Origin of the sequence: Pseudomonas morbosilactucae (assembly GCF_023241715.1) — a bacterium.
Classification (GTDB): Bacteria; Pseudomonadota; Gammaproteobacteria; order Pseudomonadales; family Pseudomonadaceae; genus Aquipseudomonas; species Aquipseudomonas morbosilactucae.
This window is the reverse complement of sequence record NZ_JALQCW010000023.1, coordinates 56,445-102,655: the sequence shown is the minus strand read 5'-3', so window position 1 is coordinate 102,655 and position 46,211 is coordinate 56,445. Positions and strand designations below refer to the sequence as shown.

39 protein-coding genes and 2 pseudogenes are annotated in these 46,211 nt (G+C 63.9%); 22 read left to right on the top strand and 19 right to left on the bottom strand.

The annotated features are described in order from the left end of the window. Positions 1-100 precede the first annotated feature (100 nt). Positions 101-430: a hypothetical protein gene (locus M1B34_RS11565; protein WP_123331854.1), complete on the bottom strand. Its 330-nt coding sequence runs from the start codon at positions 428-430 to the stop codon at positions 101-103. Positions 431-1,002: 572 nt separating this feature from the next. Here M1B34_RS11565 and M1B34_RS11560 point away from each other — a divergent pair. After that, a complete protein-coding gene (locus M1B34_RS11560) occupies positions 1,003-3,363 on the top strand; it encodes a DNA polymerase II (RefSeq protein WP_123331856.1) in 2,361 nt (786 codons plus the stop codon). 47 nt (positions 3,364-3,410) lie between these two features. On the opposite strand, the gene M1B34_RS11555 is transcribed toward M1B34_RS11560, so the two are convergent. From M1B34_RS11555 to M1B34_RS11545, 3 genes are all read right to left on the bottom strand, one after another. Continuing rightward, positions 3,411-3,740, bottom strand: a complete 330-nt coding sequence (locus M1B34_RS11555) for a DHCW motif cupin fold protein (RefSeq protein WP_268265210.1) — start codon at positions 3,738-3,740, stop codon at positions 3,411-3,413. A 39-nt stretch (positions 3,741-3,779) separates the two neighbouring features. Continuing rightward, a complete protein-coding gene (locus tag M1B34_RS11550) occupies positions 3,780-4,076 on the bottom strand; it encodes a hypothetical protein (RefSeq protein ID WP_123331860.1) in 297 nt (98 codons plus the stop codon). A 119-nt stretch (positions 4,077-4,195) separates the two neighbouring features. After that, a complete protein-coding gene (locus tag M1B34_RS11545) occupies positions 4,196-4,927 on the bottom strand; it encodes a glycine-rich domain-containing protein (RefSeq protein WP_268265209.1) in 732 nt (243 codons plus the stop codon). 213 nt (positions 4,928-5,140) lie between these two features. On the opposite strand from M1B34_RS11545, the gene M1B34_RS11540 reads away from it, so the two are divergent. Continuing rightward, positions 5,141-6,367: a DUF2599 domain-containing protein gene (locus M1B34_RS11540; RefSeq protein ID WP_268265208.1), complete on the top strand. Its 1,227-nt coding sequence runs from the start codon at positions 5,141-5,143 to the stop codon at positions 6,365-6,367. Between the two features lie 101 nt (positions 6,368-6,468). Here M1B34_RS11540 and M1B34_RS11535 read toward each other — a convergent pair whose 3' ends face one another. Together M1B34_RS11535 and M1B34_RS11530 are read right to left on the bottom strand one after the other, a co-directional pair. Then, positions 6,469-8,091, bottom strand: a complete 1,623-nt coding sequence (locus M1B34_RS11535) for an MFS transporter (protein ID WP_123331866.1) — start codon at positions 8,089-8,091, stop codon at positions 6,469-6,471. 199 nt (positions 8,092-8,290) lie between these two features. Further along, a complete protein-coding gene (locus tag M1B34_RS11530) occupies positions 8,291-9,937 on the bottom strand; it encodes a GMC family oxidoreductase (protein WP_268265207.1) in 1,647 nt (548 codons plus the stop codon). A gap of 161 nt (positions 9,938-10,098) precedes the next feature. Between M1B34_RS11530 and M1B34_RS11525 the strand changes: the two genes are divergently transcribed. From M1B34_RS11525 to M1B34_RS11500, 6 genes are all read left to right on the top strand, one after another. After that, positions 10,099-11,022: a LysR family transcriptional regulator gene (locus M1B34_RS11525; protein WP_123331869.1), complete on the top strand. Its 924-nt coding sequence runs from the start codon at positions 10,099-10,101 to the stop codon at positions 11,020-11,022. Positions 11,023-11,093: 71 nt separating this feature from the next. After that, entirely contained in the window at positions 11,094-11,462 is a 369-nt protein-coding gene (locus tag M1B34_RS11520; RefSeq protein WP_123331871.1) for a hypothetical protein, read from the top strand. 11 nt (positions 11,463-11,473) lie between these two features. Beyond that, positions 11,474-12,028 carry a hypothetical protein gene (locus M1B34_RS11515; RefSeq protein ID WP_268265206.1) on the top strand — a complete coding sequence of 185 codons (555 nt, stop codon included), beginning with the start codon at positions 11,474-11,476 and terminating at the stop codon, positions 12,026-12,028. 32 nt (positions 12,029-12,060) lie between these two features. After that, positions 12,061-12,681, top strand: coding sequence for a hypothetical protein (locus M1B34_RS11510; RefSeq protein WP_268265205.1), 621 nt, complete (start codon positions 12,061-12,063; stop codon positions 12,679-12,681). A 121-nt stretch (positions 12,682-12,802) separates the two neighbouring features. Further along, complete coding sequence (locus M1B34_RS11505) at positions 12,803-13,426, top strand: hypothetical protein (protein WP_268265204.1); 624 nt, start codon at positions 12,803-12,805, stop codon at positions 13,424-13,426. Positions 13,427-13,457: 31 nt separating this feature from the next. Further along, positions 13,458-13,709 (top strand): hypothetical protein, encoded by a 252-nt coding sequence (locus M1B34_RS11500; protein ID WP_268265203.1) that lies wholly within the window; start codon positions 13,458-13,460, stop codon positions 13,707-13,709. A gap of 64 nt (positions 13,710-13,773) precedes the next feature. On the opposite strand, the gene M1B34_RS11495 is transcribed toward M1B34_RS11500, so the two are convergent. The 8 genes from M1B34_RS11495 to M1B34_RS11460 all read right to left on the bottom strand — a co-directional run bounded on the left by M1B34_RS11495 (position 13,774) and on the right by M1B34_RS11460 (position 24,372). Continuing rightward, entirely contained in the window at positions 13,774-14,799 is a 1,026-nt protein-coding gene (locus M1B34_RS11495) for a DUF6602 domain-containing protein (protein WP_268265202.1), read from the bottom strand. Positions 14,800-14,847: 48 nt separating this feature from the next. Then, complete coding sequence (locus tag M1B34_RS11490; RefSeq protein WP_268265201.1) at positions 14,848-15,945, bottom strand: DNA alkylation repair protein; 1,098 nt, start codon at positions 15,943-15,945, stop codon at positions 14,848-14,850. A gap of 100 nt (positions 15,946-16,045) precedes the next feature. Continuing rightward, the gene (locus M1B34_RS11485; protein WP_268265200.1) at positions 16,046-17,869 is read right to left on the bottom strand and encodes a monovalent cation:proton antiporter-2 (CPA2) family protein; all 1,824 of its coding nucleotides are present in this window, start codon (positions 17,867-17,869) and stop codon (positions 16,046-16,048) included. A gap of 98 nt (positions 17,870-17,967) precedes the next feature. After that, positions 17,968-19,719 carry a hypothetical protein gene (locus M1B34_RS11480; RefSeq protein ID WP_268265199.1) on the bottom strand — a complete coding sequence of 584 codons (1,752 nt, stop codon included), beginning with the start codon at positions 19,717-19,719 and terminating at the stop codon, positions 17,968-17,970. Between the two features lie 29 nt (positions 19,720-19,748). Continuing rightward, a complete protein-coding gene (locus M1B34_RS11475; protein ID WP_123331886.1) occupies positions 19,749-20,762 on the bottom strand; it encodes a M48 family metallopeptidase in 1,014 nt (337 codons plus the stop codon). Positions 20,763-20,829: 67 nt separating this feature from the next. After that, positions 20,830-22,758: a M48 family metallopeptidase gene (locus M1B34_RS11470; RefSeq protein ID WP_268265198.1), complete on the bottom strand. Its 1,929-nt coding sequence runs from the start codon at positions 22,756-22,758 to the stop codon at positions 20,830-20,832. A gap of 24 nt (positions 22,759-22,782) precedes the next feature. Next, on the bottom strand, positions 22,783-23,379 hold the full coding sequence (locus M1B34_RS11465; protein ID WP_268265197.1) for a LemA family protein: 597 nt from the start codon (positions 23,377-23,379) through the stop codon (positions 22,783-22,785). A 102-nt stretch (positions 23,380-23,481) separates the two neighbouring features. Beyond that, positions 23,482-24,372: a LysR family transcriptional regulator gene (locus M1B34_RS11460; protein WP_123331892.1), complete on the bottom strand. Its 891-nt coding sequence runs from the start codon at positions 24,370-24,372 to the stop codon at positions 23,482-23,484. A gap of 170 nt (positions 24,373-24,542) precedes the next feature. On the opposite strand from M1B34_RS11460, the gene M1B34_RS11455 reads away from it, so the two are divergent. The 9 genes and pseudogenes from M1B34_RS11455 to M1B34_RS11420 all read left to right on the top strand — a co-directional run bounded on the left by M1B34_RS11455 (position 24,543) and on the right by M1B34_RS11420 (position 32,963). Then, on the top strand, positions 24,543-25,625 hold the full coding sequence (locus M1B34_RS11455) for a 4-oxalomesaconate tautomerase (RefSeq protein WP_123331894.1): 1,083 nt from the start codon (positions 24,543-24,545) through the stop codon (positions 25,623-25,625). 48 nt (positions 25,626-25,673) lie between these two features. Continuing rightward, complete coding sequence (dctA, locus tag M1B34_RS11450; RefSeq protein ID WP_268265196.1) at positions 25,674-26,999, top strand: C4-dicarboxylate transporter DctA; 1,326 nt, start codon at positions 25,674-25,676, stop codon at positions 26,997-26,999. A 139-nt stretch (positions 27,000-27,138) separates the two neighbouring features. Further along, a complete protein-coding gene (locus M1B34_RS11445) occupies positions 27,139-28,443 on the top strand; it encodes a CitMHS family transporter (protein WP_268265195.1) in 1,305 nt (434 codons plus the stop codon). Positions 28,444-28,549: 106 nt separating this feature from the next. After that, positions 28,550-29,802, top strand: a pseudogene (locus M1B34_RS11440) (OprD family porin). A 44-nt stretch (positions 29,803-29,846) separates the two neighbouring features. Beyond that, positions 29,847-30,677, top strand: a pseudogene (locus M1B34_RS34060) (cache domain-containing protein); the annotation flags it as partial. Positions 30,678-30,713: 36 nt separating this feature from the next. Further along, the gene (locus M1B34_RS34055; RefSeq protein ID WP_425273509.1) at positions 30,714-31,535 is read left to right on the top strand and encodes a methyl-accepting chemotaxis protein; all 822 of its coding nucleotides are present in this window, start codon (positions 30,714-30,716) and stop codon (positions 31,533-31,535) included. A gap of 121 nt (positions 31,536-31,656) precedes the next feature. Then, entirely contained in the window at positions 31,657-32,088 is a 432-nt protein-coding gene (locus tag M1B34_RS11430; RefSeq protein WP_268265193.1) for a DUF4265 domain-containing protein, read from the top strand. 67 nt (positions 32,089-32,155) lie between these two features. After that, positions 32,156-32,548: an Imm10 family immunity protein gene (locus M1B34_RS11425; protein WP_123331905.1), complete on the top strand. Its 393-nt coding sequence runs from the start codon at positions 32,156-32,158 to the stop codon at positions 32,546-32,548. Between the two features lie 76 nt (positions 32,549-32,624). Continuing rightward, positions 32,625-32,963: an FKBP-type peptidyl-prolyl cis-trans isomerase gene (locus tag M1B34_RS11420; protein ID WP_123331907.1), complete on the top strand. Its 339-nt coding sequence runs from the start codon at positions 32,625-32,627 to the stop codon at positions 32,961-32,963. 89 nt (positions 32,964-33,052) lie between these two features. Here M1B34_RS11420 and M1B34_RS11415 read toward each other — a convergent pair whose 3' ends face one another. Next, complete coding sequence (locus tag M1B34_RS11415; protein ID WP_268265192.1) at positions 33,053-34,342, bottom strand: diguanylate cyclase domain-containing protein; 1,290 nt, start codon at positions 34,340-34,342, stop codon at positions 33,053-33,055. 223 nt (positions 34,343-34,565) lie between these two features. Between M1B34_RS11415 and M1B34_RS11410 the strand changes: the two genes are divergently transcribed. After that, positions 34,566-34,838 (top strand): metal/formaldehyde-sensitive transcriptional repressor, encoded by a 273-nt coding sequence (locus M1B34_RS11410; RefSeq protein ID WP_123331909.1) that lies wholly within the window; start codon positions 34,566-34,568, stop codon positions 34,836-34,838. A gap of 14 nt (positions 34,839-34,852) precedes the next feature. Continuing rightward, positions 34,853-35,818 carry a CDF family Co(II)/Ni(II) efflux transporter DmeF gene (gene dmeF / locus M1B34_RS11405; protein ID WP_268265191.1) on the top strand — a complete coding sequence of 322 codons (966 nt, stop codon included), beginning with the start codon at positions 34,853-34,855 and terminating at the stop codon, positions 35,816-35,818. 6 nt (positions 35,819-35,824) lie between these two features. Here the strand turns inward: dmeF and M1B34_RS11400 are convergent, their stop codons facing one another. After that, complete coding sequence (locus M1B34_RS11400; RefSeq protein ID WP_268265212.1) at positions 35,825-36,451, bottom strand: LysE family translocator; 627 nt, start codon at positions 36,449-36,451, stop codon at positions 35,825-35,827. A gap of 158 nt (positions 36,452-36,609) precedes the next feature. Here M1B34_RS11400 and M1B34_RS11395 point away from each other — a divergent pair, with 158 nt between their 5' ends. Next, complete coding sequence (locus M1B34_RS11395; protein WP_268265190.1) at positions 36,610-37,539, top strand: LysR substrate-binding domain-containing protein; 930 nt, start codon at positions 36,610-36,612, stop codon at positions 37,537-37,539. Positions 37,540-37,580: 41 nt separating this feature from the next. Here the strand turns inward: M1B34_RS11395 and M1B34_RS11390 are convergent, their stop codons facing one another. The 3 genes from M1B34_RS11390 to M1B34_RS11380 form a co-directional block, all read right to left on the bottom strand. Beyond that, positions 37,581-38,072 (bottom strand): DUF1543 domain-containing protein, encoded by a 492-nt coding sequence (locus M1B34_RS11390; RefSeq protein WP_268265189.1) that lies wholly within the window; start codon positions 38,070-38,072, stop codon positions 37,581-37,583. Between the two features lie 113 nt (positions 38,073-38,185). Beyond that, the gene (locus M1B34_RS11385) at positions 38,186-40,348 is read right to left on the bottom strand and encodes a TonB-dependent receptor (protein WP_268265188.1); all 2,163 of its coding nucleotides are present in this window, start codon (positions 40,346-40,348) and stop codon (positions 38,186-38,188) included. Positions 40,349-40,497: 149 nt separating this feature from the next. Beyond that, positions 40,498-44,124 (bottom strand): transporter substrate-binding domain-containing protein, encoded by a 3,627-nt coding sequence (locus M1B34_RS11380; protein ID WP_268265187.1) that lies wholly within the window; start codon positions 44,122-44,124, stop codon positions 40,498-40,500. Between the two features lie 298 nt (positions 44,125-44,422). Between M1B34_RS11380 and M1B34_RS11375 the strand changes: the two genes are divergently transcribed. Together M1B34_RS11375 and M1B34_RS11370 are read left to right on the top strand one after the other, a co-directional pair. Beyond that, positions 44,423-45,649 (top strand): EAL domain-containing response regulator, encoded by a 1,227-nt coding sequence (locus M1B34_RS11375; protein WP_268265186.1) that lies wholly within the window; start codon positions 44,423-44,425, stop codon positions 45,647-45,649. 57 nt (positions 45,650-45,706) lie between these two features. Next, on the top strand, positions 45,707-46,198 hold the full coding sequence (locus tag M1B34_RS11370; RefSeq protein WP_123331927.1) for a P-loop nucleotide/nucleoside kinase family protein: 492 nt from the start codon (positions 45,707-45,709) through the stop codon (positions 46,196-46,198). Positions 46,199-46,211 lie beyond the last annotated feature (13 nt).

The window sequence follows — 46,211 nt, the reverse complement described above, 5'->3', positions numbered from 1 at the left end:
CCTGTACAGGGTGGCCTTTTTTTAACGGCTGCTTATTAACTTCGGTTATTTAACAAACGTTGTTTAATACCGCGTTAGTGGCTGTTTGGGAGTGGCTGAATTAACAGAAGCGATCGATAACCCGAACTTCCGACTTGTTCTGCAGTGCTTGCCATTCAGTTTTCAGGGTTTCCAGGACCTGTCCAATGAAGTCTTTGTCCGCTGCAGCCTTCTTGCCGACATAACCCTGGCCGCGACGGTACATCTTCAGTCGGGCCGCCAGGTCTTGCTGGCTTTCGTCGAACTCTTGTTCATGGGCGTGGGGCGACAGGCAGTCGATGTGCACCTGACCTGACTTGGCTATCCACAGAATATGGCTGTCCAGGCTGTCTTTCTGCTTAGCAAAGAGGTGAGCCAGTTCATCAATAGTGGGTTGGTTGTTCAGATTCATTTTATAAGCCCCTTGACCATTTATCGATCTGTCTAGTTGAGTCGTTAATTCATGCTGCTACATCGGTAAGTTGGACCCTGATACCGGAAACAGGGCGACAGAGGGTGTCTGTCGGATACAGATAAGGCCCAGAGCCTGATGCGTGTAGTTGCATTGATTAACTGCTACGCGATGCGCGTCACAACGAGGAGAAGCAGCGTAAACCTGGATGAAGCTGCCGATATTCCCGCCATCGGCCACAAGCATCTTGAAGAGTTTTCGCCAGCTTCCCGTCCTTGTACTGGACGATCTTGCCAGGTCAGTTTCATCAATCTGCCTTGTGGGCAGTACACATCCGGGTCACAGCTCGGCGGTCAGACGAGCTTGCTCATAACACCTTTGCTTGTGTCCCCCGATCGGGGAGACGTCTGCATCATGCAAGGGTGAAAACCTGCCGTCAACGGTTTTGTAGTGAAAATTTTCAGGCACTACATATTGTCTGACAAAACCTCCGGCGCTATCAGTTGAACGCCCGTTGCCGGGCAATCACGGGTAGAATCGGCGCCTTGAAACAGCTCCTTGAGGTTGCAGCGGTGGATTTACAGCAGGGCTTCGTCCTGACCCGGCACTGGCGTGATACGCCGGCAGGCACGCAAGTCGAATTCTGGCTGGCCACCGATCAGGGGCCGCGGCAGATCCGCTTGCCGCTGCAGACGTCCGTGGCCTTTGTTCCGGCCGAACAGCGCGAACACGCGACCCGTTTGCTTGCCGATGACCCGGACGCCGAACTTCGCCCCCTGGAACTCTGCGACTTCCAGCACCGCCCGGTGCTGGGCCTCTATTGCCCGCAACACAATCAATTGATTCGCCTGGACAAGACCCTGCGCCGCGCCGGTGTCGAGGTGCTCGAAGGCGATGTGCGGCCGCCGGAACGTTACTTGATGGAGCGCTTCATCACCGCGCCGGTGTGGTTTGGCGGCCAGGCGGATGAACACGGTCTGTTGCTCGAAGGGCAGATGAAGCCGGCGCCGGACTACCGGCCGAGCCTGAAGCTGGTGTCTCTGGACATTGAAACCAGCGAGCGCGGCGAGTTGTATTCCATTGCCTTGGAAGGCTGTGGCCAGCGCCAGGTGTACATGCTCGGGCGTGCCCGGGAAGACGACACACCGGTGGATTTCGACCTGGAATTCTGCACCTCCCGCGAGCAATTGCTGGAGCGCCTCAACCAGTGGATGGCGCGCCACGACCCCGACGCCATCATTGGCTGGAACCTGGTGCAGTTCGATTTGCGCGTGCTCCACGAACACGCCCGGCGCCTGGCGGTGCCGCTGTTGCTGGGGCGTGGCGGTGAGGAGATGCAGTGGCGCGAACACGGCAGCCGCACGCACTTTTTTGCCGCGGCGGCGGGGCGCTTGATCATCGACGGCATCGAGGCCCTGCGCTCGGCGACCTGGAGCTTTCCGTCCTTCAGCCTGGAAAACGTCGCCCAGACCCTGCTCGGCGAGGGCAAGGCGATCGACAACCCCTACCAGCGCATGGACGAAATCAACCGCATGTTCGCCGAGGACAAGCCGGCCTTGGCCCGCTACAACCTCAAGGACTGCGAATTGGTGACGCGGATCTTCGCCAAGACCCAATTGCTGACCTTCCTTCTGGAGCGGGCCACGGTCACCGGCCTGCCTGCCGATCGCAATGGCGGTTCAGTGGCGGCCTTCACCCACCTGTACATGCCGCTGATGCACCGCCTGGGTTTTGTCGCGCCGAACCTCGGTGAGCTGCCGCCCCAGGCCAGCCCGGGCGGTTTTGTCATGGACTCGCGCCCGGGGCTCTATGAGTCGGTGCTGGTGCTGGACTACAAGAGCCTGTACCCCTCGATCATCCGCAGTTTCCTCATCGACCCGGTGGGGCTGGTGGAAGGCTTGCGCCACCCGGCCGACAGCGACTCGGTGCCGGGCTTTCGCGGTGCGCGTTTCTCGCGTCTGCGGCATTGCCTGCCGGCCATCGTCAGCCGGGTGGCCGAAGGGCGCGAGCAGGCCAAGCGCGACGGTAACCAGCCGCTGTCCCAGGCCCTGAAAATCATCATGAACGCCTTCTACGGGGTGCTGGGTTCCAGCGGCTGCCGCTTCTTCGATCCACGCCTGGCCTCGTCCATCACCCTGCGCGGCCACGAAATCATGGGCCGTACTCGGCAGTTGATCGAAGCTCAGGGGCACCAGGTGATTTACGGCGACACCGACTCCACCTTTGTCTGGCTGGGCGGCCTGCACAGCGAAGAGGACGCGAGCCGCATCGGCCGTGCCCTGGTGGAGCAGGTCAACCTGTGGTGGCGTGAGCACCTGCGGGATGAATACGGCCTGGAGAGCGCCCTGGAGCTGCAGTTCGAAACCCACTACAGCCGCTTTTTGATGCCGACCATTCGCGGCGCCGAGGAGGGCAGCAAGAAGCGTTACGCCGGGCTGGTGGCCCGTCCCGACGGCAGCCATGAAATGGTCTACAAAGGCCTGGAAACCGTGCGCACCGACTGGTCGCCCCTGGCCCGGCAGTTCCAGCAGGAGCTGTACCAGCGGATCTTCCATCGCCAGCCCTATCAGGACTACGTGCGCGACTATGTGCACCGCACCTTGAGCGGTGAGTTCGATGAGCGCCTGATCTACCGCAAGCGCCTGCGCCGCCCCCTGGACGACTACGAACGCAATGTACCGCCCCATGTGCGTGCCGCGCGGCTGGCCGACGAGTACAACCAGCGCCACGGTCGGCCCCGGCAATACCAGAACGGTGGTTGGATCAACTACGTGATCACCCTGGCCGGCCCCGAGCCTTTGGAAGTGCGCAGCGCTGCCATCGACTACGACCACTACGTGACCCGGCAATTGCAGCCGGTGGCCGATGCCATCCTGCCGTTTGTGCAGGACGACTTCAGCACCTTGATTGGCGGCCAGATGGGCTTGTTCTAGGGCGCCAGCGGTACGCCGACTTCAGGGTGCAGCGACACCCTCGAGCCTCAATCCACCACGAACAGCCGCGCCCCGACCTCGGTGAACGAGCGGTGCGGCTCGGCGTTGTCTGCCACCTGGTAACTCATGCCGGGCTTGAGCACGAATTGCCGGCCGTCTTCCAGTTCGGTGTGCAATTCGCCTTCCAGGCACAGCAGGATATGCCCCTTGGAGCACCAGTGATCGGCCAGGTAGCCCGCGCTGTACTCCACCATGCGCACGCGAATGCCGGCGAAGTTCTGGGTCCGCCAGTAGGCGGTCCCGGTGATGCCGCTGTGCTTGGTGGCTTCGATCTGCGACCAGTCGGTGGTGCCAAAGGGGATGCCGGTAATGTCCATGAAAACTCGCAACGTCAGGAGAGGGGGATAGAGCGCGGCTCAGTCATCCACCGCTTCGCAAAGGCCCTTGGCGCCGTGCTTGCCGGTGTAGGTGACTTTGACCGAATCGTCGTCGGCGACGCTGATCGACAGGGTGATGTCATTGCCCTTGGCCTCGAAGCGATGCTCGTCCAGCGAGCGGGTCTTGGCTTCCTGGCCATTGATCAGCACCGGGCCGCCCGGGTCCGCGCTGACCGCGATATTGCCCGGGCAGTCGACGTTGAACAATGGGATATCGGCGGCCTGGGCGATGCCGCACAGGGGCAGGAGGACGAGCAGAGGCAGGAGGGCTTTCATCGGTGTGTTCCTTGTGCGGGCAGGGGGTGCCTTGCGCCGGCCCGTGCCAGCGCTGTCCACAGCTTAGTTCGCGTTTGGGCGCCGCGACCGGTCTTCAAGGCCTGCGGTATGGCGCCGCTTCAATCGCCGCCGCCACCCCCGCATCCCCCGCCGCCACAGCCGCTGCTATCGCCACCGCTGTCGCTGCTGCCGAAGTCGCCGTCGGCTCGGGAACTGTCGCTGTCGAAGCTTGCGCCGCCGTCCGAACTGTCGCTGTACAACTCGCTGCCGCAATGCACCACGGTGCTGCCGGTGTGGCTATCGCCGATTTGGCGTGGCACCTGGCAGTCGGCGACGTAGAAGAAACCCTTGGCGATTTTCAGCTTGGCGTCCAGGGCGAACAGCAGGGGCAGGCGGCTGGGATTGGCCGGGTTGATGTTCTCTTCATGGCAGGCGTGCCACCAGACCCGGCGCAGGCCGATGTCGCTCTGCTTCTTGGCGTTCTGCCCGAGCACGGCGGCCGGGGTGTGGTGGAGGAACTGGCCGAAGGCCTTGCGGCAGAATTCGTCGTAGTCCCGGGTGTGCAGGATGAACTCATGCCACAGGTCGTCCGCCACCTGGGAGGGCATCGACACGTAGCGCTGGCCGCTTTTCAGGTACGCGAGGAAGAACTGCCGCAGCCCCTGGGCCACCAGTTGGCAGTCCTTGAGGTTCAGGTGCGGGTGCTGGGCCCGCAGCGGTTCGAACAGCCGGGGCGGCAGGACGAATTCGCGGATATGGGCTTCGCGACGCAGGGCGGTGAGGGCGCGCAGGCGGCGCCAGAGAATGACCGCAAGGGCCAGGCCCAGTACTCCGGGAACGATGAACAGCATGAGACGGCCCTGTCTGAGAAAAAAGTGCGTCGAGACAGTGGCTCAAGCGTGAGCAATATTCAAGCGTCGGGTGGGGCCGACCACCGGATCTGTCCGCATGGGAAGGGTGGAAAAAAATCCTGCAGAGTCGTTTGACGCTTCTATCCTGTGAGCATTAACAGCGCGGCAGGAGCGGCGCTGGGCAAGGATTCCACACCACAAGGACGTTTCAGCATGAACCTCAAGCCAACCCCCATCACCTGGGCGATTGCCCTTGCCGGTCTGTCATGCCTGGGCACTGCCCAGGCCGATCAGGGCAGCGATACCGTGGCCCGCCTCCACCAGCTGTACAATGACACGCGCCAGGACTGTGGCGGCCCGTCGAAGCCGGCGTTCCTCTGTTCCGGGGTGCTGTTCCGCGCCACCTGGCCCTCGACCGATTACCAGTTCTACAGCGTCAGCCCGAAAAGCCAGGCCAGTGGCGGGGTGTCTGCCTCTTACCTGCGCAAGGACTCGAAGTTCCGCAAGCTGGCGTACGGGCTGCAGAGCGGCTTTATCTTCGACACCATTTTCGGCAACCCCAAGGACCATCAGGATTATGCGGTGCTGTGCTCGTTCCCCATCGATGCCGCCACCGACGATCGCCAGCAGCAAGGCTGTACCGACTCCCGGCGCACCCCGGGCAGTGTGGAAAAATATTGCCACGAGATCGGTGTGACCACGGCCGAGCAGTGGGGCGCCAACTATCGGCAGAACGGCGGTGACCATTCGCGCCAGTGTTCCTTTGACGTGCGGGACGAACGCAACAGCGCAGCGGGGCCGGCGTTCTACCAGAGCATCCGCTCCATGGCGCAGATCTCTGCCGAATCCTTCACCACCCAGAACGAACTGCGCCTGGCCAAGTGGGAAGAAAATCCGCCGAAATCGCCCTCGATCCTCGCCTTGTTCTACGCCGAGGACCCTGGCCTGGAAGGGGCCCGCCTGAACCAGATCCAGTGGTACAAGGCGGTGCAGCAGTACTTGCCGGTGATCAATATGAAGTTGCCGCAGACGCCGCAGCAGGACGCCAGTTTTGCCTACGACAGCAAGAAGCAGGTGATCTACCCCATCACCGAAAAGAACAGCTGCGAGCGCTACGTGCAGAGTGCGACCTGGGTCGACCGGCATGACCCGGGCTTTGGGCGCAATGTCATGACCCTGGAAGTGACGCCCACTGACTGTGGGCGCAACATCAAGGACAACCAGACCAACAACTTCTTCAATGAATTGGCGGTCGACCATTACCTGGATGCCCAATGGAAGAACAACCCGGACAACCGCGACAGCACCGTGGGCAGCATGCGCCGGCAGTTGGTCTGCCACTTCAACATTGCCCGCAACAAGCCCCAGTGGAACCTTGAACCGTCGCGGCCTTACACCTCCAACGAAGACTCCATCGCCAAAGGCTGCAACAACATCTAGGCCTTGAGACGGCTATCGCCGGCAAGCCGGCTCCTACAACAGCGCACGCCACACCCCGCGGCTACCTGCAGGAGCTGGCTTGCCAGCGATAAGCCCCCGCCTCAATTGCGATCAATATCCACGTTCTTGGTCTCACGCAGGCAGATCATCCCCACGATCAGGCTGACCCCGGTGATCACCACCGGGTACCACAGGCCGTAGAAAATATCCCCGGTGTACACCACCAAGGCAAAAGACACGGTCGGCAGGAAACCGCCAAACCAGCCGTTGCCGATGTGGTAGGGCAGGGACATCGAGGTGTAGCGGATGCGTGTCGGAAACAGCTCCACCATCAACGCTGCCAGTGGCCCGTAACACATGGCGGCAATCAGGATCAGGGCGACGATCAGGACCACCACCATGGTTTTGTTGACGTTCTGCGCGTCCGCCGATTGCGGGTAGCCCGCCAGGGTCACGGCGCCACGCAGGGCGGCCTCGTCGAAGCCATCGAGTTGCACATCGCCCACGGTCACCTGCACCGCGCTGCCGGCGGGTGCGGCCTTGCTGCTGTAGGGCAGGCCCTGTTTCACCAGGAAGGTCTTGACCTTGTCGCAGGGGCTGTCGAAACGCGCCTTGCCCACCGGGTCGAACTGGAAGGTGCAGGTGGCCGGGTCGGCGATCACGGTGATCGGGGCCTGGCGGCTGGCCTGGTCGATGGCCGGGTTGGCGTAGTGGGCCAGGGCCTTGAAGATCGGGAAGTACAGCAGCGTCGCCAGCAGCAGGCCGAGCATCAGCACCGGCTTGCGCCCGACCTTGTCCGAGAGCCAGCCGAACAGAATGAACAGCGGCGCGCCGATCACCACGCTGATGATCAGCAGGCTGTTGGCCAGGGCCGGGTCCATCTTGAGGAACTGGGTGAGGAAGAACAGCACATAGAACTGCGCCGCGTAGAAGGTCACCGCTTGCCCGGCGTTGATGCTGAACAGGGCGATCAGCACCACCTTGAGGTTTTCCCATTTGCCGAAGGACTCGCGGATCGGCGCCTTGCTGGTCTTGCCTTCCTCTTTCATTTTCAGGAAGGCCGGCGACTCGTGCAGGCTCATGCGGATCCAGGTGGAAATACCCAGCAGGACGATGGACAACAGGAACGGCAGGCGCCAGCCCCAGACGTCGAACTGATCGCCGGTGAAGTAGCGGCACGCCAGCACCACCAGCAGCGAGAGCAGCAGCCCCAGTGTGGCGGTGGACTGGATCCAGCTGGTGTGAAAGCCGCGCTTGCCCATGGGCGCGTGTTCCGCCACGTAGGTGGCGGCGCCGCCGTATTCACCGCCCAGGGCCAGGCCCTGGAGCATGCGCAGCACCACCAGGATGATCGGTGCGGCGATGCCGATGCTGGCGTAGTTGGGCAACAGGCCCACGGCAAAAGTGGCCAGGCCCATCAGCACGATGGTCACCAGGAAGGTGTACTTGCGCCCGATCATGTCCCCCAGGCGGCCGAACACCAGGGCGCCGAAAGGGCGCACCACAAAACCGGCGGCGAAGGCCATCAAGGCGAAGATAAAGGCCGTGGTGTCGTTGACCCCGGCGAAGAACTGCTTGCTGATCACCGCCGCAAGGGCGCCGTAGAGGAAAAAGTCATACCACTCGAACACCGTCCCGAGGGACGAAGCGAAGATGACTTTCTGACTGTCCTTGCCGGCGGTGCCGGCCAGTGACGGGTTCAGGGGCTGGGCGTGTTCTGACATAGGGGGCTTCCTTACAGTGATTATTGTTGTTGTTCCACTGCCGACACCGTCACCGGCGCCGTTGTTGCATATCCACCGCTCACGCGGGATGAATCCTCGTTTTCGTCCTCTTTGGGTGCGGGCTTGCCAGTGATGGCGCTCTTATGGCCGCCATCGCCGGCAAGCCGGCTCCTACAAAAAACCGCGCCAGCAAGGAGGCTTACACCGTGGTTGCCGGCTCCTTGCTCTGCACCGTGCTCCTGGGTTCGCTGGCCAGGATCATCTGGGCGGCTTTCTCGGCGATCATCAGGGTCGGCGAGCAGGTGTTGCCAGAGGTGATGCGCGGCATGATCGAGGCGTCGGCGACGCGCAGCCCCGGAATGCCGTGGACCCGCAGTTGAGCATCCACCACGGCCTCGGCGTCTTGCCCCATGCGGCACGTGCCCACCGGATGGAAAATGGTAGTCCCGATGCGTGCGGCCGCTTCATGCAGTTGTTCCTCGCTGCGCAATTCGTCGCCGGGCAGGTACTCCTTGGGCTTGAAACGTTGCAGGGCCGGTGCGGCAACAATGCGCCGGGTCAGGCGGATGGCGTCGGCAGCGACCCGCAGGTCCTCGGGGTGGCTCAGGTAGTTGGGCTGGATCAGCGGCGGCGCGGTGGGGTCCAGGGAGCGGATGTCCACCCGGCCGCGGCTCTGCGGGCGCAGGTCGCAGACCGACGCGGTAAACGCCGGGAAGCTGTGCAACGGCTCGCCGAAGCGCTCCAGGGACAGGGGTTGCACGTGGTATTCGAGGTTGGCCGAGGTCTGTTCCGGGCCGGACCGGGCGAACGCCCCCAACTGGCTGGGGGCCATGGACAGCGGGCCGCTGCGGTCATACAGGTAGCGCAGGCCCATGCCCATCTTGCCCCACAGGCTGCCGGCGATCTGGTTCAGGGTGCGGGCATTTTCCAGTTGGTAGATCAGGCGCAATTGCAGGTGGTCCTGAAGGTTGCCGCCGACCCCCGGCAACTCATGGGCCACGCCGATGCCCAGACGATTGAGCAAGGGCGCGGGGCCGATGCCGGAGCGTTGGAGAATGCCGGGCGAGCCGACCGAACCGGCGCAGAGGATGATTTCCCGCCGTGCCTTGAAGCTCTGCTGGCGGCCTTGATGCAGGGCGTTGACCGCACTGGCGCGGCCGTCTTCCAGCAGCACTCGTTGCACCTCGACGTCGGTCAACACGGTGAGGTTGGCGCGCTCGCGGATCGGCTTGAGAAAGGCCTTGGCGGCGTTCCAGCGCACGCCGCTTTTCTGGTTGACCTGGAAGTAGCCGCAGCCCTCGTTGTCGCCGCCGTTGAAGTCATCGATCTGGGCGATGCCGCTCTGTTCGGCGGCGTTGCGGAAGGCGTCGAGAATGGGCCAGGACAGGCGCTGGCGTTCCACCCGCCATTCCCCGGCGGCGCCGTGCAGGGGGCTGGCACCGGCAAAGTGATTTTCGCTTTTCTTGAACAGCGGCAATACGTCTTGCCAGCTCCAACCCGGGTTGCCCTGGTCGGCCCAGCCGTCATAGTCGCCGGCCTGGCCGCGCATGTAGATCATGCCGTTGATGGAGGAGCAGCCGCCCAGCACCTTGCCCCGCGGGTAGCTCAGGCTGCGCCCTTGCAGGCCGGGTTCGGCTTCGGTCTTGAAGCACCAGTCGGTCCTGGGGTTGCCGATGCAGAACAGGTAGCCGACGGGAATGTGGATCCAGGGGTAGTTGTCGCGGCCACCGGCTTCCAGCAGCAGCACCCGGTGTGCGGGGTTGGCGGACAGCCGATTGGCCAGCAGGCAGCCAGCGGGGCCGGCGCCCACCACGATGTAGTCGTAGGGTTCCAGGACAGGGAGCATCCATGACCTCCTCATTGTTGTTCTTGTTGCGGTTCATCCTAGTTGTTAGCTTTCGTTAAAAAAATGTTAGTTTTTACGCAGCAGCTGTGCGTTTTTAAACAGCGCTCGATTTCCCCCAGGACGGCTCCTCTGGTGCTTTCCCCCTGGCAAAAGGAACAGGCATGTTCGACTGGAACGATGTGCGGTTTTTTCTCGAGTTGCAGCGCAGCGGCCGCCTGCTCACTGCGGCGCAGCGGCTCAAGACCACCCACACCACGGTGGCCCGGCACATCGAAGCCATCGAAAAGAGCCTGGGCACCGCGCTGTTTGTCCAGCACGCCCAGGGCTATGAGTTGACCCCGGCCGGCGAGGCGTTGCTCAAGCACGCCGAGGCCATGGAAAACGTCGCCTTGCTGGCCCAGGAAGAAATCACCCAGTCCAGTGCCCCCCTGGGCAAGATCCGCGTGGGGGTCACCGAGGGGCTGGGGGTGAGGTTTCTCGCCGCGCGTTTTCACGGCCTGTTCCAGCGTTACCCGGGGCTGGAGGTGGAACTGGTGGCGGTACCGCGCTTTGTCAGCATCCTCAACCGCGAGGCGGAAATCAGCATCCACCTGGAACGCCCGGCGGCGGACATGCTGGTGACGCGCAAACTCTCCGACTACTCCCTGGCGCTCTACGCCAGCCCGGCCTATCTGGATCGCGCGCCGCCCTTGCACAGCCGCGAGGACCTGGGGCGGCATCACTGGATCGGCTACGTCGATGACCTGCTGTTCAGCCCGGAGCTGATGTTCCTCAACAGCTTCTGCCGCAACCCCCAGGTGGTGTTTCGCAGCACCAGCGTGATTGCCCAGCAAGAGGCGGCGCGCTCCGGCCTAGGCATCGCCGTGCTGCCGTGCTACATGGCGGCCGATGACCCCGGGCTGGTGCCCTTGCTGCCGACTGAAAGTATCCAGCGCGCCTACTGGATCAGTACCCGTCGCGAGCTGCACAAGTCGGTGCGCTTGCGCGTGGTGTGGGATTACCTGGTGGCCCTCTGCGAGGCGGAGCAAGCCCTGTTGCTGGGTGCCCGGCCCCCGGCAGTGGAAGACTCAAACGCCGCTGGATAGACGGCGCCAGAGCCTGTTTAATGGCGCCCCTGATGTTTCCCGGCTGTTGCTAAAAGGACTGGCTTGGCCCCATGAAAAAACGCACCTCCATCCTCTGGTCCCTGGCCGCCGTGTTCCTGGCTTATCAGGCCTACTACGGCTTTTACTACGGCAAAGAGTATGAAGAAAAACGCTACAGCCCCAATCACGCCTTCTACTACCAGAAGTACCGGCTGTTCAGCCTGCGGGCCCTGATCCCGGAGATGGGCACGCCCGGCAATGGCGATGGCTCGCGGTACTCCATCGGCGGCTACCTGCGGGTATTCAAGGCCGACGGCACCCTGCAAGGCGAAAGCTATGACCGCTGCATTTCGGTGATGGAAATCACCTGGGCTGACGATGCGGTGATTGGCTTCGCCTGCACTGATCACTTGATTCCATTGTCCGGCAAGTCCGGTTAGGGCCAGGAGCAGTGAGCCAGGAACAGCACATCCAGCAGCGTGCATTGCAGCTGCCCGACGACGCTCTGGGCGCCTTCTGCCTGTTGGCGGCCGAGCGTTTACAGCCCATCTATCAACGCTTTACCGAGGCGTTCGCCATGCCTCAGGAGCCCTTGCCAGTGCTGCTTGAACAGCTGTTCCAGCACCTGTGCGCCGGCATCCCGGTGACGCAAGCGGCATTCAGCGCCCGGGCCGAAGCCCTGATTCCGGACACCGAAGACTTCTCCGACATCCGGGCCGACCAGGCCCAGTGCGCGGCCATCTGTAGCGCCTACTGCGTGGATTTTCTCGCCACGGGTGACCGGAACTGGGCGGGCCATGCCCTGGACAAGGTGCTTGAGGCCCTGGACATTTACGGCTACGAAGGCGGCCCGGCGGACGCAGCCCTGGCCCGGGAACTGGCCTGGCAGCTGGCCCTGCTGCAACGTCTCGAACATCCCCCCTTCAGCCCGCGCCTGTTGGCCGACCTGCGTGCCGAAAACGCCCGCTACGCGCTGCCCAGCGTGCCGGAACCCGGCAGCGCCTGACGATGCCCGACGCTGTAGACAAGGAGTCACCCATGCCACCCGCACACCCCGACAGCCTCGCCGAGGAACTCAGCGTCGCCCTGGCCGCCCTGGATCTGGGCAGCGCCCAAGTGACGCACAAGCCCCAGGTGCTGGCGGCCATCGCCCGGACGTTCGTGAACGGTCATCCCCGTGCCTGGTGGCTAGGTTTGCGGGGCCCCGTCAGGGCGCAATCCTTTGCCGATGACAGCGGGTACCGGCATCTGCAAGACGTCGCACCGCAGGTGGGCGGTAATGTCTGGTGGGTGGTGGACGACGGGGAACAAGAGCCTTTTGTCTTCGATATCCCCTTGGCCCGGGTCGGCGAGGTCATCGCTGAGTGCCGCTATGTCGAGTATTACCTAGTGGCCAAGACACTCGATTGGTTGCTGGCGGAAAACGATCACGGGCAGTTGCTACTGGCCACTCAGGGGGCCATTGAACAGTCGCTGGCCCACCCGCAACCGGTCGAAACCTTGTGGGCGCTGATGCTGGAGTTGCATGGGTTGGGGCTGAACAAGGCGGAGCTGATCCATGCCCTGCAACGCCTCAATCAACACCTCCACCTTGATGGGCGGGAGCAGCAGGCCGCCAGCGTGGAGGCCGTTCTGGGTAGGCTCGCGAGCCTGGACTGAGGTCGCGCGTGCCAGCTTGTTCAAGCGCGTCCCGACTCGCAACACCCTCTGCAACCTGCACAGAACAAGCATCGAAGGGTATCTATGCATCGCCCCCAAACTGTCAAAAAAACGCTGACCCATGAGTGACCTCCATCCATTGTCGGTGTCTTTTCCCGATCTGTTGCGCGGGTTGCTGGACGGTACGTTGCCGGAGCATGCCGGCTGGGCGGGGCTGGCGGATTTTTCCCCGCAGACGCTGGTGCGCCGGGGGTATGAGCTGGCCGGGGATCCGCAAGATGTTCACCTGTATGAACAGTCGGTGTCGCTGGCCTGTCGGCGGCGCTCACTGTCTCTGCTGTGCAAGCTGTACTACAACGGCAGCGAGCCCATGGGGGTGGGGTTTTCCGTGGGCAAAGGCTTGCGCCTGAATACCCTGCTGAAGCAGTACCAAGCCCTCAGGGGCCTGGATGATCTGGCTCGGGGGCCCTTGGAGTTGTTCTTTTTCGACGAAGAACGCCGGGATGGCGCAGTGATTCTCGAAGGGACCACCGTGGTGCGCTTTGACCAGGGTTGCAGCCGCAGTGCTTACCGGGTTGTCACCCTGGAGCGGGACCCTCCCGCGTCGTGCGGCCTGCCGGTCATCGCGACCGCCACGGTGAGGCACACCATGCACCACTACCCATTGCCCCAAGGCGCCGAAAGCCCTGGGCAACGGCCTGCGAACCGTGGGTTGACCCGTTTGCTCAAGGGCCGCCTGAGTTGATCAGGCGGCCCGTGTCTGGAGGTAAACAACCATGAACAGGCAGCAACTGGATGAGATGGCGGCGTGCTGTGAGCGGGCTGCTCCCGGGCCTTGGGTGTTGTATGTGGAAGGGCGGGATCATGAGTCCGGCTCGAACTTTATCCGCACCGCTGGGCTCAACGGCGAAGGCCTGGAGCTGTCAGGCGCGAGTGTGGCCGATCAGGGCTTCATTGCCCACGCCCGTCAGGACCTTCCGGCCCTGATCGCTGAAGTGCGGCGGCTACGCCGTTTGCTGGGCCAATGATTGCCAGGCCTTCGGTCCTTCCTATCCGAGGCATAGTCTTGGCTCAGCGGGGCTAGAGAATGTTTTACAGGCCATGGGCCTTGGCGAATTCAAGCTTGGGATCGCTGACTTGCGTCAGGTTGACGGCGGCTCCGGACCAGTTGCCCTCCATGTCTGCGCTGATGTGATATTTCTGCAGGTTGTACTGAATACCGGTGCCTCCCAATTGCTGATAACCGATACGTGAAATAACGGCCTCCAGCAGACTGGAGATCAGGTATTGCAAGGGCGTATCCGAGGTTTTCATGCCGATGCCGTAATGGAACTCCTGGCTGGAGCTGCTACGGAAACAATCGAGAAAGTCGGCCTTGCTGCGCTTGCTTTTCTGCGAGCTGTTGAACGCTCGGTAGCACGCCTCCAGGTCAGCGCCGCTGGCCGCCGGCAGCTGCAACAGGTTGTTCAGGTTCTTCAGGGTGACGCAGCCTTCGGTGCAGATCACTTCCGGCATCAAGGTGATGTCCTGCTCGCCATTCTCGTTGGGCGTGTTGTACCAATCGTTAAGGCGTCCGCGCAGGGTGTCGAGGCCCGCCTGGGTATAGCCGCGATACGCGTAAATGTAGGTAGGGGGCAGGATCAACCCCATGATCGAATTGATTTGAGTAGTGTTCAGTTGGTCGAAGGGGCGCTGGTAGATCTGCTCACAGTAGGCGTTGAGGGACATGCCTAGCACTGAGGGCTTGAGGTTGCGCACCGACTTACCATTCTCCAGAGCCAGGGCCAGGCTTTGGTTGTTGAGCTGGGACTTGACCTCCACCGTGGCGATGACCCCTTCGATCAGGTACACGTCCGCCGAGCCAAAGGTGCGCAGGGTGGGAAAGTCGTTGCGATAGATGATCAGGTCGATCTGCTTGGAGATACCGCCACAGGCATCGATCACCTGACCGGAGCCGATACTGATATTGCTCGGCAGGAAGCGTTTGAGAACATCGCGGATAAAGCTCTCTCGGGCGTCCCCCAGTAGCGTCGGGTGGTCGGCGATGCTGGTGCTGACGTTGAAACTGCTGTCCAGGACTCGGGCGATGGATTTCGCCCAACGGCTGATGATTGTCATGCAAATTCTTCCTTGGTTGGGCAGGCCATGGCTGCCTGCGGTGGGTGTTCAATCAATCTGCAAATCGAAATGGGTGCTGGCCAGGCGTTGTCCGTTGACCAGCAGGTGCACCTGGTGGCGGCCCGGGTAGTGACGGCGGGTGGTCATGGCCTGGATCCTTTGGCTGCGGCCTAGGTGTTTGCGTTCGCCGGCGGCGAGGTCGAAGGTTTTCCATTTGAAGACCTTGGACGCGGCGACGCCCGAGGCCTTGATGTAGTCGATGGCGTAGTCCACTACCAGGCGTTGGCCCGCGGCCAAGGTGGAGTCCAGCGTGACCGCCAGTTGCAAGGACTCCCCCAGGCGCAGCCGCCCCGGGGCGACGTTGAAGTCGCTGACGCTGACCTCGGCCCGGGCGCCGGCGCCAATCAGGGCCAGGGCCCGGGGCTGGCCCTGTTTGATCAGGCTGCGCAGGGCGTGGCGGGCGATCCAGGCGCGGTGGGGCGCTTGCAGGTCCCAGCCTTCCAGGCGATCGAGCACCCACTCGGGGTGGTCCTTGGTGATGTCGTTGAGGTGGTTGGCCACCGACTTGCGCACGTACAGGCTGGGGTCGTTGTTCAACTGTTCGAGGATCGGTGCCGCCAGTTGCGGGTCGGCCTGCAAGCGCTCCAGGCGGAACGACCAGGGCAGCCGTGGACGGCAGCCTTCACTGGCCAGGCGACGCACGTGCGGGTCCGGGTCTTGGGCCCAGTCGAGCATGTGCTCCAGGGTCGCCTGCTGATGGCTGCGCAGGAACGGCCGCACGGCGAACTCCGATGAACCAAAGGCGGTGAAGAATTTCAGCGCGGCCATGGAGCGCTCGAAATCCTCAGCGCCGTGGCTGGCCACGTAGTGCGGCAGAAAGATGCACACGAAACGGTTATTCAGCCGCGGCGCCAGGGCATAAAGCCGTTGCAGGTTGTCGGCGTAGCCCTGTGGCAACACCGCGTGCAGGCTGTCGCTGACCCGAGCCAGGCGTTGCATCAGCGACAGTTCGGCCAGGCCCTGGGTAGCGTGCCGGAGAAAGCCCGGGTGATCGAAGGCCGGGTACACCTGGCGCATTTCATCGGCGATGTGCACCAGGCGTTCGAGGTTGAAGATGTCCTTGAGGGCGGCATTTTCAGAGGGCATGGCGGCGTCCGTTGAGGGGCAGGGGCGCCTACTGTAAAGCAGGCGCCCGACAGAAACGGTCAGCAGCGCCGAGGGCATCGGCGCAGGTATGACCCCGGCGTCAGCGCATCGGCGGCAGGGGGTTCTCGACCTGTTCATCCTGATGGTCGGCCTCGAACAGCCGGGCCAGTTCGGCCCGGGCTTCCTGGGCGGTCTGCAGGACCTTGGCGGCGTCGTCGTACACCGCGTGCTGGGCTTTGAGCAACTGTTGGTCGTGGGAGGTGAAACGCTGGATCCGCGAGTCGGCCTGGGCCTGGGTCAAGCCCAGGCCGAGCAGGGTGCGGCGGCTCATTTCCAGGCTGGAATAGAAGGTTTCGCGGATCGCCTCGGCGCCCAGGTCCACCAGGCGGTGCACGTGCTGGCGGTTACGCGCCCGGGCGATGATTTTCATGTGCGGGTACAGCCGGCGCACCACTTCGGCGGTCTTGATATTGGTTTCCGGGTCGTCGGTGGCGATGACGAAAAACTCTGCCTGGCCGACCTTGGCCGCGCTGAGGATTTCCGGGCGCATGGGGTCGCCGTAGAACACCGGCATGCCGCCGAAACTGCGGGTCAGCTCGATGGTTTCCACCGAGGTGTCGAGGGCCACGAAGGGGATTTTCTGGGCCCGCAGGATCCGCGCCACAATCTGCCCCATACGGCCCATGCCGGCGATCACCACCCGCGGTGCATCGGTGTCGATGTCGCGGTATTCGGCGGGCATCTCCACAGGCTTGGCCGGGGCGCGCAGCAGGCGTGCGCAGGCCAGCAGCAACAGCGGCGTGAGGGCCATGGACAGGGTGATGGTCAGCACCAGCAGGTCATACAGCCGGGGTTCGAACAGGCCCTGGTCGCGGCCGATCTTGAACACCACAAAGGCGAATTCACCACCGGCCGCCAGCACCACCCCCAGGCGCACTGCGCTGACCCGGCCGAGGCCGCCGGCCAGGCGCCCGACCACGTACAGCAGCGGCAGCTTGAGGGCAATCAGCAACAGGGTCAGGCCCAGCACCGTGATCGGCGCGCTGAACAGCAGGCTGATATTGGCACCCATGCCGACGCTGATAAAAAACAGGCCCAGCAGCAGGCCCTTGAAGGGCTCGATCTGTGCTTCCAGCTCGTGGCGGTATTCGGAGTCTGCCAGCAGCAGGCCGGCGAGGAAGGCCCCGAGGGCCATGGACACGCCCACCGAATCCATCAGCCAGGCCGTGCCGATCACCACCAGCAGGGCGGTGGCGGTGGAGACTTCCGGCAGGCCGGTGCGGGCGACGATGCGAAACACCGGGCGCAGCAGGTAGCGGCCACCGACCACCACCACGGCGATGCTGCCCAGCACTTGCAGGCCGTGGCGCAGGTCCTCGGCACCGCTGGTGTTGTGGGCCGCCCCGGCCAGCACTGGGACCATGGCGATCAAGGGGATGGCGGCAATGTCCTGGAACAGCAGGATGGCAAAGGCCAGGCGCCCGTGGGGGCTGGTCAGTTCCTTGCGTTCGGCCAGGCTTTGCAGGCCGAAGGCGGTGGAGGACAAGGCCAGGCCCAAGCCCAGGACAATCGCACTGTTCAGTGGCTGGCCAAACAGCCACAGCGCGACCACGCCGATGGTCACACCGGTCAGCAGCACCTGGGCCAGGCCTACGCCGAACACCGCCTTGCGCATCACCCACAAGCGTCGAGGCGACAGCTCCAGGCCGATGATGAACAGCAGCAGGACCACCCCCAGCTCGGAAATATGGCTGACGCTCTGCGGGTTGCCGATCAGCCCCAGCACTGCCGGGCCGATGATCACCCCGGCAAACAGGTAGCCCAGCACGGCCCCCAACTGCAGGCGCTTGGCCAGGGGCACGGTGAGCACCGCAGCGCAGAGAAACACGACGGCGGCTTGTAGCAGGTTGCCTTCATGGGGCATGGGGGAACTCCTGACGCGGTGAAGCGGGTAAAAAAGAAGCGCAGTTTACCGAGGTCGTTGGGGTCGCTGCTTGTATTCAGGTGTCGTGTGACGGTTTTTCAGAACAGGTCGCTGACGATGTCCAGGTCGGCGAAACGGTAGCGGACGCGGCTGGCCCGATACAGGGCGTAGTTGAGGCGATTGTTGTGCCCGCTTTGGCCGTCCTGGAAGTGCGCTTCGACAATACGCTCGAGCTGCCACAGTTGCTGGTCGTCGAGGGGCTGTTCCTGGCTGATGCCGCCGGGGCTGAGCACTGAGATTCGGCCGGCTTTCAGCAGGTTGCGAAAGCGGTTCCATTCATAGAACAGCACGCCCTGGGTCTGGTGGTAATTGAGGAAGGGCAGATTGTGCAGGAGGATGAAATGGCTGTTGTCTTCCCGGGCACCGGCCAGGCCGTTCTGCGCCAGCTTCTGGCGAATGCTGGGGTGGTTCAGGTGCTGCTTGAGGATCAGCAGCTGCTTGGCGTAGCCCCTGTGGAAGTCGTCGCGGAACATCAGTTGATACTGCTCGGACAGGTATGTGGGCTGGTCGCGCAGGCGGTATTTGACCTGGATGAAGTAGTACTGGTCGTGGGCCTGGTCGTGGAGCACCAGGTCCACATCGTAGCCTTTGACCTGGGCGTGATTGCCCGCCTTGAGCTCGCCATACACCTTGTAGCGCTCGCTCTCCAGGGCCCGGATGTAGTTGACGATGTAGTCGCGTTCGAAGTTGTTGCCCAGGGTGTTGCCGAAATCCTCTTTGCTGCCGGGGTTCTTTTGCTTGATCAGCAAGTGGCCGACGACTTTCTTCAAACCGTACTTGAGGTTCAGCGCGCCCCGCAGGTAGAAGCCGTCCTGGACCTGGATAAAATTCTGCGGGCTGTTGAACGGCGGTGCTTCGGCGCTGCTCAGGGCCGAGGCCATCAGGCTCAGGGTGGCCGGGCTGACCTGGTGGGCAAACTCGCTGTAATGGGTTCGTTGCTGGCCGCACAGGGCGCGTATTTGCAGGTGCCCGGCGATGTACACGATGTCTCGCAGGTACTGGTACAACGGGCTGTTTTTAAGCTCGCCCTGGATGTACTGGGCATGGATGGACAGGCACTTATCCAGCAACAGGTCGACCAGGAAGGTGCTTTGTGGCGGCGGCAGATGACCGAGCTGCACCAGTGTTTGCTGCAGGGTTTGCAATTGCCGCTGGTCGGCGCTGTTGGAGTGGTACTCCGAGACTTCCGACAGCCAGTAACTTTTCAGCTCGCGCTCCAGCAGGGGCGAGAACCGCAGCACCAGGTGGCCGTTGCGAAAATGCCCGAGCATCAACCCCTGGGCCATCAGAAACAGGCTCTCACTCAGGTAATAGGCCAGCCACAACCTGGAGTGCTGCAGGATCGAAAAATTATAGGAGGAGGGCAGCCGCAGGTTCTCGGTGATGCGGTTGCAGGTGTAGCCCAGTTTGGCCCAGAGATGACTTTCACGGTGTTCTAGCCATCGGTCCGTGAAGTGCTCGGGGGCGTCCCGAGGGGGCGCGGGCAAGTCGATGTCGAAGTAGTTGCCCAGGGTGGCGAGCCAGCGCGGTACGTCGTCCAGGCTGGGCGGTTGCGGGTCGGCCGACAACTGCTGGTCAAGGTCGACCTTGAGGCTGTCGATCTCGGCCCGCAGTCGCTGACCCAGCAGGCGGATGATGTGCCCCTGGTCGAGGGCCCGGCGCAGCAGCGGTGTGCGCGCCATCAGCCGTATCCCCCAGGACGGCGGTTTGAGTCCGTCCAGGTACTGGGTGTTGTGCAGCGGGTCGTGCAGAAAGTCCAACAGGTCCTTGGCGACCGGGCCGTAAAGCATGGCGCGTTCCTTGAGGCGAGCGCGGCCGGTTATGGCGTGCTGATGAATTGGCCGTCCCAGTGCGGGTCCAGGCGGCGGATGCGTTCGTCCAGGGGCGGGTGGGTGTCGAGCCAGCGGCCGAATCGGCTGCGCACGCCCTGGCAGAAATACATATGGCTGTACTGCGCTGCGCTGAAAGCGCCGAGTTTCGAGCCGGTCGGGCAGCCGCCGACTTTCTTCAGGGCATCGGTGATGCCCAGGGGCGAGCGGGTGAACTGCACCGCCGAGGCGTCGGCCAGGAATTCGCGCTGGCGGTTGATGGCGGCCTTGATCAGGTGGCCGAACAGGCTGCCGATGGAGCCCACGGTCAGCAACGCCAGGCCGACCACGGCGAAGACGATTTGCCAGATAAAACGATCGCGGTCGCTGGACAGGTGTTGGCGCTCGGCTTCGCGCAACACGAACACCCCGGCCAGGCTGAACACCAGCAGCCCATGGATCACCGACAGCAGCCGGGTGTTGAGACGCATGTCACCGTTATGGATGTGGCTGAACTCGTGGGCAATCAGGCCTTGTAGCTCGTCGCGGTTGAGTCGGGTGATGGCGCCGCGGGTCACCCCGAGCACCGCGTGCTCTGGGTCCAGGCCGGCGGCGAAGGCGTTGATCCCCGCGTCTGGCAGCACATAGACCGCAGGCACGTGGCTGCCCGAGGCCAGGGCCATTTCTTCGACGATGTTCAGCAGCCGGCGTTCTGGGTTGTCTCGGGGTGAAGGGCTGATCAGGCGACCGCCGAGTTGCTCGGCGATCACCTTGCCACCGGCCCGCAGTTGCCAGCGTTTGTACCAACTGCCCAGCAGCACCACGCTGAGAATCAGCAGGGCCACCACGCCGACGATCCGCCAATCGAGGACCTTGGGCTTGTGGTATTCCTGCATCAGTTCGCGCAGCAGCAGGCCCATGCCCAGGCTGGTCAGGGCAATCAGGCAGGTCACGGCCAGGGCCATCAGCAGCAGTAACTTGAGGGTGTGGCGCCGGGCGCGGGCCTGGTGCTGGAAAAATTTCATGCAAGCGTCCTAAGGGCGATGGTGGCAAGGGCGAGGGGGGCTTGAAGGGCGTCCGCGTGCTGGTGGTTCAAGACGTGGCCGCCATGGCCTGCGGGGGCGGTGACGGTGCCAGCAACGGCGGCATCGGGCACTCCAGCAGGTCCGCCACGGCCCGCATCAACTCGGCTTCGGCCACCGTGACCTGGCCGTCGTAGGCAATGCAGCGCGCCATGGCACTGAGCAGTGCCGGGCGTTCTTCCGGCATCAGTTGGCGCAGGCGCACCAAGGCCGCGTCGAGGTGCGCGAGGTCGATGTCCAGGCCCTGCGGCTGTTCGAAGGTCAGTTCACTCCACGCCGCGTCCAGGGCCAGGCGCGCCTGCTCCGCGCTCGACTGGCCGGCGCTGGCCAGGGCGCCGAGGAGGATCGCAACCTCTTCGCTGCGCTGGAACAGGCCCCATTTGTATTCGCTGGCCGGCAGGCCTTCGACATGACGCTGCACGATGCGCAACAGGGTCCACTCCAGCAGTTCGACTTCGCCGTCTGCATCGACTAGCCGTTGCAGGTTGGCCATAAAGGTTTTCAGGGCGTCCGGCTGCAATTGCCGGAGGGCCGGGATCGCCAGGTCCAGCAGCGGCAAGCGCAGGCCCAGGTCGAGACGGGCCAGAGGTTCGCTCAGCGCATCGATGGCGCCCAACACATCGGCCGGGGCGCTCTGGGCCAGTGGTTCGAGCTGGCGGCTGCGCACTGCGGCCACAGCCGAGAGCAGCAAGCCGTAGACCAGGGCCTGGGCCCCGACGCTGCTGCGGGCGTGCTCCCTGAGCGGCGCTTCCAGGCGGTTGAGGGTCTGTTGCGCGGCCTGCAGGTGCTGGTGTTGCGGTGCGCCGATACTGGCGATCGACTGTTGCACCGCTGCCAGGTCGAACACCAGTTCACTGGCGGCCGGCGGCAAGCGGCTGAACACCCCCGAGCTGTCCAGTCCCTGGGACGCCGGCGGGCTGGGCAGCTCTATGGCGGCGACGCTGGGAAACTGGCCATCCCACTGCGGGTCCAGGCGGCGGATGCGTTCTTCCAGGGGCGGGTGGGTCGCCGATTTGCCATCGGCGGAAAGCTTCACGCCTTCGCTGAAGTACAGGTGGCTGAATTCGGCGCTATGGGGGGCATCGAGTTTCGAGCTGGCGGCATAACCGCCGATCTTTTTCAGCGCGCCGAGCAGGCCGTCCGGGTTACGGGTGAACTGCACCGCCGAGGCGTCGGCGAGAAACTCGCGCTCACGGCTGATGGCACCCTTGATCCTGTTGCCGAACATCGTGCCCACGGACCCCAGGAACACCAGGGTGATACCAATGAACACCCCGACAGCACCGACCTTGTTGCGCCCGACATTGTCATTCAGGGAGTTGGAACCGTTAGCAATGCTATCGCCCAGCAACTCGATCACCAGGATGCCGTGGACGATCGCCACCAGTTGGGTATTGAGGCGCATGTCGCCGTTGTAGATGTGGCTGAACTCGTGGGCAATGACCCCCTGTAGTTCGTCACGGCTGAGCACCATGAGTGCTCCGCGAGTGACGCCGATCACCGCGTCCTGGGGCGTCAGCCCGGCGGCGAAGGCGTTGATTCCGACATCTTCGAGGACGTACACCGAGGGCACCACGGTGCCGGACGCCAGGGCCATTTCCTCGACCACATTGAGCAGCCGCTGTTCGTCCAGGCCCTGGGGCGCCAGATTGATCAAGCGGCCGCCGAGACGCTTGGCCACGGCCTTGCCGCCGTCCAGCAGCTCGGAGTGCTTGGCCAGGCTGGAAACGATCACCACCAGCAGCACCGCCGCGGCGATATACGGCACCCAGTGCCAGTTGACCGGTTCCTCGATCTTGAATTCCTGCTGGACCTGCTGCCAGATCAGGAGCAGCACCACGCTGGTGATCGCGATCAGCGAGATCACCGCCAGCACCATCAACAGCACCAGCGTCAGGGTGCGGCGCTTGGCGCGGGCCTGATGTTGGAAGAAGTTCATCGGGCCATCCATGGGCGCCATCGCTTAGAACGTCACCTTGGGGGCCGCCTGGATGGCCACCGTGTCAGCGAACTCCAGCAGGCTGGCATCGCTGCCATGGCCGAAGAGGCCGGCCAACATCACCGGCGGGAAGCTCTGGCGGTAGCTGTTGTAGGCCATGACGGCGTCGTTGTAGGCCTGGCGGGCGAAGGCCAGCTTGTTTTCGGTGCTGCTCAGCTCTTCGCTGAGTTGCTGCATGTTCTGCGACGACTTCAGCTCCGGGTAGGCTTCCATGGTCAGGTTCAGGCGGCTCATGGCACTGGTCAATGCGCCTTCGGCTTGGCCCAGTTGGCTCATGCCCTGGGCGTCGCCCGGTTGCGCCGACAGTGCCTTGAGACCGGCCAGCGCGGTGTTGCGGGCGTTGGTCACGGCTTCGAGGGTTTCGCGCTCGTGCTTGAGGTAGGCCTTGGCGGTTTCCACCAGGTTGGGGATCAGGTCATAGCGACGCTTGAGCTGGACTTCGATCTGGGCGAAGGCGTTCTGCAAGCGGTTGCGACGGTTGACCAGGGTGTTGTAGATGCTGATGGCGCCAAGCACCAGCATGGCCAGGACGACCAGGGTGATAACGGTGGAAGAAGCCATGGAGATGTCCTTATCGAGGGGCGTTTTTCGGGGCGCCATATTAACCGAATGGCTGCCCCGGGGGGCTGGAAAATTCTCAGCAGGGCCTGGTGGCCCGCGCACTCAATGGGGCCATTGCTCCAGCAGGATCGAGACGAATTTTTCCGCCGCCGGCGACAGCGATGCCCCCCGGCGATACACCAGGCCCAGGGTGCGGTTGACCACCGGCTCGTGCAGCGGAATGCTCACCAGGGTCGGGTGGTCCGCCGCTGGCATGGCCAGGCTCGGCATGGCCGAAACACCGAGGCCGGCTTCCACCATGCCCAGGGATGTGGACAGATGCTGCACCTCGTAGAACCACTGCGGGCGCCAGCTCAAGCCGGACAAAGCGTGGTCCAGCAGCATGCGGTTGCCGCTCAGGCGACCCACGCCGATCAAGCGGTAATCGCTGAGTTCGGACCAGGTCACCGAGCTGCGCTTGGCCAGTTCATGGTCGCGGCGGCAGGCCAGGACAAAGGGCTCGTTGACCAGGGGCACGAACTCGATGTCCGGGTGCTGGCCGCTCATCATGTTGATGCCGAAGTCCGCCTCGCCCCGCAGCACTGCCTCCAGGCCTTCGTTGGCACTGAGGTCGAGCAGGCGGATGCGGATTTTCGGGTAGCGCTCGTTGTACAGGCGGATCACCGAGGGCAGGAAATAGAACGCCGCCGTGGGGATGCAGGCCAGGGTCACCTGGCCGATCTGCCGTTCCGCCAGCTCGCGGATGTTGAGGATCGAGTCGTCGAAATCGTCCAGCAGGCGTCGGGCCTTGGGCAGGAAGTCGCGGCCGACGCTGGTCAGGCTGACTTTGCGCGTGGTGCGGTCGAGGAGGGCGGTGCCCAGGCCCTCTTCAAGCTTCTTGATACGCCGGCTAAGGGCGGGTTGTGACAGGTGCAAGGCATCGGCAGCCTCATGAAAACTCCCCATTTCGGCGATTTTCACGAAAGATCTTATGTCCTGGAGCTCATATTCCATGGTCTTTCCTCAACGCGGGCGACGGGTTGAACGTTGTGCGACACGATATTTAATTCATTCGTAAAACGCAATAATCGCTCTGATCTTTGCATTGGAAACACTTTTGAAACCCTGACACTCTTGTTTCCAGAACATCAATTACCCCGATTGATTAACAAGAGTCAGTGGTCATGCAACGAATTCCTTGTGTGTTGATGCGCGGCGGTACCTCCAAGGGGCCCGTGTTCCTGGCCTGGGACCTGCCGCTGGCCATCCCTGAGCGCGACGAGTTGCTGCTCAACCTGATGGGCTCCGGCCATGAATTGGAAATCGACGGCATCGGTGGCGGCAGCCCGCAAACCAGCAAGGTGGCGATTGTCAGCCCGTCCCTGCACCCGGACGCCGACGTCGACTACCTGTTTGTGCAGGTCATGGTCTCCCAGCGTCGCGTCGACACGGCGCCCAACTGCGGCAACATGCTTTGCGCGGTCGGCCCGTTCGCCATCGAGCAGGGGCTGGTCAAGGCCTCGGGCAACCTGACCCGGGTGCGGATTCGCAACCTCAACACCGGCACCTTTGTGAACGCTGAAGTGCAGACGCCAGACGGCAAGGTCAGCTACGAAGGCGACACCGCCATCGACGGCGTGCCGGGCACTGCTGCTCCGGTGGCCTTGACCTTTCTTGATGCGGCGGGCAGCAAGACCGGCCAACTGTTCCCCACCGGCCATACCCAGGATGTAATCGACGGTATTCCAGTGACCTGCATCGACATGGCCATGCCCATGGTCCTGGTGCAGGCCGCCCAGTTGGGCAAGCGTGGCGATGAGAGCCCGGCCGAACTGGACGCTGACCCATTGTTCCTCCAGCGCCTGGAAAGCCTGCGCCTGCAGGCGGGCCTGGCCATGGGCCTGGGGGACGTCAGCGACAAGGTGATTCCCAAGCCGGTGCTGGTGTCCCAGGCCCAGGCGGGCGGCACGATTTCGGTGCGCTACTTCATGCCCCACAACTGCCACCGGGCCTTGGCCATTACCGGCTCCATCGGCCTGGCCACGGCCTGCGTCACGGCCGGCAGCGTAGTCGCCGATTTGCTGGGCGGGGCCAGTGAGCCACGCCTGCAAAAGGTCCGTATCGAACACCCCAGCGGGGGCATAGATGTCGTATTGTCCTACACCGGAAAAAACGCCGAGACCATCCGCGCCTCGGTGGTGCGTACCGCTCGCCGGCTGTTCTCCGGGTTTGTCTACGCCCCAGCCTCGCAGCGCCTGGCTGGCTAGTCGGCGCTTGTAGCTCCAGTTGCTGTTGCATCAGAACAATTCTAAAAAATGGGTGATGCCATGAAAGTCGTTAAATCGCTCTACTTCCAGATCCTCTGCGCTGTGTTCCTCGGCGTGTTGGTGGGGCACTTCTGGGCCCAACAGGCCATCGCCCTGAAACCCCTGGGTGACGCCTTTATCAAGCTGATCAAAATGATGATCGCGCCGGTGGTGTTTTGCACCATTGTCACCGGCATTGCCGGCATGAGCGACAAGCGTTCCCTGGGTCGCCTACTGAGCAAGACCATGCTGCTGTTCCTCGGCTTGACCGTGATCAGCCTGTTTATCGGCCTGGGGGCGGTGTACCTGTTCCAGCCTGGCGCGGGGATGAACATCGACCCGAGCCGGCTGAGCACCCAGGGCCTGTCCCAGTACACCGACTCGGCGGCCAAACTGGGGGGGGTGGAGTTCTTCATGCACATTATTCCCGAGACCTTTATCGGCGCCTTCAATAAAGGCGAGGTGCTGCCGGTGCTGTTTATCGCGGTGCTCTGCGGCTTTGCCCTATCGTCCCTGGGCGAGCGTGGCAAACCAGTGCTGGACGTGCTGGAATCGGCCTCGCAGATGGTGTTCAAGATCTTCTCCTACCTGATGCGCTTCGCCCCCATCGGTGCGTTTGGCGCCCTGGCCTTTACCGTGGGCCAGTACGGGATCACGTCCCTGGGCTCGCTGGCCAAGCTGATCATGACCCTCTACATCGCCTGCGGCTTCTTTGTCTTCGTGGTCCTGGGCAGCATTTGCCGGGCCCACGGCTTCAGCCTGTGGAAGCTGCTGCGCTACCTGCGTGAAGAGTTCTTGGTGGTGCTGGGCACCTCGTCCACCGAGCCGGTCATGCCGCGCATGCTGGAAAAACTCCAGGCCCTGGGCTGCAAGAAAAGCGTGGTGGGGTTGGTCTTGCCTACTGGCTATTCGTTCAACCTCGACGGCACGGCGATCTACCTGTCCCTGGCGGCGATCTTCATTGCCCAGGCTTGCAACATCGACCTCAGTGCCGGGCAGGTCATCACCATGCTGGCGATCATGTTGCTGTCGTCCAAGGGCGCCGCAGGGGTGACCGGCAGCGGCTTTGTGGCCCTGGCCTCGACCTTGACTGTGATCCACGACATTCCCCTGGCCGGCCTGGCGCTGCTGATCGGCATCGACCGCTTCATGTCCGAAGCCCGCGCCCTCACCAGCCTGGCCAGCAACGCTGTGGCCACGGTGGTGATTTCGATCTCGGAAAACGCCTGCGACCGCCAGGTGTTGCTCGACACCCTCGACGGCCATCCCGCGCCCGTGCTGACAGCCGCTGTCGATGAAACCCGGGACGCGGTGATGGCGCCCAAGCACAGCTAAACGCCCACGCGGTCCCGCTGCACCCCAACACTTTCACTCAATGCCTGCGCCGGGCCCCGTTGATCGGATCGCCCAGCGCCCAGGGGGCCGTGCGCCTGCGCGTCGGCCACGCTGTCCATAACAACAAGAGAATCGACCTATGCTCGCTTTGCTCGGCCTCGCCATGGTGGTGGCCTTCACCTTCCTGATCATGACCAAGCGCCTGTCGCCCATCGTCGCCCTGACGGTGGTGCCCATTGTCTTCGCGGTAATCGGCGGCTTTGGCGGCACCACCGGCAAGATGATGCTCGACGGCCTGAAAATGGTCGCCCCGTCTGCCGCACTGCTGCTGTTCGCCATTCTGTTCTTCGGCCTGATGATCGACGCCGGGCTGTTCGACCCGCTGATCCGCAAGATCCTCAAACGGGTCAACGGCGACCCGGCGAAAATCGCCATCGGCACCGCCTTGCTGTCGCTGGTGGTGGCCCTGGACGGCGACGGCACCACCACCTACATGATCACTTGCGCGGCGATGCTGCCGTTGTACAAGCGCATCGGCATGAACCCGATGATCCTGGCCACCATCGCCATGCTGTCCCTGAGCATCATGAGCGGCATGACCCCCTGGGGCGGCCCGGCGACCCGGGCCATTGCCGCCCTGGGCCTGGATGCCGGCGAGTACTTCGTGCCGTTGTTGCCGACCATGATCGGTGGTGCTGTCTGGGTGGTGTTCGTCGCCTACCTGTTGGGCCGCGCCGAGCGCAAGCGCATTGGCAACACCGAGCTGCAAAGCGGCGGCGGTGACTGCTACATCAAGGCCATTCTGGAAGACACCCCGCACAAGCGGCCGAAGCTGGCCTACATCAACCTGCTGCTGGTGATCGCGGTGATGACCGCCCTGGTCATGGGGCTGATGCACTCGGCCATCCTGTTCCTGATCGGCTTCGTCTTGGCGCTGATGATCAACTACCCGCAACTGGACATTCAGAAGGAACGCATCCTGGCCCACTCGGGCAACGCCATGACCGTGGTCCTGCTGGTGTTCGCCGCCGGTATCTTTGCCGGGATTTTCTCCGGCACCAAGATGGTCGATGCCCTGGCCCAGACCCTGGTGGAATGGATCCCGCCGTCCTGGGGCCACCTGTTCCCGTTGGTGGTGGCGATCACCAGCATGCCGTTGACCTTTGTCCTGTCCAACGACGCCTACTACTTCGGCGTGGTGCCGATCCTGGCCAACGCCGCAGCCGCCTACGGCATCTCGCCCCTGGAAATCGCCCGGGCCTCGATCCTCGGCCAGCCGGTGCACCTGATGAGCCCGTTGGTGGCCTCGACCCTGCTGCTGGTGGGCATGGTCGATCGGGACATCGGCGACTTCCAGAAAGCCACGGTGAAATGGGCGGTGCTGACGTCCCTGGTGATTACCGCCCTGGCCTTGCTCACCGGAGCCCTGACCCTGTTCGTCTGATTCAACCCCAAGTCCATCGCTGTTCCATCACGCGCCTGCCGAGCCAGGCGCGGGGCGAGCTGCACCCTGAATAAAAACAATCCATAACAACAACGAGTAGTACGAGATGAGCCATTTTCTGATTCGCGGGGCGCTTTTTCCATGCTTGAGCCTGCTGCCCCTGGCAGCGGCCGAGGCCAGTGACTTCATCGACGACAGCAGCCTCAAGCTGCAACTGCGCAACGTCTATTTCAACGAAAACTTCCGCGACGAACACGGCATGAGCGCCCGGGCGGCGCGCACCGCCAAGAGCGAGCGCACCGAGTGGGCCCAGGGCTTTCTGTTGGATTACCAGTCCGGCTTCACCCCGGGCACCCTTGGCTTCGGGGTCGATGCCCTGGGCCTGCTGGGGGTCAAGCTGGACTCCGGTCGTGGCCGCAGCGGCACGGGCTTGATGCCGGTGCATGACGATGGGCGTGCGGCCGGCGAGTTCGCCAGCGCCGGGGCCACGGCCAAGGTGCGCCTGGCCAAGACCACCCTCAAATACGGCACCTTGCTGCCCAAGAACCCGGTGCTGATCTACAACGATGCACGCCTGCTGCCCCAGACCTACCAAGCACCCAGGTCACCAGCAGCGACATTGAAAACCTGACCCTGACCGGCGGCTACCTGGACCGCTTCAAGCTGCGCGATTCCACCGACAGCGTGGCGCTGGTGCCTGACGGTTACGGCGGCGACAAATCCGGGGACTTCCGCTATGCCGGGGCCGATTACAAATGGGGCAAGAACCTGCGCCTGAGCTACTTCCATGGCGAGTTGGAAAACTTCTACCGGCAGAACTTCGCCGGCGTGCAGCACGACCTGCCCCTGGGCAGCGGGGTATTGACCAGTGACCTGCGCTACTTCCACAGCAGCGACAGCGGATCGGCCTACGGCGGCAAGATCGACAACAACCTGCTCAGCGGCCAGCTTTCCTACGCCATTGCCGGCCACACCTTCGGCGGCGGTTACCAAAAGCTCAGCGGCGACGCCGGCCTGCCTTATATCAGCGGCGCCACGGTTTATTCCTTCAGCAACGTCGGCATCGGCAAATTCATCGAGGAGGGCGAGAAGACCTGGATGCTCAGCTACGGCTACAACTTCGCCACCCTTGGCGTGCCGGGGCTGACGTTTTCCACCCGTTACCTGAGCGGCAACGACGGCCAGTCCGACACCGCGATCAAGGAATGGGAGCGTGATGCCGAGCTGGCCTACGTGGTGCAGCAGGGCACTTTCAAAGGGTTGGGGGTCAAGCTGCGCAACTACGTGTACCGCTCGGACTTCTCCCGTGGGCGCGACAGCAACCGCATCTACTTCACCTACGACATCGCCCTCTGGTAAGGCGCCGTCCGCTGCCTGCCGCCCGGGCGGGCAGCGCTGTTCTGATGAAGGAGTGCGGCATGTCGTTCAAACGCAAAATGCTCCTGCTGAGCCTGTTGCCGGTGCTGGTGCTGGCCGTGCTGCTGAGCCTTGGCATCAGTTTCACCCTGTTGTCCCAGGCCGAGCAGGAAGTGGGCCAGACCCGCGAGCGGCTGCTCCAGGAAAGCCGTTCGCGGCTGACGGACTACGCCGCCATCGCGCGCACCGCCGTGGCCGATCTCTATGCCTCGGCGAGCGCTGGGGACCTGGCCAGCCGCGCCCAGGCCATTGCCCGGCTGTCGCAGATCAAGTACGCCGAGGACGGTTACTTCATCGGCTACGACAGCCAAGTGGTGCGCCTGTTTCGCGGTGACAGCCGTGAAGGCGTGGGCAGCAACATGAGCGAGCGCAAGGACCGCAATGGCGTCTACCTGAACCGCGAGATGGTGGCCGCGGCGAAGAACGACAGCCACTTCGTCGAGTACGCCGGGGCTCTGGTCAACACCGATCAGGTGGTGCCCAAGCTGGCCTACAGTTTTTACCTGGCCAAGTGGGACCTGGTGGTGGTCACCGCCATCAACCTGGACCGCATCGACGCTCAGGTCGAGCAGGTGCGGACCGACATCCACCAGCGTGTGCGGCAACTGTTGTTGGGCATTGCCCTGAGCGCCCTGGTGCTGTGGCTCGGCCTCGGAGCCCTGGCCCTGTGGCTGGTCAACGGCAGCCTGCGGCCCTTGACCCGGATTCGCCAGAGCCTCGATGAAATCGCCGCGGGCGGCGGTGACCTGACCCGGCGCCTGGTGGTGACCCGTGACGATGAGCTGGGGCAACTGGCGGCGTCGTTCAATGGTTTTGTCGACACCATCCATGGGCTGGTCAGCCAGATCGCCGACATGACCCGCCAGCTCAACGGCGCCGTGGGCCATGTGGCCGAGCAGAGCCGGCAGATGGACCAGGCCATGGCGCAGCAACGCCAGGAAACCGAACAGGTGGCAGCGGCCATCAACCAGATGTCGTCGGCGGCCCAAGAGGTGGCCGGCAGCGCCCAAAGCGCCTCGGTCGCGGCATTGGCCAGTGATCGCCAGTCGCGCCAGGCGCGAAGTGTGGTGGACGCCAGTGTGGCGCGGATTCAGGTGCTCACCGCGGACCTGGGCCACAGCGGTGTGTCCCTGCAAGGGTTGCAAACCGATGTGGCGGCCATCGTCACCGTGCTTGATGTGATCCGCGCGATTGCCGAGCAGACCAACCTGTTGGCCCTCAACGCCGCCATCGAAGCCGCTCGGGCCGGGGAGGCCGGCCGCGGCTTTGCCGTGGTCGCCGATGAAGTCCGTGCCCTGGCCAGCCGTACCCAGGGCAGCACCGCGGAAATCCACGGCATGGTCGAGCGCCTCAAGCGCGCCACCGGCAGCGTGGTCGGGGCCATGGAGCAATCCAGCCGGGCCGGGCAGGGCGCCAGTGTCCAGGCTGATCAGGCCGGGCAGGCGCTGGGCGAAATCGTCGAGCTGATCGCCACCATCAACGCCATGAACGCCCACATCGCCAGTGCTGCCGAGGAGCAGACCGCCGTGGCCGAGGCCATCAACCGCAGCGTGCACCAGATCGCCCGGGCCATCGACGCTGTGGCCGAACAGAGCCAGCTTGGGGTCAGGACCGTGGAAGACCTGTACGGCATCGGCCATCGCCTGGAAACCTTGGTGGGGCAGTTCAGGATCTGAGCCACGGGTTGGCGGTGAGCGACACGGATTGCCATGCGTCGGCAATTCTGCGAAAAAGCACTCCCCGTTCCACGGCGTGACCAGCGCCGGGAACCTCTTTTTAGCGTGCCAGGGACAGGTGATGGACAAGATCATGCTCAGGTTGGCGGTCGTCGACGACTATCCGCCGGCATCCAGTGAAGGTGTCTGGGCCGAGCTACAGCCCTCAGGGTTCTACCGCATCGCCAATATTCCGTTCTATTCCCAGGAGGTTTGCCTGGAGGATGAGGTTGAAGTGCGCGTGGAAGAGGACGGCTTGAAGTGGTTTCATCAGGTCGCCCGCAGCAGTGGCAACAGCACCTTGCGCCTGATATTCATGGCGGCCGGCAAGGAGCGGGTGGCCGAAGTCCTGGAACGGTTGGTCGACATGGGCTGCCGCTGGGAAGGGTTCAGTGCACTGTTCCATTCGGTCAATGTGCCCGCTGCCGTGTCGTTGGACCGCGTACTGGATTACCTGTCGCAGGCCTTCGAAGAGGAATGGCTGGACTATGAAACCGGGCTGTTGCGTCAGTGACGGCCTTTACCGCCTGCCGGTCGGCCAGGGGCTGGCAGGCATGGCCCTTGGAAAGGAGTCAGTTGTCATGAGTTGGATGTTTCAGGCAACCACCTACAGTGCCTACACCGAGGACGAGGTGCAGATTCTGGGGTTCGCCGATGACGCGGCGCAGCCCGAGCACTATCTGCTGTTGCAGCGTGCCGAGGACGTTGACGAGCAGGACGTGGCCTTGGGCATGGACAGCTACTACGTGGAGCTGGGTGGGCAAGGGCTGGCCGGCTACGGCGGCATCGAGCGAGCGCTGTTGGCGCCGGGCCGCCTGACCCTGCACTTTTCCCCGGCGGTTGCCTGGTGCCAGGCGCTGCCCAGCCTGGAGGTGCAGTGGGACGTGGAACTGGCACCGGTCGAAGCCGTGCAGGCGGCGCTGACGCAGATGTTTCTCGACACCACGACCCTTCTCCAGAAACAGCCGGAGTGATTGCCAAGCGCCGGCAATTCTGCGAAAACGCTGCCCGCAGTCCCCAAGCGGGGCGATGGTTGAATGAGAGTGAGCGATGAGCGACCAATTGCAGGTGATCGATATCCAGCTGGGCGATGGCAAGGAGGCGGTCAAGGGCGCCTTGATCACCACCCAGTACCGGGGTTTTCTGGAGGACGGCACGCCGTTCGACTCGTCCTATGAGCGCGGCAAGCCGTTCCAGTGCGTGATTGGTACCGGCCGAGTGATCAAGGGGTGGGACCAGGGGCTGATGGGCATGAAAGTCGGCGGCAAGCGCAAGCTGCTGGTGCCGGCGCACCTGGGCTACGGCGAACGCAGCATGGGCGCGATCCCGCCGAACGCCAACCTGGTGTTCGAGCTCGAGCTGCTGGAAGTGCTGACCCGCGACGACTGATCGCGTCCAGTTCTAGCGTTACGGGCGGCATTCCCACGCTCTGCGTGGTAACCCAGCCGGGGCCGCTCCGCGTTCCGCCCTTAGTGCGGTCAGTGGCCCAGTCGGTACTGATTGTTGCCGCTGCGCTTGGCTTCGTACATGGCCAGGTCGGCGATGTGGATCAACTGATCCATGGTCGGCCCATGGTCGGGGAACACCGCGACCCCGAGGCTGCTGTCGATGGAGCGCAGGTCGTTGCCGATGGTCAGGGGCGGCGCCAGTTCGCTGAAGATCTTTTCACAGATGCGGTGGGCCTCGTCTTGCAGGCTGCTGCCCGGGGTCAGGCCTTCGAGGATCACCACGAATTCGTCGCCGCCGATCCGCGCCACGGTGTCGGACACCCGCAGGATATTTTTCAAACGCTCGGCAGTGGCCGTCAGCACCCGGTCACCAGCGGCGTGGCCGTACTGGTCATTGATGGCCTTGAACCCATTGAGGTCGACAAACACCAGGGCCACCCGGGTGTCGTTGCGGCGCGCCTGTTCAAGGGCATTGGCCAGGCGGCTTTCCAATACCAGGCGGTTGGGCAGGCCGGTCAGGGCATCGAAGTGCGCCAGCTGGTGCAACTGGCTGGCGGAGACTTTTTCGTCGGTGATGTCGCGCACCACGCCCATCATCTTGATGGTGGTGTCGTGGACGTTCTTCACCACGTTGCCGGTTTCCCGCAGCCAGTGGATGCTGCCGTCCGGCCAGATCACCCGGTATTCCTCATCGTGGTTCTGCCCGGTTTCCAGGCAGCGAATTTCCCCGGCGCGCACCTTGGCCCGGTCCTCGGGGTGCACGCAGGAACAGAAGAGTTGGTAGGAGGGCACCACCTCGCCGACCTTGAAGCCGAACATGCCGTAGATGGCTTCCGACCAGAACAGCTTCTCGGTGTCGACGTCCCAGTCCCAGGTGCCGATCCGCGCGAAGTACTGGCTGCGCTTGTAGCGCTCGGCGTCGTCCGGGCTGGCCGGGGCTTCCCGGGTCGGGTGCAGCAGCAACAGGCTGCCGCCGCCATCGGCAGCCGGTAGGTAAGTGATGTCTGTCGAGCGCTGTTCGCCGTCGCCGCGAACCACCAGGGTGCGTTGGCGCCCGCCATCGTGGGCGACTTCGTCGAGCCGGGGAAACCAGCGGGCCAGCGTCGACCCTTTGAGCGATGTGTCGGCCTGGCCCAGGAGCGTGGCCGCCAGGCGATTGTGCTGGCGCACGATGCCCTTGGCGTCGGTCAGCAGCAGGCCATCAGTCAGGCGCTCGGCCAATTGCCGATAGCGCCGCCGTTGCTGGCGCGCCTGATGCTCGCGCCAGAGCGCAAACAGGCCCAGCAAGACCAGGGCGAGGGCCAGCACAAGGTTGAGCAAGGCAGTGCTCATCGGGTCGGCAACAGCATGAGCAGGGTGTCCTGAGGGGGTTGTGGCGCGGCGCCATATTACTCCAGGGACTTGGGGCACAGCAGCATTTTCGGCCAGGTAAACCGGCCGTTTTCTGGGGGGCGGGCCGGCGCCGGCATTTTTTGCGCCGAGGATTGTGCGCAACGCCGGGATGGGTAACTATGCCGAGCCTATAGGTATAGGGGGTAGGGGTATGTCGCACACTCACGCACAGAAAGATGAGCTGCTCAAACGCGTCCGGCGCATTCTCGGCCAGGTCCAGGCGGTGGAGCGGGCCCTGGAGTCCGGCGCCGAATGCGCCAAAACCCTGCACTTGGTGGCCGCCACCCGAGGCGCCATCAATGGCCTGATGGGGGAAATCATCGAGGCCCATGCCCTGGAGCATGTGGCCAACCCCGAGCTCAGCGATGAGGAACGGGCCCAGGGCGTGGACGAACTGTTGCAAGCCATTCGCCGTTATTCCTGATTGAGGTCGAGCCCATGAGCCTTTCCGCACACGCATCGCGCTTGACCCACGAGCATCAGTTCCTCGGTGCTGGCCATGATGAAAACGCCCGGCGCACCCTGTGGGTGGTGGCGTTGACCCTGGTGATGATGGTGGGCGAGATCGCCGCCGGCTACATCACCGGCTCCATGGCCTTGCTGGCCGACGGTTTTCACATGGCGACCCACGCCGGTGCCTTGGGCATTGCCGCTGCGGCCTATGGTTTTGCCCGGCGCCATGCCAGCAGCGCTCGGTTCAGCTTTGGCACCGGCAAGGTCGGTGACCTGGCGGGGTTTGCCTCGGCGATGATTCTCGCTTTGGTGGCCCTGGGCATTGGCGCCGAATCGCTGTTGCGACTGTGGCAGCCGACCCAGGTGGCGTTCACCGAAGCGACCCTGATCGCGGTACTGGGCTTGGCGGTGAATATCCTCAGTGCCTTCTTGTTATCGGGCAGCCATCACCATGCCGGTCATGATCATCACGATCATCATGGCCATGCTCACGACCACCCGCATCCGCACCCGGATCATGGCCCGGCCCACCAGCACGACAACAACCTGCGTTCGGCCTATGTGCATGTGCTGGCCGATGCCCTGACCTCGGTGCTGGCGATTGCCGCCTTGCTCGCCGGGCGTTACCTGGGCTGGGTCTGGCTGGATCCGTTGATGGGCCTGGTGGGCGCTCTGGTGATTGCGCGCTGGGCCTACAGCCTGCTCAAGTCCAGTGCCGCGGTGTTGCTGGATGCCAGCGACGAGCCCCTGGCCGCCGAGATCCGCCAGTTGGTCGAGGCCCCAGGAGATGCACGCATCACTGATCTGCATGTGTGGCAGGTCGGCCCCCAGGCGCGGGCGGCCATCGTCAGCGTGCTGGCCCCGGCCTCCCTGAGTGCCGAAGCGTTGCGCGAGCGTTTGGCAGCGGTGCATGAGTTGACGCACCTGACCCTGGAATACCGCAGCCTGTAAGCGCCTTTACGCCGCGCCCGACAACGCCAGCCCGGAATACACCGCGCCCATCAGCGCCACCGCTAGCAGCACCAGGCTCGACAGACCGCTGAGCAGGCGTTGGTACTGGAGGGCAAAGCCCTGGCGCGCCAGGGCGATGTAGGCCGCCAGCACCGCGCAGTCGATCAGCACCCAGAATCCCACCAGGCAGGCCACGCTGCTGCCGAAGTGCGGGCTGATGCCGATGAACTGGGGGAAGAAGGCGACAAAAAACAGAATGTCCTTGGGGTTGGCGATGCCCACGGCAAAGCCCTTGCCCAGCCCGCCGCCGAGCCCCCGAGTGGCAACCGTCGCCAGTTCCCCGGGCTGCCTGGCGGCCGCCAGCCCCTGCAGCCCCAGATAGCCGATAAACCCACAACCCAACAGGCTGATGCCGTGCAGCAGGCGCGGGTCCAGGGCCAGGCCACCGCGCAGGATCAGCACCGCCAGCAGGGCCAGGATCAGGGAAGCGGCATTGCTGCCCAAGGCCGTCAGGGCAGCGCGCCGGGCACCGTGGCGCAGGCTGGTGTTAAGGATCAGCGCCACCACCGGGCCCGGGGTGGCCACCAGGGTGAAGACGCTGAAGACGTAGAGCAGCAGTAATGAAAAATCCAGATTCATGCGGGGTTTGCCTTGCCGGGTTGAAGCCTGTCTACACCGAGTAAGGGCTCTGGTACAGGGTTGATCGGGCAAGCTTGAGGGGCGGGGACAGCGTTGAAAAACGCTTTATGCTGTGAGCTACTGTGAGTATTAATCATCATGAGTCACTGCCCATGACCGAACCCCTGCCGCCGCTGTACGCCTTGCGCGCCTTTGAGGTCGCTGCCCGCAGTGGTTCTTTCACCCGCGCCGCCGAGGCGCTGTCCCTGACCCCGAGTGCGATCAGTCGCCATGTTCGGACCCTGGAGGGCCTGTTCGGCTGTCGCCTGTTCGAGCGCAATGGTCCGCACCTGGCCCTGACCGACGCCGGGCAGCGCCTGGCCCGCGAGCTCAAGGTGGGCTTCCGGATCATCGAAGACGCCTGCCTGCCCCTGCGCAGCCAGGACGGCCAATTGCGCTTGAAGGCGCCGTCGACCCTGACCATGCGCTGGCTGCTGAGGGCCCTGGACAGCCTCAAATCCCGCAGCCCGGAGCTGGCGGTGCAACTGGTCAGCGTGTGGATGGACGTGGACAGCGTGGACTTCTACGCCGAGCCCTACGACTGCGCGATCCTTCTGGGCAATGGCCATTTCGGCCCCGGGGTGGAGGCCTGCAAGTTGTTCGATGAATGGTTGGTGCCGATCTGCGCCCCAGAGCCCGAAGGCTCGCCGGCCTGGGACCTGCAACGGCTCAAGGATGCGGAGCTGATCCACCCTTCGGCGGATCGCCGTGATTGGCGTCGCTGGCTGCGACCCCAGGGGCTGGCGGACGAGGTACGGCTGGATCGGGGCAAGGTCTTCGACACCCTGGACCAGGCGATTTCCGCCGCGATGGGCGGTCATGGCCTGTCCATCGGTGACCTGCACCTGGTGGCCCAGGCCGTGCGTGATGGGCAGATCAGCCTGCCGTTCGACAGCGCCGTGGCCACCGGTGACAGCTATTACCTGGTGTGGCTGCGGGAGCACCCGCGCCCGCAGCGCATCCACCAGTTGCGGGAGTTCCTGCTGGGGGATGTGCCGACGGTGGACGGGCTGACTGTGCGTTTACTCAACCCTGGGCCCTAGCCCGACGAGGGCTGTTCAAGGGTCGGATGCGCTTCGCCCACTCAGAGCAGGATGTAATCGTTCTGTTGGCGGATACCGTCGTGGGGCGCTTGCACCAGGTGCACGTAACGCCCTTGCACCAGGTCGATGGGCAGGCAGTCATCCACATCCAGCAGGGCGTCGGTGTGGCCTTTTTGCCAGCGCGGGAGCATCTGGCGCTTGCCCTGGGCCTTGGCTTCGGTCTTGTTGCGGGCGACCACCAGCCCGTAATGATGGGCCTCGCCAAAGGTCGCGGCTTCGTAGCCGCCCAGGTTGATAAAGAACAGGCGCGGGGCGTCGGGCGCCGGTGCCAGGGGGCTCAGTTCGACCTTCCATTGATCGACCCCGTCGACCTGCATCCAGGCATCAATGTGCAGCCCCTTGGCGCTGCCGAACCAGCTTTCGCGCAGTTGCGGGTAGGTGGCTTGCAGGTTGTCCGCCACGGCAAAGGCCACATCGTGGACCTCGATTCGCGCGCGCGGGTGTTTACCGCCGAGCAGCACCACAAACAGCATGGGTGTTCCTTTTTCTGGGGGGCAGGGCCGTGGCTTTTACTCCAGATGCACGGCCCACCACAAGTGCCCGGGGCCCGCAGGGTGGCTGCGGGCCCTGGATCGGGGCGGGGGTTCTAGAACTTGAAGTGGGCGCTCAGCTCGGCGGAGCGGCCGGGCGCCACGGTGGCGAACATCCCGACGTGGGAGGCGTCGTAGATAGTCTCGTCGGTCAGGTTCATGACGTTGAGCTGCAGGTCGAGGTTCTTGTTGACCTTGTAGCCGAGCATCGCGTCGTAGCGCCAGTAGTCCGGCACGCTGATGGTGTTGGCGTCGTTCATGTAGCGCGCATCCATGTAGGTGGCGCCGCCGCCGATGCTCCAGCGTGGGTCGAGGTCGTAGCGGGTCCACAAGCTGAAGCTGTTGGGGGCGATGAACTTGGCCTGGTTGCCGTCGTTGCGGGCGTCGCCACCGGACTTCACCACCTCGGCGTCGAGGTAGGTGTAGCCGGCCCAGACCGCCCATTTGTCCGTCAGGCGCCCGGTGGCGCCCAGTTCGATACCCGTCACCCGCTGGTTGCCATCCAGGGCCACCAGCCCGGTGCTGGGGTCGGTGACCCGGGCGTTGGTTTTTTCCGTGCGGAACAGCGCTGCCGTGAGGGACAGCTGTTCATTGAACACATCCCACTTGGTGCCCAGTTCCAGGCTGCGGGTTTTCTCCGGATCGAGGTGGGCCTTGTTGTTGCCCAGGTTGCCGGCCCCGGCGCCATCGGCTCCGCCGGATTGGGTGTTTTCCCCCGACGGGTTGGACGAGGTGCCGTAGGACAGGTAGACCGAACCGTTGGGCCGGGGCTTGTAGACGATGCCGGCCTGGTAGTTCCACAGCTCGCTGGAGGAGCCGACCCCTTGCTGCAGGCGGTCCTTGACCTGGTAGTCGTCGTAGCGCAGGCCCAGGTTCAGGTCCCACTGCTCATGCAGTTTCAGGGTATCGAAGGCATACAGCGACGCCACGTCGGTGCGGTATTGGCTGGTCACTGCACCGCTGCCCCGCCTCAGTGTCCAGCCGCTGTCGTGGGCATCGGGGTTGTGCAAGTCGCCCAGCGGGCCGTTGCTGCCCGCGTGCTTGTCCCGTGTGGTGATGGTTTCACGGCTCAGTTCCAGGCCCAGCGAGTAGCGGTGTTCGAGCCCGCCGGTGTGCAGCGTGCCGAACAGGTCGGTCTGGTTGATCAGGGAGTCGTTGACCACGTTGCGCGCGCGGAAGCCGCGCTGGACCTGACCGGCCTGTTCCTGGGCGGCGGTCATGATCGGCCGGCTCATCACGTAGTCCTGCATCGAGCGTCCGCCGCGCAGGGTGTTGCGCAAGGTCAGGTCGGCGCTGAAATCATGCTCCAGCCGCAAGGTGGCGATGTCGGCCGAGGTCTTGCGGAAATCCCGTTCCAGCAGGCCGTAGAAATTGTCGCGATCGACCTTGGCCGGTCGCTGGGTGACGTTGGAAATGGGGTGGCCCTGGTCCGGAATGTCATCACTTTGCAGGTGGTAGTAGCTGGCGCTGATCCGGGTCGGGCCCGACAGGCCCCAGGTCATTGTCGGGGCAATGCCCCAGCGGCTGACGTCCACCCCGTCGCGGCCCGGCGTGTCGGCTTCATGCTTCATCGCGTTGAGGCGCAAGGCCAGGTCCTGCTCGGGAAAGTACTGGTTCACGTCCAGGGTGTGGCGCCACAGGCTGTCGGAACCCAGGGTCATGCTGCCGGCGACAAAGTCTTCGGTGCCTGCCGACTTGCTCACCAGGTTCAGGCTGCCGCCGGTGGAGCCTCGGCCGGAATAGGCGGAGCCGGGGCCTTTGAGGATTTCGATGGACTCCAGGTTGAAGGCCTCGTGGGACGCCCGGCCCAGGTCGCGAACGCCGTCGATCTGGATGTCGGTGCTGGCTTCGAAGCCGCGAATGAAGGGCCGGTCCCCCAGGGGCGTCCCCCCTTCACCGGCGCCCAGGGTAATGCCCGGGGTGGTGCGCAACACGTCGGTCAGTGAAGTGGCGCCGCGTTCCTTGATCAATTGCTCATTGATGATGGTGATGGAGCGGGGCGTCTCCAGCAGCGGTTCGCCGAGTTTCGGCGAGGAGGCGTGATCGACCTTGTAGGGGGCGTGCTGTTTGCCGCTGACCTGGATCGGGTCCAGTTGCAGCGCGTTGGGGATGTGGGGCTCGGCGTCCTCGGCGGCCTGGCTGAGGGAGCTGCAGGCGGCGAGGCCGAGGGCGCTGTACAACGGCGATCTGGCGAACGCGCTACGGTATTTTTCGGTCATGAGGGCAGTGCTCGCAAAGAAGATTGAATGCGAAGCGATGCTATTTGTAAGGGTTTGGATACCGAAGGATCTTTACGAAATTTACAACAATTTCTTGAGGTTATTCTGAAATTAGTAACATTTTGTTGTTTTTAGAGGATGTTTGAAACTTATTGTTGCGTATTTGGCGAAGGTTGGCGCGTGCTCAGGGCCAACAAGTCTTGATCCAGTTCGACCATGGCCTGCTCCAGTCGGGCCAGAGCCGCTTGGACCTGAGCGATGGCGCTGCCCTGGCTGCAGGCCAGTTCCAGGGACTCACAGTGCTCGATCAGGGCCTGGGCCTTGATGATGCGTGCCGCGCCGCGGACCCGGTGGGCCAGTTCGGCGATACCTTTGGGGTTATTCCCCGACTGCAACTGGCGGACCTGCGCCAGGTCCAGGCGGTTGCTGTGCAAGAGCCCTTGCAACATGCGCTGGATGGCGGCGGGGTCGCCGCCCGTCAGGTGGTCCAGTTGCTGTATGTCGTAGCGGATCGTCGTCGGCGGTGCCTGGGCCGGTCTTGGGGGCAGGGGCGCTAGCTGGCGCAGGCAACGGTCCAGGTCGGGCAAGGCGATGGGCTTGAAGATGCAGCCGTTCATACCGGCGTCGAGGCAGCGCTGCTCCTCATCGGGGTGGACGTTGGCGGTGAAGCCGAAAATCGTCGTCGCCGGGCGTCCCTGATCGCGCTCCGCCTGGCGGATCTTGCGGGTCAGGTCGTAACCACTCATCAGCGGCATGTTGCAGTCGCTGATGACCACGTCGAATGCCTGCTGCTGCCAGCGTTCAAAGCCCTCGACGCCGTTCTGCGCCTGGTCCAGGGAGTAGTCGAGAAAGCGCAGTTGTTCACACAGCAACTGACGGTTGGCCTGGCTGTCGTCCACCACCAGGATGTGCAGTGCCTGCTTGGCGGGAGGTTCGCTGGGCGCCTGGGCTGGCCGGGGCACCAGGGGCAGCGGGTCCAGGCGGCTCAACGGCAGTTGCACCCGCAGGGTGGTGCCGTGGCCGGGCTGGCTGTGCAGCTCCAGTTGGCCCCCCATCATTTCGCACAGGGTGCGGCAGATGGCCAGGCCCAGGCCGGTGCCGGAGCGGGCGTGTTGGTGCTGGCCGGGCACCTGGCTGAAGGGCTGGAACAACCGTTGCTGGTCTTCGGCGTTGATGCCGATGCCGCTGTCCTTGATCGACAGTTGCACCAGCAGCCGCTGCGGCCCCTCGGCCTGGGCCTCCAGGCGCACCTGAATGCCGCCCTGTTCGGTGAACTTGATGGCGTTGCTGATCAGGTTGGACAGCACCTGCTTGAAGCGCAGCGGGTCCACCAGCACATCGCTGTGGGTATCACCGGCCAGTTCCAGCTCCAGGCGCAAGCCTTTTTGCCGGGCCAGGCCGTCGAACATCCGGATCACCGACCCCACCAGCTCCTGCAGGTTGGCTCGTTCCGGGCTCAGGCTCAGACGCCCGCTTTCAATGCGCGCGATGTCGAGGATGTCGCCGATCAGGTCCAGCAGGCCCAGGGCCGATCCGTAGGCCACCTCGATCGAAGGGCGGTCGAACTGGCCCTGGTCGGCGCGCTTGAGGGCCAGTTCGAGCATGCCGATCACCGCGCTCATGGGGGTGCGGATTTCGTGGCTCATGGTCGCCAGGAAGGTGGTCTTGGCCCGATTGGCCTTGTCGGCGTCGTTTTTGGCCTGGGTCAGTTCCTCCAGCAGTTGCTGGCGCTCGCTGATGTCCAGCCAGCCCCCGATGATGCCCTGGATGTCACCCTGGGCATTTCGGTACGGCAGCATCCAGTGGTAGATGTTCAGGCGCTGGCCGCGGATGTGCACTTCGCGGTCGATCAGCAGCGGTTGGCCGCCAGCGAGGATGGTCTTGAAGTCTTCGGCGAACAGCGGGGCCTCGGGCACCGCCAGTTGGTCGAGGCTGGTGCCCAGCACGCTGTGGCGATCGGCGCCCATGGCCTTGAGGTAGCTGTCGTTGCAGATCACCAGGCGGCGGTTGAGGTCGCGCACGTAGATCGGGTTCGGCGTGCCGTTGATCAATGCGTCCATAAAACGCAGTTGGTCGTTGAGGGCCTGTTCGGCCCGTTCGCGCTGGCTGACTTGGCGGCGCATGGCGTAGCCCCAGGCCAGGGCGATCAACAGCAACAGCGCCGAGCCGACGCCGGCCAGGTAGAGGGTGGTGCGGTAGTCGCGCCAGGATGGTGGGGCGACCGCCGCCTTCGAGCGCCAGCGGTTGTTGAGTTCAGTGAGGGCGTCGGGGGATATGCTGCGCAGGGATTTGTCGATGATGCTGAACAGTTCCACCTGGTCGCGGCGGATGCCAAAGGTTTCGTTGAGCAGCGGCAGGTTGAGGGCCGACCTGACCTTGAGCCGGTCCTCCCTGATGCGTGGCAAGTTGAAACTGACGGCGATTTCCGCTTGCACGGCAGCGTCGGCCTGACGCTCGCGCAGCAGGGTCAGGGCTTCGAAGTTGGTCTGCGCTTCCTTGATCCGGATCTGCGGATAGCGTTGGCGCAGCAGCGGCACCAAGGCATGGCCGCTGCCAATCAGTAGGGTCTTGCCGGCCATGTCTTCCAGGCTTTTCGGCGCATCGGGTCCGTCGCGGGTAATCAGCATGTAAGGGCCCACGAGGTAGGGCCGGGTGAATTGCAGATAGGCCTCGCGTTCAGGGTTGCGCGCCCGATCGGCCACCATCTGCACCAGGCCTTCGCGCACAGCCTCGTTGAGCTCCGTGAAGCTGGGCCGAGTGTGGATTTCAAAGGTCAGCCCGGTCTTGGCCTCCAGCATGGCCAGCAGGTCGGCGGTGATCCCCAGGTAATTGCCATCGGCGTCGAAGTAGGACATCGGCGGCAGGTAACGGTGAATGCCGATGTGCACCACCGGGTTCTTTTCGATCCAGCGTTGTTCATCGGCCGTGAGGTTGGTTTTCTCCATGCTCAGCAGCAGGCGATCGCCCCAGCGATTGCGGATGCTGACGTCCTGCTCTTTGTTGATCGATTGCAGCGCCGTGTCGATCAGGCGCTGCAACCGTGGGTTGCCCGGGTTGATGGCGAAGGCAAAGCCCGAGACGCTGGCCGGGCCGCTGTAGATGATGCGCAGGTAGTCGCTGTAGTTGCGCGAGATCAGGAACTGCGCCGTGACCGCATCGCTCAGCAACACATCGGCATCACCGAAGGCCACGGCCGCCATGGCGGCATCCGCGGTGCTGTAGCTGTCGATCCGGGCCTTGGGGTACATGGCCTGGGCGACGGGCAGGGTGATGGTGTCCAGGGAAATGGCCAGCCGGCGGTCCTGCAGGCCATTTTTCAGCGACGGCGCATCCCCCAGGCGGGCCACCAGGGTCGGGCGATTGACCAGGTAGCTTTGGCTCTGCAACAGGTGGTGCTGCTGGGCGGCGCTGGCGGTGACGCGGCCCATGAAATCGATCTCGCCGTTGGCCAGGGCGTGGAAGACCTGCTCACGGGTTTCATAGGCACGGAGGCTGACCTTCACCCCCAAGGCGTCCGCCAGCAGGCCAAGGTAGTCGGCGGTGATGCCTTCGTACTCGTTGGACTCGTTGAGCATTTCCAGGGGCGCCAGTTGCTCGCGTGAGGTGCCCAGGACCAGTTCGCGCTTGTCCCGCAGCCATTGCCGGTCGTCGGCGTTCAGGCGCAGGTCGGGGTGGTGGGGCGATTCGTAGTCGAGCAGTTGCAAGGGAGTGGTGGCGTCGCCCAGGGCCGGGAGGCAGGCCAGCCACATCAGCGCCAGCAGAAGAAAACGAGGCATTGGGGCTCCTGGGCGGATCACGGCACAAGGATCGGTCGAAGGGGGGAGGACGCAGGCTGCACAAGGTCTGGCGGCCCATGCTGAGTCTCAATATAGATCAAGGGTTGGTGCCAAATCGGCTTATTTTCCTGGAGGGTCGCGCCTCGGACAAGCCCGTTGTTGTGGGCAGACCGAAGGTGTTGCCGGCGCCTTGACCGGCTTGCGGTTAGCGATACGCTTGGGTTATCCGCACAGCGTCAGCGGGGGGTGTCGGACGGTCGCCGCCAAGCCGATTCAGTGGCCGTCCAGGCGTTCAATATTGACAGTACCGGTTACCCAGGGTGCGCGCTTGAATACCTTGAAGATACTTGTTCTGGAAGACCATCCCGTGCAGCAGATGCTGGCCGTCGAACAGTTGCTGCGCCTGGGTGCGGTCGAGCCCCTGGCAGCGTCCGATGGGGTCAGCGCCTTGAGCCTGCTGCAGGAGCACGGCGCAGTCGATATCGTGCTGTGCGACTTGCAGATGCCCGGCATGGACGGCCTGGAATTCCTGCGTCGGGCCAGTGACGCCCGCCTGCTGCGAGCGGTGATCCTGTTCAGCCTGATCGAGTCCGACCTGCGGCGCGCGGTGTTGCAGATGATCAGCCTGCTGGGCCTGGTGGTGCTGGGGGATGTGAGCAAGCCGGCGCCGTTATCGGCCATGCGCGGCATGCTCGAACTCTATCTGCAGCGGCATTGGCAGCAACCCGAGTCGGCGCCGCGCCCCTTGATCGGGGTCAGTCGCGAGGACTTGCACCGTGGTGTCGAGCGAGGTGAATTCATCGCCTACTACCAACCCAAGTTCGAGATGAGCAGCCGCCGTTGTTGCGGCGCCGAAGTGCTGATGCGCTGGCAGCACCCGCAGCACGGGGTGTTGGCCCCGGCGGTGTTTCTCGACGCATTGGAAGCCGAAGGCCTGTTGGATCGGGTGTTCCTGCAGCAACTGGAGCAGGGCATGGCGCTGCAACAGCGCCTGTTGCAAGCGGGCGAACCCCTGGAACTGGCCTTCAACCTGCAGCCACGGCAACTGGCCTCCAGCGATGTGGTGAACTGGATTCGCGCGGCCATCGAGCGGCACCGCATCCCGCCGCGCCTGCTGACCTTTGAAATCACCGAGGTCGGCCTGGTGCAGGCCCCGGCCATCAGCCTGGAGAACCTGGTGCGCCTGCGCATGATGGAGTGCAACCTGGCCATCGACGATTTTGGCGCCGGTTATTCCTCCCTGCAGCGCCTGTGCGAGTTGCCCTTCAACCAGATCAAACTCGATGCCCACTTCGTTCGCGAGCTGGTGAGCCAGCCCCGTTGCCGGGCGGTGGTCGGCGCGGCCCTGGCCCTGGCCCGCAACCTGGACATGAGCCTGGTGGTGGAGGGCGTGGAGACGGCCCTGGAGTGCCGCCTCTTGCTGGAAATGGGCTGCACCCTGGGCCAGGGGTATGAATACGCCCGGCCGATGCCCGAGGCCGACCTGCTGGCCTGGCCCCGTGGCGGCATGCTCACCGGGCAGTAGACGTGCGCCTCCGCGGCTGCCAGGCTCGGCATCTTTTTAGCCAATGTGGAGCACGTCATGCTGATTGTTTTCAGCGGCTTGCCGGGCACCGGCAAGAGCACGCTGGCCCGCGCCCTGGCCGAACAGTTGCAAGCCACCTGGCTGCGCATCGACAGCATCGAGCAGGCCCTGCGCGACGAGGGCCTGGCGGCCGTGGGTACGGCCGGTTACCGGGTGGCCAATGCCTTGGCCGAGGCCAACCTGGGGTTGGGCCTGAGGGTGATTGCCGATGGCGTCAACCCGGTGGCCGAGAGTCGCCAGAACTGGCAGGCGATTGCCCAGCGCCAGGGCGTACCGTTGCTGAATATTGAAGTCATCTGTTCGGATCGCGACGAGCATCGGCGCCGGGTCGAGGGCCGCGAATCGCAGGTGCCGGGGCTGGTCTTGCCGACCTGGCAGTCGGTGCTCGAGCACGACTACCAGGCTTGGGATACGCCGCCCCTGCGCCTGGACAGTGCAGTGTTGTTACCGCACGAGGCGGTCCAGGTGATTGTGCGGCACCTTGGGTAAATCCGCGGAGATA

Bases quoted from the DNA above. Each gene is read 5' to 3' on its own strand.
- dctA (WP_268265196.1), top strand. From the start codon at position 25,674: ATGGGTGATGCCATGAAAGTCGTTAAATCGCTCTACTTCCAGATCCTC.
- M1B34_RS11475 (WP_123331886.1), bottom strand. From the start codon at position 20,762: ATGAAATTTTTCCAGCACCAGGCCCGCGCCCGGCGCCACACCCTCAAG.
- M1B34_RS11480 (WP_268265199.1), bottom strand. From the start codon at position 19,719: ATGCTTTACGGCCCGGTCGCCAAGGACCTGTTGGACTTTCTGCACGAC.
- M1B34_RS11445 (WP_268265195.1), top strand. From the start codon at position 27,139: ATGCTCGCTTTGCTCGGCCTCGCCATGGTGGTGGCCTTCACCTTCCTG.
- M1B34_RS11425 (WP_123331905.1), top strand. From the start codon at position 32,156: ATGAGTTGGATGTTTCAGGCAACCACCTACAGTGCCTACACCGAGGAC.
- M1B34_RS11380 (WP_268265187.1), bottom strand. From the start codon at position 44,124: ATGCCTCGTTTTCTTCTGCTGGCGCTGATGTGGCTGGCCTGCCTCCCG.
- M1B34_RS11410 (WP_123331909.1), top strand. From the start codon at position 34,566: ATGTCGCACACTCACGCACAGAAAGATGAGCTGCTCAAACGCGTCCGG.
- M1B34_RS11430 (WP_268265193.1), top strand. From the start codon at position 31,657: ATGGACAAGATCATGCTCAGGTTGGCGGTCGTCGACGACTATCCGCCG.
- M1B34_RS11490 (WP_268265201.1), bottom strand. From the start codon at position 15,945: ATGCCCTCTGAAAATGCCGCCCTCAAGGACATCTTCAACCTCGAACGC.
- M1B34_RS11460 (WP_123331892.1), bottom strand. From the start codon at position 24,372: ATGGAATATGAGCTCCAGGACATAAGATCTTTCGTGAAAATCGCCGAA.
- M1B34_RS11525 (WP_123331869.1), top strand. From the start codon at position 10,099: ATGTTCGACTGGAACGATGTGCGGTTTTTTCTCGAGTTGCAGCGCAGC.
- M1B34_RS11500 (WP_268265203.1), top strand. From the start codon at position 13,458: ATGAACAGGCAGCAACTGGATGAGATGGCGGCGTGCTGTGAGCGGGCT.
- M1B34_RS11565 (WP_123331854.1), bottom strand. From the start codon at position 430: ATGAATCTGAACAACCAACCCACTATTGATGAACTGGCTCACCTCTTT.
- M1B34_RS11465 (WP_268265197.1), bottom strand. From the start codon at position 23,379: ATGGCTTCTTCCACCGTTATCACCCTGGTCGTCCTGGCCATGCTGGTG.
- M1B34_RS11550 (WP_123331860.1), bottom strand. From the start codon at position 4,076: ATGAAAGCCCTCCTGCCTCTGCTCGTCCTCCTGCCCCTGTGCGGCATC.
- M1B34_RS11370 (WP_123331927.1), top strand. From the start codon at position 45,707: ATGCTGATTGTTTTCAGCGGCTTGCCGGGCACCGGCAAGAGCACGCTG.
- M1B34_RS11385 (WP_268265188.1), bottom strand. From the start codon at position 40,348: ATGACCGAAAAATACCGTAGCGCGTTCGCCAGATCGCCGTTGTACAGC.
- M1B34_RS11395 (WP_268265190.1), top strand. From the start codon at position 36,610: ATGACCGAACCCCTGCCGCCGCTGTACGCCTTGCGCGCCTTTGAGGTC.
- dmeF (WP_268265191.1), top strand. From the start codon at position 34,853: ATGAGCCTTTCCGCACACGCATCGCGCTTGACCCACGAGCATCAGTTC.
- M1B34_RS11510 (WP_268265205.1), top strand. From the start codon at position 12,061: ATGCCACCCGCACACCCCGACAGCCTCGCCGAGGAACTCAGCGTCGCC.
- M1B34_RS11555 (WP_268265210.1), bottom strand. From the start codon at position 3,740: ATGGACATTACCGGCATCCCCTTTGGCACCACCGACTGGTCGCAGATC.
- M1B34_RS11540 (WP_268265208.1), top strand. From the start codon at position 5,141: ATGAACCTCAAGCCAACCCCCATCACCTGGGCGATTGCCCTTGCCGGT.
- M1B34_RS11530 (WP_268265207.1), bottom strand. From the start codon at position 9,937: ATGCTCCCTGTCCTGGAACCCTACGACTACATCGTGGTGGGCGCCGGC.
- M1B34_RS11455 (WP_123331894.1), top strand. From the start codon at position 24,543: ATGCAACGAATTCCTTGTGTGTTGATGCGCGGCGGTACCTCCAAGGGG.
- M1B34_RS11485 (WP_268265200.1), bottom strand. From the start codon at position 17,869: ATGCCCCATGAAGGCAACCTGCTACAAGCCGCCGTCGTGTTTCTCTGC.
- M1B34_RS11470 (WP_268265198.1), bottom strand. From the start codon at position 22,758: ATGAACTTCTTCCAACATCAGGCCCGCGCCAAGCGCCGCACCCTGACG.
- M1B34_RS11520 (WP_123331871.1), top strand. From the start codon at position 11,094: ATGAAAAAACGCACCTCCATCCTCTGGTCCCTGGCCGCCGTGTTCCTG.
- M1B34_RS11420 (WP_123331907.1), top strand. From the start codon at position 32,625: ATGAGCGACCAATTGCAGGTGATCGATATCCAGCTGGGCGATGGCAAG.
- M1B34_RS11505 (WP_268265204.1), top strand. From the start codon at position 12,803: ATGAGTGACCTCCATCCATTGTCGGTGTCTTTTCCCGATCTGTTGCGC.
- M1B34_RS11535 (WP_123331866.1), bottom strand. From the start codon at position 8,091: ATGTCAGAACACGCCCAGCCCCTGAACCCGTCACTGGCCGGCACCGCC.
- M1B34_RS34055 (WP_425273509.1), top strand. From the start codon at position 30,714: ATGACCCGCCAGCTCAACGGCGCCGTGGGCCATGTGGCCGAGCAGAGC.
- M1B34_RS11495 (WP_268265202.1), bottom strand. From the start codon at position 14,799: ATGACAATCATCAGCCGTTGGGCGAAATCCATCGCCCGAGTCCTGGAC.
- M1B34_RS11390 (WP_268265189.1), bottom strand. From the start codon at position 38,072: ATGCTGTTTGTGGTGCTGCTCGGCGGTAAACACCCGCGCGCGCGAATC.
- M1B34_RS11545 (WP_268265209.1), bottom strand. From the start codon at position 4,927: ATGCTGTTCATCGTTCCCGGAGTACTGGGCCTGGCCCTTGCGGTCATT.